The sequence below is a fragment of the Bradyrhizobium sp. CFUWI genome, from assembly GCF_056429085.1.
On sequence record NZ_JBWJZE010000009.1, the window covers coordinates 57,672 to 112,025 of the forward strand.

The 54,354-nt window shown below is 65.2% G+C and carries 58 protein-coding genes (2 of these 58 running past the window's edge); 26 read left to right on the forward strand and 32 right to left on the reverse strand.

Features of this window, described 5'->3' with window-relative positions; all coding sequences use genetic code 11:
* Both AC066S_RS20390 and AC066S_RS20395 read left to right on the forward strand, forming a co-directional pair.
* Nucleotides 1-790: the 3' portion of an amidase gene (locus AC066S_RS20390; RefSeq protein ID WP_478270459.1), read on the forward strand. Its footprint begins 632 nt before the window's first position; 790 of the gene's 1,422 nt are visible here — the last part of the coding sequence; its start codon lies off the left edge, out of view; its stop codon occupies nt 788-790.
* Between the two features lie 297 nt (nt 791-1,087).
* The gene (locus tag AC066S_RS20395) at nt 1,088-1,978 is read left to right on the forward strand and encodes a crotonase/enoyl-CoA hydratase family protein (protein ID WP_135169235.1); all 891 of its coding nucleotides are present in this window, start codon (nt 1,088-1,090) and stop codon (nt 1,976-1,978) included.
* A gap of 118 nt (nt 1,979-2,096) precedes the next feature.
* Here AC066S_RS20395 and AC066S_RS20400 read toward each other — a convergent pair whose 3' ends face one another.
* The 3 genes from AC066S_RS20400 to AC066S_RS20410 all read right to left on the reverse strand — a co-directional run bounded on the left by AC066S_RS20400 (nt 2,097) and on the right by AC066S_RS20410 (nt 4,512).
* The gene (locus AC066S_RS20400; RefSeq protein ID WP_478270460.1) at nt 2,097-3,074 is read right to left on the reverse strand and encodes an NADPH:quinone oxidoreductase family protein; all 978 of its coding nucleotides are present in this window, start codon (nt 3,072-3,074) and stop codon (nt 2,097-2,099) included.
* A complete protein-coding gene (locus AC066S_RS20405; RefSeq protein ID WP_478270461.1) occupies nt 3,074-3,682 on the reverse strand; it encodes a DsbA family protein in 609 nt (202 codons plus the stop codon). Before AC066S_RS20405 ends, AC066S_RS20400 begins: the two co-directional genes overlap by 1 nt.
* 128 nt (nt 3,683-3,810) lie before the next feature.
* Complete coding sequence (locus AC066S_RS20410) at nt 3,811-4,512, reverse strand: glutathione S-transferase N-terminal domain-containing protein (protein WP_478270462.1); 702 nt, start codon at nt 4,510-4,512, stop codon at nt 3,811-3,813.
* A gap of 133 nt (nt 4,513-4,645) precedes the next feature.
* Here AC066S_RS20410 and AC066S_RS20415 point away from each other — a divergent pair, with 133 nt between their 5' ends.
* The gene (locus AC066S_RS20415; RefSeq protein ID WP_126257835.1) at nt 4,646-5,668 is read left to right on the forward strand and encodes a methionine synthase; all 1,023 of its coding nucleotides are present in this window, start codon (nt 4,646-4,648) and stop codon (nt 5,666-5,668) included.
* Between the two features lie 25 nt (nt 5,669-5,693).
* Here AC066S_RS20415 and AC066S_RS20420 read toward each other — a convergent pair whose 3' ends face one another.
* The 3 genes from AC066S_RS20420 to AC066S_RS20430 form a co-directional block, all read right to left on the reverse strand.
* Nucleotides 5,694-6,311 carry a hypothetical protein gene (locus tag AC066S_RS20420; protein ID WP_478270463.1) on the reverse strand — a complete coding sequence of 206 codons (618 nt, stop codon included), beginning with the start codon at nt 6,309-6,311 and terminating at the stop codon, nt 5,694-5,696.
* A gap of 105 nt (nt 6,312-6,416) precedes the next feature.
* Nucleotides 6,417-6,944: a xanthine phosphoribosyltransferase gene (gpt, locus tag AC066S_RS20425; RefSeq protein WP_063195254.1), complete on the reverse strand. Its 528-nt coding sequence runs from the start codon at nt 6,942-6,944 to the stop codon at nt 6,417-6,419.
* Between the two features lie 42 nt (nt 6,945-6,986).
* Nucleotides 6,987-7,724, reverse strand: a complete 738-nt coding sequence (locus AC066S_RS20430; protein WP_135169230.1) for a competence/damage-inducible protein A — start codon at nt 7,722-7,724, stop codon at nt 6,987-6,989.
* Nucleotides 7,725-8,003: 279 nt separating this feature from the next.
* Between AC066S_RS20430 and AC066S_RS20435 the strand changes: the two genes are divergently transcribed.
* The 7 genes from AC066S_RS20435 (at nt 8,004) to AC066S_RS20465 (ending at nt 15,170) form a co-directional block, all read left to right on the forward strand.
* Entirely contained in the window at nt 8,004-9,422 is a 1,419-nt protein-coding gene (locus AC066S_RS20435) for a circularly permuted type 2 ATP-grasp protein (protein ID WP_126257832.1), read from the forward strand.
* A gap of 4 nt (nt 9,423-9,426) precedes the next feature.
* Nucleotides 9,427-10,371, forward strand: coding sequence for an alpha-E domain-containing protein (locus tag AC066S_RS20440; RefSeq protein ID WP_126257831.1), 945 nt, complete (start codon nt 9,427-9,429; stop codon nt 10,369-10,371).
* 168 nt (nt 10,372-10,539) lie between these two features.
* On the forward strand, nt 10,540-11,388 hold the full coding sequence (locus tag AC066S_RS20445) for a transglutaminase family protein (protein ID WP_135169228.1): 849 nt from the start codon (nt 10,540-10,542) through the stop codon (nt 11,386-11,388).
* Nucleotides 11,389-11,458: 70 nt separating this feature from the next.
* Nucleotides 11,459-11,866, forward strand: coding sequence for a carboxymuconolactone decarboxylase family protein (locus tag AC066S_RS20450; protein ID WP_028141193.1), 408 nt, complete (start codon nt 11,459-11,461; stop codon nt 11,864-11,866).
* 191 nt (nt 11,867-12,057) lie between these two features.
* The gene (locus tag AC066S_RS20455) at nt 12,058-12,816 is read left to right on the forward strand and encodes a proteasome-type protease (RefSeq protein WP_126257829.1); all 759 of its coding nucleotides are present in this window, start codon (nt 12,058-12,060) and stop codon (nt 12,814-12,816) included.
* Nucleotides 12,817-12,840: 24 nt separating this feature from the next.
* On the forward strand, nt 12,841-13,599 hold the full coding sequence (locus AC066S_RS20460; RefSeq protein ID WP_100231326.1) for an SDR family oxidoreductase: 759 nt from the start codon (nt 12,841-12,843) through the stop codon (nt 13,597-13,599).
* A gap of 320 nt (nt 13,600-13,919) precedes the next feature.
* On the forward strand, nt 13,920-15,170 hold the full coding sequence (locus AC066S_RS20465; RefSeq protein ID WP_135163153.1) for a NupC/NupG family nucleoside CNT transporter: 1,251 nt from the start codon (nt 13,920-13,922) through the stop codon (nt 15,168-15,170).
* A gap of 134 nt (nt 15,171-15,304) precedes the next feature.
* On the opposite strand, the gene AC066S_RS20470 is transcribed toward AC066S_RS20465, so the two are convergent.
* Nucleotides 15,305-15,832, reverse strand: a complete 528-nt coding sequence (locus AC066S_RS20470) for a cupin domain-containing protein (protein ID WP_126257827.1) — start codon at nt 15,830-15,832, stop codon at nt 15,305-15,307.
* 221 nt (nt 15,833-16,053) lie between these two features.
* Here AC066S_RS20470 and AC066S_RS20475 point away from each other — a divergent pair, with 221 nt between their 5' ends.
* Nucleotides 16,054-18,183 (forward strand): O-linked N-acetylglucosamine transferase, SPINDLY family protein, encoded by a 2,130-nt coding sequence (locus AC066S_RS20475; RefSeq protein WP_126257826.1) that lies wholly within the window; start codon nt 16,054-16,056, stop codon nt 18,181-18,183.
* Nucleotides 18,184-18,508: 325 nt separating this feature from the next.
* On the opposite strand, the gene AC066S_RS20480 is transcribed toward AC066S_RS20475, so the two are convergent.
* Nucleotides 18,509-18,796, reverse strand: coding sequence for an usg protein (locus AC066S_RS20480; RefSeq protein WP_049820194.1), 288 nt, complete (start codon nt 18,794-18,796; stop codon nt 18,509-18,511).
* A gap of 379 nt (nt 18,797-19,175) precedes the next feature.
* Between AC066S_RS20480 and groES the strand changes: the two genes are divergently transcribed.
* The 3 genes from groES to AC066S_RS20495 all read left to right on the forward strand — a co-directional run bounded on the left by groES (nt 19,176) and on the right by AC066S_RS20495 (nt 21,612).
* Complete coding sequence (gene groES, locus AC066S_RS20485; protein WP_024340799.1) at nt 19,176-19,490, forward strand: co-chaperone GroES; 315 nt, start codon at nt 19,176-19,178, stop codon at nt 19,488-19,490.
* Between the two features lie 45 nt (nt 19,491-19,535).
* A complete protein-coding gene (groL, locus tag AC066S_RS20490) occupies nt 19,536-21,176 on the forward strand; it encodes a chaperonin GroEL (RefSeq protein ID WP_035696468.1) in 1,641 nt (546 codons plus the stop codon).
* Between the two features lie 148 nt (nt 21,177-21,324).
* Nucleotides 21,325-21,612 (forward strand): GIY-YIG nuclease family protein, encoded by a 288-nt coding sequence (locus AC066S_RS20495; protein WP_478270464.1) that lies wholly within the window; start codon nt 21,325-21,327, stop codon nt 21,610-21,612.
* A gap of 62 nt (nt 21,613-21,674) precedes the next feature.
* On the opposite strand, the gene lepB is transcribed toward AC066S_RS20495, so the two are convergent.
* Nucleotides 21,675-22,421, reverse strand: coding sequence for a signal peptidase I (lepB, locus tag AC066S_RS20500; RefSeq protein WP_478270465.1), 747 nt, complete (start codon nt 22,419-22,421; stop codon nt 21,675-21,677).
* 126 nt (nt 22,422-22,547) lie between these two features.
* Nucleotides 22,548-23,387 (reverse strand): LysR family transcriptional regulator, encoded by an 840-nt coding sequence (locus tag AC066S_RS20505; RefSeq protein WP_478270466.1) that lies wholly within the window; start codon nt 23,385-23,387, stop codon nt 22,548-22,550.
* A gap of 129 nt (nt 23,388-23,516) precedes the next feature.
* Here AC066S_RS20505 and AC066S_RS20510 point away from each other — a divergent pair, with 129 nt between their 5' ends.
* From AC066S_RS20510 to AC066S_RS20520, 3 genes are all read left to right on the forward strand, one after another.
* Nucleotides 23,517-24,110, forward strand: a complete 594-nt coding sequence (locus tag AC066S_RS20510; protein WP_135169222.1) for a cysteine hydrolase family protein — start codon at nt 23,517-23,519, stop codon at nt 24,108-24,110.
* 11 nt (nt 24,111-24,121) lie between these two features.
* Complete coding sequence (locus tag AC066S_RS20515) at nt 24,122-24,760, forward strand: glutathione binding-like protein (RefSeq protein ID WP_135169221.1); 639 nt, start codon at nt 24,122-24,124, stop codon at nt 24,758-24,760.
* 108 nt (nt 24,761-24,868) lie between these two features.
* Complete coding sequence (locus tag AC066S_RS20520; RefSeq protein WP_135169220.1) at nt 24,869-26,221, forward strand: caspase family protein; 1,353 nt, start codon at nt 24,869-24,871, stop codon at nt 26,219-26,221.
* 31 nt (nt 26,222-26,252) lie between these two features.
* Here the strand turns inward: AC066S_RS20520 and AC066S_RS20525 are convergent, their stop codons facing one another.
* Nucleotides 26,253-27,344, reverse strand: a complete 1,092-nt coding sequence (locus AC066S_RS20525) for a DUF2778 domain-containing protein (protein ID WP_164718996.1) — start codon at nt 27,342-27,344, stop codon at nt 26,253-26,255.
* A 691-nt stretch (nt 27,345-28,035) separates the two neighbouring features.
* Here AC066S_RS20525 and AC066S_RS20530 point away from each other — a divergent pair.
* Nucleotides 28,036-28,560, forward strand: coding sequence for a FecR domain-containing protein (locus AC066S_RS20530; RefSeq protein WP_478270467.1), 525 nt, complete (start codon nt 28,036-28,038; stop codon nt 28,558-28,560).
* Between the two features lie 76 nt (nt 28,561-28,636).
* The gene (locus AC066S_RS20535; RefSeq protein ID WP_126260933.1) at nt 28,637-30,523 is read left to right on the forward strand and encodes a CHASE2 domain-containing protein; all 1,887 of its coding nucleotides are present in this window, start codon (nt 28,637-28,639) and stop codon (nt 30,521-30,523) included.
* Between the two features lie 5 nt (nt 30,524-30,528).
* Here AC066S_RS20535 and AC066S_RS20540 read toward each other — a convergent pair whose 3' ends face one another.
* The 4 genes from AC066S_RS20540 to AC066S_RS20555 form a co-directional block, all read right to left on the reverse strand.
* On the reverse strand, nt 30,529-32,031 hold the full coding sequence (locus AC066S_RS20540; RefSeq protein WP_478270468.1) for a glycosyltransferase family 39 protein: 1,503 nt from the start codon (nt 32,029-32,031) through the stop codon (nt 30,529-30,531).
* A gap of 4 nt (nt 32,032-32,035) precedes the next feature.
* Nucleotides 32,036-33,169, reverse strand: coding sequence for a glycosyltransferase family 2 protein (locus AC066S_RS20545; protein WP_126260931.1), 1,134 nt, complete (start codon nt 33,167-33,169; stop codon nt 32,036-32,038).
* A 240-nt stretch (nt 33,170-33,409) separates the two neighbouring features.
* Nucleotides 33,410-33,613: a hypothetical protein gene (locus AC066S_RS20550; RefSeq protein WP_126260930.1), complete on the reverse strand. Its 204-nt coding sequence runs from the start codon at nt 33,611-33,613 to the stop codon at nt 33,410-33,412.
* A 71-nt stretch (nt 33,614-33,684) separates the two neighbouring features.
* The gene (locus tag AC066S_RS20555; protein ID WP_126260929.1) at nt 33,685-34,065 is read right to left on the reverse strand and encodes a hypothetical protein; all 381 of its coding nucleotides are present in this window, start codon (nt 34,063-34,065) and stop codon (nt 33,685-33,687) included.
* Nucleotides 34,066-34,182: 117 nt separating this feature from the next.
* Between AC066S_RS20555 and AC066S_RS20560 the strand changes: the two genes are divergently transcribed.
* Nucleotides 34,183-35,004 (forward strand): DUF72 domain-containing protein, encoded by an 822-nt coding sequence (locus tag AC066S_RS20560; protein WP_164718994.1) that lies wholly within the window; start codon nt 34,183-34,185, stop codon nt 35,002-35,004.
* 139 nt (nt 35,005-35,143) lie between these two features.
* Entirely contained in the window at nt 35,144-35,605 is a 462-nt protein-coding gene (locus AC066S_RS20565; protein ID WP_126260927.1) for a DUF488 domain-containing protein, read from the forward strand.
* Between the two features lie 119 nt (nt 35,606-35,724).
* Here AC066S_RS20565 and AC066S_RS20570 read toward each other — a convergent pair whose 3' ends face one another.
* The 6 genes from AC066S_RS20570 to AC066S_RS20595 form a co-directional block, all read right to left on the reverse strand.
* Entirely contained in the window at nt 35,725-36,639 is a 915-nt protein-coding gene (locus tag AC066S_RS20570; protein WP_126260926.1) for a PhzF family phenazine biosynthesis protein, read from the reverse strand.
* A gap of 157 nt (nt 36,640-36,796) precedes the next feature.
* A complete protein-coding gene (locus tag AC066S_RS20575) occupies nt 36,797-38,104 on the reverse strand; it encodes an adenylate/guanylate cyclase domain-containing protein (protein ID WP_126260925.1) in 1,308 nt (435 codons plus the stop codon).
* A 110-nt stretch (nt 38,105-38,214) separates the two neighbouring features.
* Nucleotides 38,215-39,378, reverse strand: coding sequence for an ABC transporter permease (locus AC066S_RS20580; RefSeq protein ID WP_126260924.1), 1,164 nt, complete (start codon nt 39,376-39,378; stop codon nt 38,215-38,217).
* Nucleotides 39,375-40,307, reverse strand: a complete 933-nt coding sequence (locus tag AC066S_RS20585; RefSeq protein ID WP_126260923.1) for an ABC transporter ATP-binding protein — start codon at nt 40,305-40,307, stop codon at nt 39,375-39,377. The genes AC066S_RS20580 and AC066S_RS20585 overlap by 4 nt, the downstream gene beginning before the upstream one ends.
* Nucleotides 40,304-41,221 carry an HlyD family secretion protein gene (locus AC066S_RS20590; RefSeq protein WP_245481503.1) on the reverse strand — a complete coding sequence of 306 codons (918 nt, stop codon included), beginning with the start codon at nt 41,219-41,221 and terminating at the stop codon, nt 40,304-40,306. Before AC066S_RS20590 ends, AC066S_RS20585 begins: the two co-directional genes overlap by 4 nt.
* The gene (locus tag AC066S_RS20595; RefSeq protein ID WP_478270469.1) at nt 41,218-41,904 is read right to left on the reverse strand and encodes a TetR/AcrR family transcriptional regulator; all 687 of its coding nucleotides are present in this window, start codon (nt 41,902-41,904) and stop codon (nt 41,218-41,220) included. Before AC066S_RS20595 ends, AC066S_RS20590 begins: the two co-directional genes overlap by 4 nt.
* 108 nt (nt 41,905-42,012) lie before the next feature.
* Here AC066S_RS20595 and AC066S_RS20600 point away from each other — a divergent pair, with 108 nt between their 5' ends.
* The 3 genes from AC066S_RS20600 to AC066S_RS20610 are packed head-to-tail and all read left to right on the forward strand — an operon-like array spanning nt 42,013 to nt 43,235.
* Nucleotides 42,013-42,348 carry an ArsR/SmtB family transcription factor gene (locus tag AC066S_RS20600; RefSeq protein WP_126260921.1) on the forward strand — a complete coding sequence of 112 codons (336 nt, stop codon included), beginning with the start codon at nt 42,013-42,015 and terminating at the stop codon, nt 42,346-42,348.
* The gene (locus tag AC066S_RS20605; RefSeq protein WP_126260920.1) at nt 42,345-42,809 is read left to right on the forward strand and encodes an SRPBCC family protein; all 465 of its coding nucleotides are present in this window, start codon (nt 42,345-42,347) and stop codon (nt 42,807-42,809) included. The genes AC066S_RS20600 and AC066S_RS20605 overlap by 4 nt, the downstream gene beginning before the upstream one ends.
* A 12-nt stretch (nt 42,810-42,821) precedes the next feature.
* Nucleotides 42,822-43,235 carry a GFA family protein gene (locus AC066S_RS20610; protein WP_126260919.1) on the forward strand — a complete coding sequence of 138 codons (414 nt, stop codon included), beginning with the start codon at nt 42,822-42,824 and terminating at the stop codon, nt 43,233-43,235.
* A gap of 4 nt (nt 43,236-43,239) precedes the next feature.
* On the opposite strand, the gene adhP is transcribed toward AC066S_RS20610, so the two are convergent.
* The 11 genes from adhP to AC066S_RS20665 form a co-directional block, all read right to left on the reverse strand.
* Nucleotides 43,240-44,265, reverse strand: a complete 1,026-nt coding sequence (adhP, locus tag AC066S_RS20615) for an alcohol dehydrogenase AdhP (RefSeq protein WP_135169205.1) — start codon at nt 44,263-44,265, stop codon at nt 43,240-43,242.
* A gap of 138 nt (nt 44,266-44,403) precedes the next feature.
* Nucleotides 44,404-44,814 carry a DUF2000 family protein gene (locus tag AC066S_RS20620; protein ID WP_126260917.1) on the reverse strand — a complete coding sequence of 137 codons (411 nt, stop codon included), beginning with the start codon at nt 44,812-44,814 and terminating at the stop codon, nt 44,404-44,406.
* 161 nt (nt 44,815-44,975) lie between these two features.
* Entirely contained in the window at nt 44,976-45,365 is a 390-nt protein-coding gene (locus AC066S_RS20625) for a DUF4189 domain-containing protein (protein ID WP_126260916.1), read from the reverse strand.
* 231 nt (nt 45,366-45,596) lie between these two features.
* Nucleotides 45,597-47,201: an NTP transferase domain-containing protein gene (locus AC066S_RS20630; protein ID WP_478270470.1), complete on the reverse strand. Its 1,605-nt coding sequence runs from the start codon at nt 47,199-47,201 to the stop codon at nt 45,597-45,599.
* The gene (locus AC066S_RS20635; RefSeq protein ID WP_135169203.1) at nt 47,198-47,899 is read right to left on the reverse strand and encodes an XdhC family protein; all 702 of its coding nucleotides are present in this window, start codon (nt 47,897-47,899) and stop codon (nt 47,198-47,200) included. Before AC066S_RS20635 ends, AC066S_RS20630 begins: the two co-directional genes overlap by 4 nt.
* Before the next feature lie 2 nt (nt 47,900-47,901).
* Nucleotides 47,902-48,225, reverse strand: coding sequence for an XdhC family protein (locus AC066S_RS20640; protein WP_007602422.1), 324 nt, complete (start codon nt 48,223-48,225; stop codon nt 47,902-47,904).
* Between the two features lie 10 nt (nt 48,226-48,235).
* Complete coding sequence (locus AC066S_RS20645; RefSeq protein ID WP_478270471.1) at nt 48,236-49,438, reverse strand: vWA domain-containing protein; 1,203 nt, start codon at nt 49,436-49,438, stop codon at nt 48,236-48,238.
* 146 nt (nt 49,439-49,584) lie between these two features.
* Nucleotides 49,585-50,508: an AAA family ATPase gene (locus AC066S_RS20650; RefSeq protein WP_126260912.1), complete on the reverse strand. Its 924-nt coding sequence runs from the start codon at nt 50,506-50,508 to the stop codon at nt 49,585-49,587.
* Between the two features lie 59 nt (nt 50,509-50,567).
* Nucleotides 50,568-51,374, reverse strand: a complete 807-nt coding sequence (locus tag AC066S_RS20655) for an FAD binding domain-containing protein (RefSeq protein ID WP_126260911.1) — start codon at nt 51,372-51,374, stop codon at nt 50,568-50,570.
* A 27-nt stretch (nt 51,375-51,401) separates the two neighbouring features.
* A complete protein-coding gene (locus AC066S_RS20660) occupies nt 51,402-51,887 on the reverse strand; it encodes a (2Fe-2S)-binding protein (RefSeq protein ID WP_014494194.1) in 486 nt (161 codons plus the stop codon).
* A 134-nt stretch (nt 51,888-52,021) separates the two neighbouring features.
* On the reverse strand, nt 52,022-52,468 hold the full coding sequence (locus tag AC066S_RS20665; protein ID WP_126260910.1) for an SRPBCC family protein: 447 nt from the start codon (nt 52,466-52,468) through the stop codon (nt 52,022-52,024).
* Nucleotides 52,469-52,640: 172 nt separating this feature from the next.
* Here AC066S_RS20665 and AC066S_RS20670 point away from each other — a divergent pair, with 172 nt between their 5' ends.
* Both AC066S_RS20670 and pcaD read left to right on the forward strand, forming a co-directional pair.
* Nucleotides 52,641-53,996 carry a 3-carboxy-cis,cis-muconate cycloisomerase gene (locus AC066S_RS20670; protein ID WP_478270472.1) on the forward strand — a complete coding sequence of 452 codons (1,356 nt, stop codon included), beginning with the start codon at nt 52,641-52,643 and terminating at the stop codon, nt 53,994-53,996.
* Between the two features lie 27 nt (nt 53,997-54,023).
* Nucleotides 54,024-54,354, forward strand: partial view of a 3-oxoadipate enol-lactonase gene (pcaD, locus tag AC066S_RS20675; RefSeq protein WP_135163120.1) — the 5' end (the start) only. Its footprint extends 452 nt past the window's final position; 331 of the gene's 783 nt are visible here — the first part of the coding sequence; its start codon is at nt 54,024-54,026; its stop codon lies beyond the right edge, outside the window.

A 54,354-nucleotide genomic window follows, 5' to 3' on the forward strand; every position in this document is an offset into this window, starting at 1 on the left:
TCCCACCTATGTCGGCCGCGTCGCCGGGCCCATGACCCGCACGGTCGACGATTGCGCGCTGATGATGAGCGTGATCGCAAAGCCCGACCGACGCGACGGCATGAGCCTGCCGGCCGAGCCGCTCAACTGGAAGGGCCTGGAGAAATCTCCGCGAAAGCTGCGGATCGGCCTGATGCTCGATCCCGGCTGCGGCCTGGCGCTGGAGAAGCCGGTGCGCGAGGTCGCGGTGAAGGCGGCGAAAGCGTTCGAATCCGCAGGCAGTGTCGTCACCGAGGTCGGCGGCATCCTCACGCGCGAGATGCTCGACGGCCTCGACAATTTCTGGCGCGCAAGGATGTGGGACGATCTGTCGAAGCTGACGCCGGCCGACCAGGCCAAGGTGCTGCCCTATATCTTCAAGTGGGGCGAGTCCGGCGCCAAGCTCTCGGGCGTCGACGTGATCCGCGGCTTCAACCAGACCATGGCGATCCGGGCCGCCGCAGCAAAACTGTTCTGCGAGCTCGACTATGTGATCTCGCCGACCGCACCGAACGTGAACTATCCGGCGGAATGGGCCTCGCCGACCAACGATCCCATGAAGCCGTTCGAGCACATCGCCTATACCGTGCCGTGGAATATGTCGGAGAACCCCGCGATCTCCCTCAACGGCGGCTTCGACGCCAAGGGTTTTCCCATCGGCGTGCAGATCGTCGGCCGCCGCTTCGACGACCTCGGCGTACTCGGCGTGGCCAAGGTGTTCGAGGGCCTGCGCGGCGCGCAGCGGCCCTGGCCGAAGCCGCCGGCGCATTAGCTGCCGTCGTCATTCCAGGTTGCGCCCTCTTGGCGCAAGCCGGGAATGAGCCAGGACAGGCATCATGCGGAGCCTCTTTCTTACCCTCCCCTGGAGGGGGAGGGTCGGCTCGCATTGAGCGGAGCGAAATGTGAGACGGGGTGGGGTGGCGGTCTCTCCACGTCCGACAGTTCCCGACAGGAGAGATCACCCCACCCCGCTCGCGCTACGCGCGATCGACCCTCCCCCTCCAGGGGAGGGTGAAGAAAACTCGAGCCCTGCCATCTGCGCAGCGAAGAACAAAGGAAGGAAACCGCCATGGCGTATGAGACGATCAAATACGAGGTCGCCGAGCAGATCCTCACCATCACGCTGAACCGGCCCGACAAGCTCAACGCCTTCAACGCGCAGATGCAGTCCGAGCTGATCGACGCGTTCGATGCCGCCGACAAGGACGACAATGTCCGCGCCATCATCGTCACCGGCGCCGGCCGCGGCTTTTGCGCGGGCGCCGATCTCTCCTCCGGCGCCGACACGTTCGACCGCGACGCGCGGCGCGGTCCGGTGAGGCGCCTCGCCGACGGCAAGGTCGATTACAGCGATCCGCAGGTGCGCGACGGCGGCGGCCAGGTGACCTTGCGCATCTTCAAGTGCCTGAAGCCCGTGATCGCGGCGGTGAACGGTCCTGCGGTCGGCATCGGCGTCACCATGCAGCTCGCGATGGACATCCGCATTGCCTCCGACGCGGCGCGGTTCGGCTTCGTGTTTTCCCAGCGCGGCATCGTGCCGGAGGCGGCCTCGAGCTGGTTCCTGCCGCGCATCGTCGGCATCTCGCAGGCGCTGGAATGGTGCTATTCGGGCCGCGTCTTCCCGGCGCAGGAAGCCCTCGCCGGCCGTCTCGTCAGCAAGGTCGTCGCCCCCGACGATCTCTTGCCGACCGCCCGCGCGCTCGCCAAGGAATTTGCGGCGAAGACCGCGCCGGTCTCGGTGGCGCTGATCCGGCAGATGATGTGGCGCATGATGGGCGCAGACGATCCCATGGAGGCCCACAAGATCGACAGCCGCGGCATCTATGCCCGCGGCCGCTCCGACGACGTGAAGGAAGGGGTGGTGTCGTTCCTGGAAAAGCGTCCCGCACAGTTCAAGAACAAGGTCTCGACCGACATGCCGGACTATTTCCCGTGGTGGACGGAGCGGGAGTACAAGTGACGCTGTCGTAGGGTGGGCAAAGGCGCTCCTGCGCCGTGCCCACCATCTCTTTTCGACCAAACGAGACGGTGGGCACGCTTCGCTTTGCCCACCCTACGACATCGTCATGACGGCACAGTCAGTCCATCATCAGCGCCACACGCCCGATCGCCTTGCGCTCGATCAGAAGCCGCATCGCCTTCGCGTAATCCTCCAGCGGCAGGCGATGCGAGACGTTGGGGCGCAGCCTGCCCTCCTCCGCCCATTGCAGCAGCGCCTTCAGGCGCGCTTCGCCAAGCGCAGGATTTTTCCGCACCGCTTCGCCGGCACGCACGCCAATGACGCTGGCGCCCTTGATCAGCAGGAGATTGGTTCTCGCCGAACCGATGCCGCCGGTGAAGCCGATCACCAGAAGCCGCGCGCCCCAGGCGATGCAGCGCATCGAATCTTCAAAGACCTGGCCGCCGACCGGATCGAACACGACGTCCACGCCGCGACCGTCGGTGATGCGCTTGACGGCATCGCGAAACGGCTCGCGGTCGTAGCGGATGAGATGATCGGCGCCGCGCGATTTCGCGATGGCGAGCTTCTCGTCGCTGGATGCGGTCGCGATCACGATCGCGCCCAGCATCTTGCCGATCTCGACGGCGGCCAATCCCGTGCCGCCGCCGGCGCCGTGCACCAGCAGCACCTCGCCCGGCTCGACCCGGCCGCGGTCGATCAGCGCGTGATAGGCCGTGCCGTGGCCCGCGAGATAAGTCGCGGCCTCGGCGTAGTCGAACGTCGATGGCATCGGCGTGAGTTGGGCTGGCGTCACCGCCACTTCATCAGCGAAGGCCCCATGGCGCATCTTGACGATGACCTTGTCGCCGACCGAAACGCCCCTTGCCTCCGATCCTACCTCGGTGACATCGCCGGCAGCTTCCATCCCGGGCGTGAACGGCAGCTCAGGCTTGAGCTGATAGTCGCCGGCCGCCATCAGCACGTCAGGGAAATTCAGTCCGGCGGCGCGGATCGCGACGCGCACCTCCCCCGGCTTCAGGGCGCGCGACGGAAACTCCTCCAGCCGCAACGTCTCGGGCGCACCGAGCGCGCGGCATACGACAGCGCGCACCATCAGGCCGCGCTCGCCTTGCTGCGCAGAAGCGCCTCGCGGATCAGCGGCAGCCGGTCGTTGCCGAAATACATGTCGGTCTTGTTCACGAAGATCGTCGGCGAGCCGAAGCCGCCGCGGGCGACGACCTCCTCGGTATTGGCCTTGAGCTGATCCTTGATCCCCTGCTCCGAAATGCCGGCAAGGAATTTCTGCTCGTCGATTCCGATTTTCCTGCAGATCTCGGCGAGCACCGCATCCTGCGAAATATCCTTGTCCTCGCCCCAATAGGCCTGGAACACCGCCGTCGCAAACGGCACCATGTCCTTCCCGAGCCAGATGCAGCCGCGCATCGCCTTTACGCTGTTCACGGGAAACACCGTCGGCGGCATCTCGATCGCGAGGCCCGCCGCGCGCGCCCAGTCCTGAAGATCCTTCTTCATGTAACGTGCCTTCAGCGGCACCGGCTTCTCCCGCTGCGCATAGACGCTCGGGTTGACGGTGTTGAAGATGCCGCCGACCAGGATCGGCCGCCAGACGATCTCCGCGCCCATCTCCTTGGCGAGCGGCTGGATGTTGTGGAAGGCGAGATAGGTCCAGGGACTGGAGCAGTCGAAGAAGAATTCGATCATGGGTGTTTCCTTGTTTGTTTGTCATTCCGGGATGCGCCGCAGGCGCAGGCCCGGAATCCATTTCGCCACCGTCGCTGCGGCCCGATGGATTCCGGGCTCGGCGCTACGCGCCGCCCCGGAATGACAGGTCACTTCCTTCCCAACACTTCCTTAGCCCTTTGCCCGAACATGATCTTGCGTGATTCCTCGTCGAACGGCTCTTTGACGAATTTGCCGATCGCAAGCCCCGCCTGCACCTGCGGCCTGGCGCGGATCTCGGCGTACCAGCGTTTGACGTTCGGATAATCGTCCAGCGTAAAGCCCTGCGCCTTGTGGGTCATGGTCCAGGGGAAGCAGGCGATGTCGGCGATGGAATAATCGCCGGCGACATAGGCGCCGGTCTTCTCGAGCTGCCGGTCAAGCACGCCGTAGAGCCGGGCCGCCTCGTCGCGGTAGCGCTCGATCGCGTAAGGAATCTTCTCGGCCGCATAGAGTGCGAAATGGCCATGCTGGCCGAGCATGGGGCCAAGGCCGGCCATCTGCCACATCACCCACTGGATCGTGATCGAGCGGCCGCGCAGATCGGCAGGCAGGAAGCGGCCGGTCTTTTCCGCGAGATAGATCAGGATGGCGCCGGTCTCGAAGGCCGAGAACGGCTCGCCCCCGTCGGCGGGTGCGTGGTCGACGATCGCGGGGATGCGGTTGTTCGGGGATATCGCCAGGAACTCAGGAGCGAACTGCTCGCCGGCGCGAATGTCGACGGGCTTCACCGTGTAGGGAAGCCCGAGCTCCTCTAGCATGATCGAGATCTTCCAGCCGTTCGGTGTCGGCGCGTAATAGAGGTCGATCATGACCTGTCCCTTGGCATTTCCTTCGGGCCTTCCCTGTCGATGCCGCCAGCCAAATGACGACTTTTGTTGTTCTGTACCTCGACGTTAGGACATGGCAGGAAGGGGCGCAACTCAACCTGCCGGGAGGGCCGCCATGCTGTTTCCAACCACGATCGCCGGCTCCTTGCCGAAGCCGGAATGGCTCGCCGAGCCCAACATGCTCTGGGCGCCCTGGAAGTCGCAAGGCGACGAGCTTCTCCGCGCCAAGCGCGACGCGACGCTGATCTGGCTGAAGATCCAGGAGGACGCCGGCATCGACATCGTCACCGAGGGCGAGCAGGCCCGTCAGCATTTCGTCCACGGCTTCCTCGAGAAGATCGAAGGCATCGATTTCGCTCACAAGGTCGAGATGGGCATCCGTAAAGACCGCTACAAGGCGATGGTGCCGCAGGTCATCGCGCCGCTCCGCCTGAAGGATCGCGTCCATGCCTTCGAGGCGCGGGTGGCGCGTATGCACACCGGGAAGAAGCTGAAGTTCACGCTGCCCGGCCCGATGACCATCATCGACACCATCGCCGATCGCTACTACGGCGATCGCGTCAAGATGGCGTTTGCCTTCGCCGAGCTGCTCAACGAGGAAGCCAAGGCCTTGCAGGCCGACGGCGTCGATCTCGTGCAGTTCGACGAGCCCGCCTTCAACGTCTACATGGACGAGGTCAACGATTGGGGCATCAAGGCGCTGGAGCGCGCGGCGCAAGGCCTCACCTGCGCAACCGCCGTTCACATCTGCTACGGCTACGGCATCAAGGCCAACACCGACTGGAAGGAAACACTCGGCAGCCAATGGCGGCAGTACGAGCAGATCTTCCCGGCAATCGACGCGAGCCCGATCCAGCAGGTTGCGATCGAGTGCCGCAATTCGAAGGTGCCGCTCGACCTGCTGGCGCTGCTCAAGACCAAGATCGTGCAGGCCGGCGTGATCGACGTCGCCAGCGACACGGTGGAGACCGCCGAGGACGTCGTGAAGGTGATCGACGCGGTGTCGAAATTCGTGCCCAAGAGCAACATCATCGCCACCACCAATTGCGGCATGGCGCCGATGCGGCGGGAGATCGCCGAGGCCAAGCTGATGGCGCTCGGCGCCGGCGCCGCGCTGGCGCGCGAGAAGCTGGGGTGACGGCGGCGATGCGCAAGTCCCTCTGCTAGTCCAGAGCGGTCGGATGCAGCGCCGGCCGATATCCGGCGCTCAGCGCCCGCAATGTGGACGGAGGCGTCAGCAACATCGGGCTCTCCGGCTCGCGCTCGGTGCGGGCATAGCCGGCGGGCGACCATAGCAACGGCCGGCCTTTCGCTATGAGATAGCTCTGCTCGCCCTGCTGCACCATCGCGCCATCGGGCAAGTCTGCGAGCGGCACCTGCAGCGCGTGCATGCGCTTGCGGCCCTGGTCCAGACGCTCCTGATGCAGCTGGGCGTCCATTGCCTTTGCGCTCACCTTACTTGCGCCATTGCCTCGCTCCCATGCCGCGCGGAAGCGGTTGGCATCGTCGCGGCGGCAGAAGAAGCAGGGGCGGTGCCCTGCGGCAAGGGCGGTGGCTTCGTCGAGAAAGAACAGCTCGGTCCAGCTCCGCCGCGCCATCACCGGCCGCCGCCAGCCGCGAAATTCGCATAGGCAGGTGATCCAGGCCGGCGACGACCAGCGCTTCGTCAGCAGCGTCTTCGTCGCGGGATCGTGGATGATGCCGCGATTGCCGGTGAACATGCCGCGATGCGGAGTGGCGATGATGTCGCCTGTGGGCGTGACGCGGTTTTGCAGGGGCATGGGGCGACTATTCTGCTGTCGTCATTCCGGGATGGTCCGAAGGACCAGACCCGGAATCTCGAGATTCCGGGTTCGATGCTTCGCATCGCCCCGGAATGACTCCCCCTACGCCGCCCCGTCGCGCAGCGGCGGGTGATAGGACAAGGCGGTATCCCAGGGGAAGAAGATCCAGGTGTCCTGCGAGACTTCCGTGATGAAGGTGTCGACCAGCGGGCGGCCCTTCGGCTTGGCGTAGACGGTTGCGAAATGCGCATCGGGCAGCATCTCGCGCACCAGCCGGCCGGTCTTGCCGGTATCGACGAGGTCGTCGACGATCAACAGCCCCTTGCCGGTGCCTCCGCCAAGCTTCATGGCCTGTTCCGAAATGCCCTTGAGGACCTGGAGCTCGCCCTGCTTGTCGTGATCGTAGCTGGCGATACAGACCGTATCGATCACGCGCACGCCGAGCTCGCGCGCCACGATCGCGGCCGGCACGAGGCCGCCGCGCGTGATCGCGATCACCGCGTGGAACGGACCGACCTCGTTGAGCCGCCAGGTCAGCGCCCGGCAATCGCGGTGGAATTGGTCCCACGAGACCGGAAAGGCCCTGCCCGCCCGCTCCTGTGCGCTCAGTTCCGGTGCTTCACCAGCCATTGTCGTCTCCTGCGTCGTAAAACGTCCAGCAAGCCGCCGGCTTTAACGGCTGACGTTCAATCCTGCCAGCATCTCCTTCACTGCAGCCATCGCTGCCGCCAGCTTTTCGGGATCGCGCGAGCGCACCACCAGGTTGGTGTTCGGTTTCGAGTCCTCGTCCATGAAGGGATAGCTGCCGATGATGGTGTCGGGATGGGCGGCGGCGATCGCCCGCAGCGGACCGCCGATGTCGCCCTCGCGCGCATTGGCGCGCACCGTATCGGAGAGCATGCGCATGCCCGACTTCAGCTTGGGCGCAACGATGTCCATCATCGCCTGCATGATCGAGGGCACGCCCGCCATGACGATGACATTGCCGATCTTGAAGCCGGGAGCGAGGATGGTCGCGCTCTGGATCAGCTCGGCACCGTCGGGGATGCGGGCCATGCGCAGGCGGGCCTCGTTGAGATCCTGCTCGCTCCAGCGCTCGCGGAAACGAGCGACGACCTCCGGGTGGTGGTCGATGCCGACCCCGAACGCCTTGGCGACGCTGTCGGCGGTGATGTCGTCATGGGTCGGCCCGATGCCGCCAGTGGTGAAGACGTAGGCGTAGCGATGCCGCAGTGCATTCAAGGCCGCGATAATGTCGGCCTCGTCGTCGGAGACGACCCGGACTTCCTTCAGGTCGATGCCGATATTGGTCAGGTATTCGGCGATGAAACCGATATTCTTGTCCTTGGTTCGGCCGGACAGGATCTCGTCGCCAATGACCAGAATGCCCGCCGTGACGATCTCGCTCATAACTTAAGTCCCTCACCTGTAGCGTCGACTTTGCCGGGGTAACGCGTTGAAGTCACGCGGTTTTGCTGCCGAAATAAGCAGTCCTCCGCCATTTTTTCGGGCAAGCCGCCGGCCACCCCAGGCAAATGCTGCCAGTCCATGCTTATCGCGCTGGCCCGGCCCTTGCTACCACATGAAAGTCATGCACTCTTGCCGCATGGCCACAGGACGTTGCGGTCTTCAACAAGGCCTTGCGGCCTGTGCAATGGCGCAACGCCTTGCGGAGACAAGTCGGGATCTATGGCAGTCGCGTTTGATGAAATGAACATTCCCGGCGGGGACCTTCGCCCCGCCTATCAGGAGCTGGCGCGCTGGCTCAAGGAGACGCCTCCCGAGGCGCTGGAATATCGCCGCCAGGAGGCCGAGCTCCTGTTCCGCCGGATCGGCATCACCTTCGCGGTCTACGGCGAGGCCGAGTCCACCGAGCGCCTGATCCCGTTCGACGTGATCCCGCGGATCATGTCCGGCAGGGAATGGACGTTGCTGGAGAAGGGCCTGAAGCAGCGCGTGCGCGCACTCAACATGTTCCTGCGCGACATCTATCACGGCCGCGACATCCTCCGCGCCGAAATCGTGCCTGACGACTTGATCTTCCAGAATCCGGTGTTCCGGCCCGAGATGAACGGCCAGCAAGTGCCGCACGACGTCTATGTGCACATCGCCGGCATCGATATCGTCCGCGTCGATGCCGAGGACTTCATCGTGCTGGAGGACAATGCCCGCACGCCCTCGGGCGTGTCCTACATGCTGGAAAACCGCGAGATCATGATGCGGCTGTTTCCGGACCTGTTCGCCCGCCACAGGGTGGCGCCGGTCGAGCGCTATCCGGATGAGCTGCTCGCCGCGCTCCGCTCGGTCGCGCCGCAAAGCGCGTCCAGCGAGCCGACGGTGGCCTTGCTCACGCCCGGCGTCTACAACTCGGCCTATTACGAGCACTCCTTCCTGGCCGACAAGCTCGGCATCGAGCTGGTCGAGGGCCGCGATCTCATCGTCAAGAACAACGAAGTGTTCATGCGGACGACGGAAGGGCTGAAGCGGGTCGACGTGATCTATCGCCGCGTCGACGACGACTTCCTCGATCCCCTCACCTTCCGTCCCGATTCCGTGCTCGGCGTGCCCGGGCTGATGTCGGCCTATGCGGCCGGCAACATCACGCTCGCCAACGCCGTCGGCACCGGCATTGCCGACGACAAGGCGATCTACTCCTACATGCCGGACATCGTGAAATTCTATCTCGGCGAGGAGCCGATCCTGAAGAACGTGCCGACCTGGCGCTGCCGCGAGCCGAAGGATCTAGCCTACGTGCTGGACAATCTAAGCGAGCTCGTCGTCAAGGAAGTGCACGGCTCCGGCGGCTACGGCATGCTGATCGGCCCCGCTGCGACGAAAGCCACGATCGAAGCATTCCGCGAGAAGCTCAAGCGCGAGCCGGAGGGTTTCATCGCGCAGCCGACCCTGGCGCTCTCGACCTGCCCGACCTGCACGGCATCGGGCCTTGCGCCACGCCATGTCGACCTGCGGCCCTTCGTGCTCACCGGCAGCAAGAGCACCACGATCGTGCCGGGCGGCCTGACACGTGTCGCGCTGAAGGAAGGCTCCCTGGTGGTGAATTCGAGCCAGGGCGGCGGCACCAAAGACACCTGGATCCTGGACGAGTAGTCAGATGCTGTCGCGTACCGCCGAAAACCTCTACTGGCTCGCCCGCTACGTCGAACGGGCCGAATATCTCGCGCGCACCATCGACGCGACGCTGCGCGTCACCGCGCTTCCCGCCGCCTATATCGGCAAGACCAATGAATGGGACTCGGCGCTGCTCACCGCCGGCGTCGCCGCCAGCTTCTATCAGACCTACGAGGAAGCCAACGAGCACAACGTCGTCGAATACCTCTCGTTCTCCGCGGACAACCCGTCCTCGATCAGGAACTGCATCGAGTCGGCGCGGCTGAATTCGCGTTCGGTGCGCACCGCGCTGACCAGCGAGATGTGGGACACCATCAACTCGGCCTGGATCGAGCTTCAGGCGGTGTGGAGCAAGGGCGCCTCGACGCGAGAGGAGCTCGCCAAATTCCTCCGCTTCGTGCAGGAGACCTCGCTGCGCTTCGACGGCTCGGCCTACCGGACCATGCTGCGCAACGACGCCTATTGGTTCTCTCGGATGGGCGTGCACCTCGAGCGCGCCGACAACACCGCGCGCATTCTCGACGTGAAGTATCACGTGCTGCTGCCCGAGGAGGAGCATGTCGGCGGCCCGCTCGACTTCTATCAGTGGAGCTCGATCCTGCGCTCGGTCTCGGCGCTGACGGCTTATCACTGGGTCTATCGCGAGACGCTGAAGCCCTGGCTGATCGCGGACCTGCTCATCCTCAACGACACGCTGCCCCGTTCGCTGGCCAGCTGCTACGGCAATCTCGTGCGCAACCTCGACCAGATCGGCGTCGCCTATGGCCGCCAGGGCGCGGCCCAGCGCCACGCCCGCGGCATCCGCAACCGGCTGGAACACAGCAACATGAACGACATTTTCCAGCACGGCGTGCATGAATTCATTCAGGAATTCATCACGGACAATTCCAGGCTGGGCGAAATCATCACGAAGCAGTATTTGATTTGATGTCCATCGACTGACAAAATGGGATGCCGTCATGGCCGGGCTTGTCCCGGCCATCCACGTTCTTGCTTTCACGCGGCGAGGAAGAGCGTGGATGCCCGGGACAAGCCCGGGCATGACGAGTTTCTTTGCGGCAACAGTCGGGCCTCACAACCAACGACACGGTCCACCATGCGCCTGCGAATCCTGCACACCACGACCTATCGCTACGAGCCGCCGGCCACGAGCGTGATCCAGATCCTGCGCATGACTCCCGGCAGCCATGACGGGCAATATGTGGCGGAATGGCAGATCGACGTCTCCACCGACACCAAGCTCGACACGCATGAGGATGCGTTCGGCAACGTCACCCACGTGCTGTCCTGCGGGCCCGTCGGCGACATCCAGATCACGGCCGAAGGGCTGATCGAGACCCACGATACCGGCGGCGTGCTGCGAGGCGCCGACGAACGCTTTCCGGCGGGCATGTTCCTGCGCTCGACCGACCTCACCTCCGTCAATCCGGCGATGACGGCGGTCGCGCGTCAGTTGCGCGGCGAGGCCGAGAGCGACACGCTCGGCTTCCTGCATACGCTGATGACTGAGATTGCCGACCACATGACGTTCGACGAGGACCCGACCCATAGCGGCACCTCGGCGGCGGAGGCGTTCACGCTCAAGCGCGGGGTGTGCCAGGACTACGCGCACATCTTCATTGCCTGCGCCCGCGCCGGCGGCGTGCCGGCGCGCTTCGTCTCCGGCCACTTCCTGCGCGCGGACGGTCTGTTGCATCAGGACGCCGGGCACGCCTGGGCGGAGGCCTTTGTGCCCGATCTCGGCTGGGTCGGCTTCGATCCCGCCAACAGCATCTGCGCCACCGACGCCCATGTCCGCGTCGCGATCGGGCTCGACTATCTCGGCGCGGCCCCGGTACGCGGCACCCGCTATGGCGGCGGCACGGAGACGCTGACGGTGGCCGTGAAGGTCGAGCAGGCCGGCCGTGGCGGGCCGTCGCAATCGCAATCCCAGCGGCAGGGCTAGGCGCCGCCGTCCGAACACATGGGTCGTGCTACACTCGCGGGGATCAGACCTGCCCCCCGCGAGGTACCACATGGCCACCGTCAAGCTGCTTTCGGACGATGAACTCTCCACCGAAGCGCGCGCCGTCTTCGACGATATCCGCAAGGTGCGGAAGTCGGACTTCGTCAACAATTTCTGGCGCGCGCTGGCGCATGATCCGAAGACGCTGCGGCGGACCTGGGAGAGCATCAAGGAGGTGATGGCGCCCGGCGCGCTCGATCCCAAGGTCAAGGAAATGCTTTACGTGGCGGTCTCGATCGCGCATGGCTGCAGCTACTGCATTCATTCGCACACCGCCGCCGCACGAGCCAAGGGCATGACCGAGGCCGAATATGCCGAGATGCTCGCCATTGTCGGCATGGCCGCGGAGACCAACCGGCTGGTCACGGCGCTCGGCGTGCCCGTCGACGAGGCGTTTCTGGTCGATGCAGCGGATTGAACGACAAGGATGACTGTCATTCCGGGGCGCGCACAGCGCGAACCCGGAATCCATCGGGCCACAGAGTTCGTGGATGAATGGATTCCGGGCTCGCGACTTCGTCGCGCCCCGGAATGACGGCCGGAATCGGGGGTTGGAGCGGCCCTTGAAATTGGCTAGTAATTCCGCGCAAACGCGTTCGAGGAATGGAAATGACCTATTGCTGCGGAATTCTGGTTCGGGACGGTCTGGTGATGATCGCCGACACCCGCACCAATGCCGGCCTCGACAACGTCTCGACCTTCCGCAAGCTCCACATCTTCTCCAAGCCCGGCGAGCGCATCATGGCGATCGCCAGCGCCGGCAACCTCGCCATCAGCCAGTCGGTGCTCTCCACGCTGACCGAAGGCCTGGAGGACCCCAATACGGGCGAGCTCGAGACGCTGATGAACGCGCCGACCATGTTCCAGGCCGCCCAGCGCATCGGCCGGGCGATCCGGGCGGTGCACGCCACCGAAGGCCCTGCCTTGAAGTCCGAGGACGTGTCCTTCGACGTCTCCTTCCTGTTCGGCGGCCAGATCAAGGGCTCCCGGATGCGCCTGTTCATGGTCTACACCGCCGGCAATTTCATCGAGTGCACCACCGACACGCCCTACCTGCAGATCGGCGAGCACAAATACGGCAAGCCGGTGCTCGATCGTGCCATGCATTACGACGTCGAGCTCTACGAGGCGCTGAAGACCGGCCTGATCTCGATGGACTCGACGATGCGCTCCAATCTCGGCGTCGGCCTGCCGATCGACGTGCTGGTGGTGCGCTCGGATGCCTGCGAGGCCGATCTCAACCACCGCATCGAGGCGGGCGAGCCCTATTTCCACGACCTGCGCTCGCGCTGGTCGGCGGCGCTGCGCGCAGCGCATCAGAACATTCCGCGGCCGCCCTACAAGAACGAAAAAGAACCGAAAACCTGACAACATGAGAAAAGGCAGGAAACGATGAGTGAAGCAAAAAAGATCGCCGTGGTGACGGGCGCCGGCACCGGCGTCGGACGCGCGGCCTCGCTGGCGCTGATGAATACCGGCTTCACCGTGGTGCTCACCGGGCGCCGGCTCGACATGCTCGAGGAGACCGCAAAGCTCGGCCCGGCGGGAAAAAGCCTGTGCGTCACCGCCGACATGACCAAGCCGGATTCCATCGCCGCGCTGTTCGACAAGGTGAAGGCGACCTATGGCCGCCTCGACGTGCTGTTCAACAATGCCGGCATGGGCGCGCCAGCCGTGAACTTCGAGGATCTCAGCCTCGAGCAGTGGCAGGCGGTGGTGAACACCAACCTCACCGGGCCGTTCCTGTGCACCCAGCACGCCTTCCGCATCATGAAGGACCAGACCCCGCGCGGCGGCCGCATCATCAACAACGGCTCGATCTCGGCGCATGCGCCGCGGCCGTTCTCGGCGGCCTACACCTCGACCAAGCACGCCATCACCGGCCTGACCAAGGCCAGCAACCTCGACGGCCGCATGTACGACATCGCGGTCGGCCAGGTCGATATCGGCAATGCCGCGACGCCGATGACCGACCGCATGGTCAACGGTCCCGGCGTGCTGCAGCCGGACGGCACCACCAAGCACGAGCCGCGCATGGACGCCAAGGCTGTCGGCGATGCCGTGGCCTATATGGCCAGCCTGCCGCTCGATGCCAACGTGCTGACCATGACGGTGATGGCCACCAAGATGCCGTTCGTCGGACGGGGCTGATCTCAAAAACTGAAAAACAACCCCATGCACAGTAGGGATCTCATTGATTCCGCTGTGCTCTGTCCGTGCCCTCCTTGCGGGCAGCAATCCGGGGCATCGGTCTCGTGCCCCGGACGCAGCGCGGCATACGATCACGCTGCCGAGCCGGGGGCCATGCCTCCGCGATCTCGTTCCTGGTCTCCTGGGTCCCGGCTCTGCGCTGCAACGCTGACGCGTTGCAGCGCAGAGCCGGGACACGAGACCTCGGCCGCGTCCCGGACCGCCCGGCATTGCCTTTGCAGCGCAGCCGCGGCCATAATCATTGGGGGTTTGGGGACATCATGCTGCGCTTGCAATCGGCACTCGGCATTTTCGTATTGCTGTTGATCGCCTTCGCATTGGCGGAGAACCGGCGCGCCGTGTCGCTGCGACAGGCGGCGGTCGGGCTCGTCGTCACCTTCGCCACTGCGATCGTGCTGCTGAAGCTGCCGGTCGTCGCGCATGCCTTTGGCGCCATCAATGACGCGGTCGGTGCGATCTCCGCGGCCTCGCGCGCCGGGTCCGCCTTCGTGTTCGGCTATATCGGCGGCGGCCCCCTGCCCTTCGATGTCAAGGTGCCGGGCGCCGATTTCATCCTGGCGTTCCAGGCGCTGCCGATCGTGCTGGTCATGAGCGTGCTGACGACGCTGCTGTTCCACTGGCGCGTGCTGCCGCCAATCGTGCGCGGCATGGCCTGGCTGCTGGAGCGAACGCTCGGCGTCGGCGGCGCGGTGGGCCTGTCGACGGCCGCCAACATCTTTCTCGGCATGGTCGAGGCCCCGCTGTTCGTGCGGCCCTACCTCAAGCAGATGACGCGCAGCGAATTGTTCCTGGTGATGACCGGCGGCATGGCCGGCATCGCCGGCACGGTACTGGTGCTCTATGCGACGCTGCTTGCTCCCCTCATCCCCGACGCCGCCGCGCATTTCGTGATCGCCTCCGTGCTGGGCGCGCCGGCCGCGATCCTCGTCAGCCTGATCATGGTGCCTGAAATCTCGGACAAGCGCACCGGCGGCGTGCTTGAAGATCCCGAGATGGACGTGTCCGGCACGATGGACGCGATCGTGAAGGGCACCACCGCCGGCCTCGAGCTGCTGCTCAACATCGTCGCCATGCTGCTGGTGCTGGTGGCGCTGGTCTATCTCGTCAATGCCATGCTCGGCCTGCTGCCTGAGATCGGCGGCGCCGCGATCTCCTTGCAACGGCTGCTGGGCCTGGTGATGGCGCCGGTGTGCTGGCTGATGGGATTGCCGTGGGATCAGGCCGTCACCGCCGGCAGCCTGATGGGCACCAAGACCGTGCTCAACGAGTTGATTGCCTATGTCGACTTCTCGAAGCTGCCGCCCGGCGCGCTCGATCCGCGCTCGCGCCTGATCATGCTCTACGCGATGTGCGGCTTCGCCAATTTCGCCAGCCTCGGCATCATGATCGGCGGCCTAGGGGTGATGGCGCCGGAGCGGCGCGAGGAGATCAACGCGCTCGGGCTGAAGTCGATCGTGTCGGGAACGCTGACCACGTGCGTGATGGGCGCGGTGGTGGGGGTGGTGGCGTAGGTCTCTCCGCCGTCATTGCGAGGAGCCCTTGCGACGAAGCAATCCAGACCGTTCCCGCAGATGAATTTCTGGATTGCTTCGCTTCGCTCGCAATGACGAGTGGACAGAGATAGGTGCGCGTTTCGGACAGCTCCCTACGCCTTCAACTCCACCGTTCTGAACTCCGCCGGCAAGATCACCTCCAGCAGCTCGACGTCATCGGAGTAATCCAGGATCATGTGCTTGATCTTCGGCGGCTGGGTCCAGGCGCTGCCTTCCTTCATCAGCGTCTCGCCCTGCCCGTCCATGTAGGTCTTCACCCAGCCCTTGAGCACGTAGACCATCTGGAATTCGACGTCGTGGAAGTGCAGCTTCGAGACCTCGGCCGGATTGCAGGGGCCCTGCAGGCGGATCACATGCGCCTGCGCGAGACCGTGGGTGGCCTCGGCAATGCCGAGGTCGCGGTATTTCGCGTAGGCGCGCAGGCCGTCGGCCTTGAAGTCTTCCTCGCGGTGATGGCTGATGGCGATGCGTTGCCGCGGGCGCGCGGGCTTTTTCGGCGCCACAATGCGTGCCTTCGCCTTGACCGCCTTGCGCGCCGAGGATCGCGCCGCGGCCTTTGCGCCGCTGCGCTTCTTCACCGCGGCCTTCGTTGCGGGTCTTGATGCCTTTTGCTTGGCCATTGTCTGCCTCCCTGATCTGAGCCGCGCCCGCCGAACGGGGGACAACCCGAAGGCAGATTATCCAGTCTTGGACGAGGCAGCAATTGCGGGCGCAAGGGCCCGTCACTCCATGTCCAATCAAGTCGTAGCTTGCCCCAAGCTGTCGTGGCGGACGGCCGGCGTCTCGTATTGGTTCTCACGCTGAATTAGTCTCGCCCCTGAGATTCTGGGGGAATTGATTCATGGGCGGCAGCGTAGGCCAGCGTGCATTTCAAAATGCCCGGCTTCAGAAACGACAAAAGGCCGAAGTGCTGCCATTGCTCGGGCACGCACTCCAGCTGCACAAGATGGGACTCCTGCCGGAGGCCCAGGCCGCCTATCGCCAGCTCCTGCAGCTCGCACCCAAGCAATTCATCGCGCTGCACATGCTCGGCATTTTGGAATCCGATGCCAAAAACTATCAGCAAGCCGAAATCCTGCTGAGCCGGGCGGTCGCCGTCGATCCGCGGTCGGCCGACGCTCATATGAGCCTGGGCGTCGCCCTCAACGGACTACGGCGTCACGAGGAGGCCTGCGCGAGCTATCGAAAAGCCCTCGCCTTGCGACGCAACCACGCGCTAACCCTGTCCAATCTCGGCAATGCGAGCGTCGCCCTCGACCGTCACGACGAGGCGCTGCACAGCTACGACAAGGCGCTCGTGCTCAACCCAGGGCTTGCCGAAGCCCATAATGGCCGGGGCTGGGCGCTCTGCCGTCAGCGCAACTATGACGAGGCCGTCGCGAGCCTGAACCGCGCGCTCTCGATCAAGCCCGACTATGCGGCGGCGCTCGCGAACCGCGCCATCGCTTTGCGGGAACTCCAGCGATTTGACGAAGCCCTGGCAGACGGCGATCGGGCCATCGCGCTGGCCCCCGACGACGCGAATGGATGGATCGCGCGGGCCGGTGTCCTGCTCCAGATCCAGCAAATTGCCAAGGCATCGCACGATTGCGAGAAGGCCCTCGCGATCGCTCCCGATTCCATTCAAGCTCACTTGGTACTGGGCCTTTGTCTCGCCGGACTTGGGCGGGTCGAGGAAGCCCTCGCCAGCTTCGACAGAGCCCTCGACATCCAGCCTGACCTTCAGAGCGCGATCTCCAACAAGATATTCACGCTGGATTTCATGGCGGATGCCGGCGTCGAGCAGCATCAACAGGCGCGGCAATTATGGTGGGAGCGGATCGGCGCGAAGATCGCCTCGGAAGCGGCGGGACCGCATGACAACAGCCGCGAGGCGGATCGCCGTCTGGTGCTCGGCTATGTCTCGTCGGACTTCAACGCGCATTCGGCCGCGTTCATTTTCAAGCCGGTGCTGCAGCACCATGACCGGGCCCAGTTCGAGATCGTGTGCTATTCCTGTTCGTCCAAACTTGACGCGACGACCCGGGAATTTCAGGGGATCGCCGACCGCTGGCGCGATGCCTCGCAATGGACCGACGATCGCCTCGCCGCGGAGATCCGCGCCGATGGCGTCGATATCTTGATCGATCTGTCCGGCCACACCAGGGGAAACCGCCTCAGCGTGTTTGCGCGCAAGCCGGCCCCGATCCAGGTGCACGGCTGGGGCCACGGCACGGGGACCGGGCTGCCGACCATCGATTATTTGTTCTCGGACCCCGTCGCGATTCCTTCGACGGTCCGGCATTTGTTTGCGGAGACTGTTGTCGACCTGCCCTGCTTCGTGACACTGACGCCACTGCCGGCCGGGATCGACCGCGCGCCGACCCCGGCGATCGCGAACGGATTCGTCACATTCGGTGTCTTCAACCGCATCAGCAAGATCTCGGACGAGGCAGCAAAGGTCTGGGCCAGGATTCTCGAACGGGTGCCGGGTTCGCGCCTGCTGATCAAGGACGTTGCGCTGGACGATCAACTGGTCCGCGACAATCTGCTGGCGCGGTTTGCGGCTTGCGGATTGCCGGTCGAGCGCGTCGATCTGCTCGGAGCCACCTTGCGCGACGAACATCTGGCGTCGTTCAATCGCGTCGATATCGCCCTCGACCCGTTCCCGCAGAATGGCGGCGTCAGCACGTGGGAAGCCTTGCAGATGGGCGTGCCGGTGGTGGCGAAGCTCGGCAGCAGCCTGCCCAGCCGTGCGGCCGGGTCCATCCTCACCGCACTTGGCCTGCCGGACTGGGTCGCGGACAGCGATGCGGCCTATATCGAGATCGCCACCAGCCATGCGGCCGAGATCGGCACGCTCGATCAGTTGCGCCGCGAGCTGCCCGGACGGATCAATGCTGCGGCCGCCGGCAACCCGGTCTCATACGCACGGGCGGTGGACGAGGCCTATCGCGCGATGTGGCAGCGCTATTGCAGCAGCGCCGCCTGATTTCCCCTCAAGCAATGACGGGATAGCGCGCTCGCCCGGCGCGGCTCCAACGGAGATATCGAGGAGATATCGTAGGGCAAAGCGAAGCGTGCCCACGCGTCCGTGGCCGCATTGGAAAGATCGTGGGCACGGCGCAAGGGCGCCTTTGCCCACCCTACGAGACCTATGTTCGTCTCAATGCAGCCCGGCGCAGCTCCAACGGAGTATCGAAGAGATAACGTAGGGTGGGCAAAGCGAAGCGTGCCCACGCGTCTGTGGCCGGGTTGGAAAGATCGTGGGCACGGCGCAGGGGCGCCTTTGCCCACTCTTCGAGACCTGTGTTCTCTCAATGCAGCCGGAACACGCCGTCCACGGCGCGCAGCTCGGCCGGCTTGATCAGCTTGGAATGCGCCACGGTGACCGAATGCAGGGGGCCGTCGAGCTTCTCCTGCCAGAACGCCAGGAAATCCTTCAGCGCCGGAAATTTCGGAAACATGTCGTAGTTCTGCCAGACGTAGGTCTGAAGCAGCGAGGGATGATCCGGCATCCGATAGAGGATCTGCGCCGTCGTCAGCCCGTAACCCAACATCTGTTTCCGGAAATCCTCGGAAACGGCCCCATTCCGCAGTCCCATGCCAGACCTCCTTTGCAGGAGCGCATTCAAGGGGCGGCTTGGTCGGTGTGCGCCTTACGAGCCACCCGGTACTGATGCGCTCACATGAGAGAAATGTGACGCAAACTGACAATTCATCTCAAGCCCAAAAGTTTAACAAGCTGTTGAAATTCAACGCGTTAGCAGCAGAGGACGCTCCGTGCTAATACGGGGGCGAGGCTCGGTTAACGATGGCGAGAGAAGCTGGCAATCCTCGCTTCCGAGTGCTGATTTTTTTGCTACAAACCCTTGCTCCCGCAAAATTCCTGTCCTATTTCAGCTCCGCGTGTGCTAGCACTCGCGGGCACCGATTGCTAACAATCTCAAAATCTCAACCCGAGCAAATGCTTAGGAGGACTGCATGAAATTCCGTCCGCTTCACGACCGCGTCGTGGTCAAGCGCATCGACGCAGAAGAGAAGACCGCTGGCGGCATCATCATTCCCGACACTGCCAAGGAAAAGCCCTCCCAGGGCGAAGTCGTCGCCGTTGGTCCCGGTGGCCGCGACGAATCCGGCAAGCTGATCCCGATCGACCTGAAGGTCGGCGACCGCGTGCTGTTCGGCAAGTGGTCCGGCACCGAGGTCAAGATCGACGGCCAGGACCTGCTGATCATGAAGGAGAGCGACGTGATGGGCGTTCTCGAAGTCAGCGAGTCCAAGAAGAAGGCGGCTTAAGAGCCCCTCTCCTCCCTCCAGTCAAACATCCAAGGAAAAATCCACATGGCAGCCAAAGAAGTCAAATTCTCGGTTGATGCGCGCGACAAGATGCTGCGCGGCGTCGACATTCTCGCCAACGCGGTGAAGGTCACGCTCGGCCCGAAGGGCCGCAACGTCGTGCTCGACAAGTCGTTCGGCGCTCCCCGCATCACCAAGGACGGCGTCACCGTCGCCAAGGAGATCGAGCTCGAGGACAAGTTCGAGAACATGGGCGCCCAGATGGTGCGCGAAGTCGCCTCCAAGTCCGCTGACGCGGCCGGCGATGGCACCACCACCGCCACCGTGCTGGCCCAGGCGATCGTGCGTGAAGGCGCCAAGTCGGTCGCCGCCGGCATGAACCCGATGGACCTGAAGCGCGGTATCGACCTCGCGGTCGAAGCCGTCGTTGCGGACCTGCAGAAGAACTCCAAGAAGGTCACCTCGAACGACGAGATCGCCCAGGTCGGCACCATCTCGGCCAACGGCGACCAGGAGATCGGCAAGTTCCTGTCCGACGCCATGAAGAAGGTCGGCAACGAGGGTGTCATCACCGTCGAGGAAGCCAAGTCGCTCGAGACCGAGCTCGACGTCGTCGAGGGCATGCAGTTCGACCGCGGCTACATCTCGCCCTACTTCGTCACCAACGCCGACAAGATGCGCGTTGAGATGGACGACGCCTACATCCTCATCAACGAGAAGAAGCTCTCCTCGCTGAACGAGCTGCTGCCGCTGCTCGAGGCCGTGGTGCAGACCGGCAAGCCGCTGGTCATCGTCGCCGAGGACGTCGAAGGCGAGGCGCTCGCGACCCTGGTCGTGAACCGCCTGCGCGGCGGCCTCAAGGTCGCGGCCGTCAAGGCGCCGGGCTTCGGCGATCGCCGCAAGGCCATGCTGCAGGACATCGCGATCCTGACCGGCGGCCAGGCGATCTCGGAAGATCTCGGCATCAAGCTCGAGAACGTCACGCTCAACATGCTCGGTCGCGCCAAGAAGGTGATGATCGACAAGGAGAACACCACGATCGTCAACGGCGCCGGCAAGAAGGCCGACATCGAGGCGCGCGTGGCCCAGATCAAGGCGCAGATCGAGGAAACCACCTCGGACTACGACCGTGAGAAGCTCCAGGAGCGTCTGGCCAAGCTCGCCGGCGGCGTCGCGGTGATCCGCGTCGGCGGCGCGACCGAGGTCGAGGTCAAGGAGCGCAAGGATCGCGTTGATGACGCGATGCATGCGACCCGCGCGGCTGTCGAGGAAGGCATCGTCCCGGGCGGCGGCGTCGCCCTGCTCCGTGCCTCCGAGCAGCTCAAGGGCCTGCGCACCAAGAACGACGACCAGAAGACCGGCGTCGAGATCGTGCGCAAGGCGCTGTCGGCTCCCGCTCGCCAGATTGCGATCAACGCCGGTGAAGACGGCTCGGTGATCGTCGGCAAGATCCTGGAGAACAAGGCCTACAATTACGGCTTCGACTCCCAGACCGGCGAATATGCCGACCTCGTCAAGAAGGGCATCATCGACCCGACCAAGGTGGTCCGCACCGCGATCCAGAACGCTGCCTCGGTTGCAGCCCTGCTGATCACCACGGAAGCCATGGTCGCCGAGCTGCCCAAGAAGGGCGGCGCCGGCCCGGCGATGCCCCCGGGCGGCGGCATGGGCGGCATGGACTTCTGATCCAGCCTTTCAGACACAGTCAAGAAATGCGAAACCCCGGCAGCGATGCCGGGGTTTTTGTTTTGCGTGTCACACGCAAAAGTAGCAAGATCGGTCATTCCGGGGCGCGACGAAGTCGCGAGCCCGGAATCCATTTCACCGCTTGCTCATGGCCTATTACGTTTACCTCCTCGCCAGCAAGAAATACGGCACGCTTTACATCGGCGTGACGAATGACATCATCCGCCGCATCCACGAACACAAGAGCAAAGTCGCCGCTGGATTCAGCAAGCGGTACTGCGTCGACAGGCTGGTTTGGTTCGAGATCTACGACGATCCCGTCACTGCCATTACGCGCGAGAAGGAATTGAAGAAGTGGCGGCGGGAATGGAAGGTGCGGTTCATTGAGGAGAAGAATCCTCAGTGGATCGACCTGTATCCACAGATTGCGGTCTGAACTTGCGGATCAATGGATTCCGGGCTCGGCGCTGCGCGCCGCCCCGGAATGACGGGCAAGCCTCACTCCACCTTTCCCAGCCGCTCGAAGTGCGGCTCGCCGTCTTCGTCGAGCGACCAGATGATCCGCGTCACCTTGCCGATCAGGTTGTCCATCGGCACGAAGCCGAACGTCGACATGCGGCTATCGGTGGAATTGTCGCGGTTGTCGCCGAGCACGAAGAAGTGGCCGGGCGGCACCGTGAAGACGGCGGTATTGTCGAGGAAACCGTCGTCGGCGCAGTCGTGGGTGACATAGGACGCGCCGTTCGGCAGCGTCTCGCGCCAGCGCTTGACGGTGGCGCCCTCGTCGACGCCGCAGGTGGTGCCGGCGAGCTTCCTCTCCAGGGCGACGCGCGTCACCGGACGGTCGTTGAGGACGAGCCGGCCCTGCCGCATCTGGATGCGGTCGCCGGGCAGCCCGACCACGCGTTTGACGTAGTCGACCGAATTGTCCTTCGCCGTCCGGAACACGACGATGTCGCCGTATTCCGGATCGGCGGCAAGGACGCGGCCCGAGATCCAGGACGGCGCGAACGGGAAGGAATAGCGGCCGTAGCCGTAGGCGTATTTGGCGGCGAAGACGTTGTCGCCGACCATAAGCGCCGGCGTCATCGAACCCGAAGGGATGCTGAACGGCTGGTACAGGACGAAGCGAAACAGGATCAGCGGCGACCACAGCACCGGGACCATGAGGATCAGGATGAGAATCGCCTTCCATTCCCGCGACTGGGCTGTCGAGGGCCGGATCGTTTGCGAAAGAGTGGTCATGCGCTTGCCCCGGTCAAGTCTCCTCACGAGATTACGCAACCTTGGCGCGCGCAATCCCTGCTCCGTGAACTTGGTCGCACATCGCGCGGCCCGCGTTCAATGCGAGATCATGAACGTCGCCAGCGATCAGCCGTGTGACAAATCCTTGAAGCAGTGACGTACCCACTCGATCGTCACGCGCGTCGCCGGATCGCGCTTCAGATGGTTCTGCACCAGGAGCCAGACGTCGCGGCGCCTCGGCAGCAGCGTGGCGCGCAGGCTGCGGTCGGCGAGCAGCGGCCCGCAGCTGTGTTCGGGCAGCACGCCGATGGCCTGATGCGACTGGATCATGGTGCGGATGATGCGGACATTGTCGGTGACGCAGCGCGCGTTCGTCAGACGCTTGGCACGGAGGAATTGCTGCTCGGGGATCGCGTCGAGCTCGTCCGGATAGACGCAGGCGATGGGCTCGCCGCCCGAGCGGTCGGCGGGCTCGAAGAAATACAGCCTGACGTCGCCGAGCTTGGAGATGGTGAAGTCGCCCTTCTCGGGCTTGCGCAGGCGGATGGCGAGATCGGCCTGCCAGCGCGAGAACTTGACGTTGCCGCTGGAGGTGAGGAATTGCAGGGTCAGGCCGGGATGATCGCGCAGGAAGCTGCTTGCCCGCGGCGCCAGCAGCTCTTCGGCGACCGCGTTGGTCGAGGCGATGCGCAGGCGGCCGACCGGGCCCGGCTGGCTCTCCTTGATGCGGTCGATCGCCGCGACGTGGGCGGCCATCGCCCCGACATGCTCGAGCACCGCCTCGCAATGGCGCGTCGGCCGGCGCTGGCCGTCCACCGCATCGAACAGCGGCACGCCGAGATCGCGCTGGATGCGCGCGAGCCGGCGGCCGACGGTGGTCTCGTCGATGCGCAGCCGCGCGCTGGCGCCGGCATAGGTGCCCTCGTCCCTCACCGCGGCAATGATGCGCAGATCGTCCCAGTTCATTCCGGCGAGCCTAGCAGGCGATGCCGCGCCCTGCAAATCTGCAGCCATAAGCTGCAATAGTCCTGCACAATGGCAGGCCGTCGCCGCGCTAGTGTCGCGCATCCGATATCCCTGGAAGGCCCGCCCCGCATGACCGCTCCGAAGACCCTGCTCGAACTCGCCGGCGCCGATCTCGATCCGCCGAAGCTCAAAGAGGCCTGCCTCGTGCTGATCGACCTCCAGAACGAATATTGTGCCGGTCCGCTAGCCCTGCCCGATGCGCAACCCGCGATCGCCGCGGCGGCGCGCCTGCTCGCGCGCGCACGGGAGAGCGGAGCCGCGATCTTCCATGTCGCGCACAAGGGCCGCGCCGGCGGCCTGTTCGACCGCGAGGCCGCGCGCGGCGCGATCGTCGAGCGCCTGACACCGCTCGCGAGCGAGCCCGTGATCGAGAAAGCGCTGCCGAACTCGTTCGCCGGCACCGATCTGCAAGCGCGCCTTGCCGCAACCGGACGCAAGAACATCGTGCTGGCCGGCTTCATGACTCACATGTGCGTCTCCTCGACCGCCCGCGCCGCGCTCGACCTTGGCCTGCGCACGACGATCGCGGCCGACGCCTGCGCCACCCGCGACCTGCCCGACGGCCGCGGCGGCACGCTGGACGCCCGGACGATTCATCAGGTCGCGCTGGCCGAACTCTCGGATCGCTTCGCGATCATCGCGCAAGTCGAAGCACTGACTTGATGGAGCGTGCGATGCTGCAGCTTTATTTCTTCCCGATGGCCTGCTCGCTCTCGAGCCGCATCGCGCTGATGGAGGCCGGTATCGAGGCGCGGTATCACCTCGCCCATATCTGGACCAAGCAGGTCGTGGACGACGGCAGCGATTTCCGCGACCTGTCGCCGAAAGGCGCGGTGCCGGTCCTGGTGCTGGAGAACGGCGAGCGGCTGACCGAGAGCGCGGCCGTGCTGCAATACATCGCCGATGCGAAGCCGGAGGCGCGTCTTGCGCCGCCGCCCGGCGATCCCGATCGCTATCGCCTCCAGGAATGGCTGAGCTTCGTCGGCGCCGAGATTCACAAGGCGTTCCTGTTTCCAGCCTTCTGGTACAAGGACGACGGCTCGCTCGCCAAGCCGCGCGCAAGGATCATGCAGACCTTGTCGGTGCCATCTGCGCATCTGGCGCAGCGCGAATTCCTCGTCGGCAACAGCTTCACGGTGGCGGATGCGCACCTCACCTGGGCCTTGCTGCTGCTGCGTCCCGCGGGAGTCGACATCGCGCAATGGCCGTCCTTGTCGGACTATCTCGCGCGCATGCAGGCGCGCCCCGCCGTGCGGGAGGCGATCGCGACCGAGATGGCGCTGCGCAAGACCGTGGCGGCCAGCGCTGCGTGACAGGATGTCACGGCCGGCGGATCCGGTCGCCCCGTCGCGAGGGCATTGATGCCGGCGCGGCATGCGCTAATCTGGGAGATATTTTTCAATATTTCCCGGACGGTTTTCATGCGCGCTGTTTCAGGTCTTCACCTGCCCGGATTCTCTCTGGCTCTCCTCGCCTGCTGGCTCGGCCTTGGTCCCGCATCAGCCGAGACGCGGGTCGCGCTCGTCATCGGCAACGGCGCCTATGCCTCGACGGCGCGGCTCCCCAATCCGTCGCACGATGCCGAGGACGTGGCGGCTTCGCTGAGGCGCAGCGGCTTCGAGGTGATTCAAGGCATCGATTTGCGCCAGGCCGACATGCAGGACCTGACCATCCGCTTCGCGCGCGCGGCGAGCAGAGCCGACGTCGCCCTGTTCTATTACAGCGGCCATGCGATGCAGTACAACGGCGTGAACTATCTGATGCCCGTCGACGCCTCGCTGACCGATGAAGCGGACCTCAAGCGTTTCGTCCGGGTCGACGACATCGTGAACGACCTGCAGCAGGCCAAGAACCTGCGCATCCTGGTGCTCGATTCCTGCCGCGACAATCCGCTGGCAGAAACGCTCAAACGCTCCGCCGGCACGACGCGGGCCGCCTCGATCGGGCGCGGCCTGTCGAAGGTCGAGGCGCCGCGCGGCACCATCGTGTCGTTCTCGACGCAATCAGGCCAGGTCGCCGCCGACGGCGTCGGCCGCAACAGCCCCTACACGACGGCGTTCCTGAAGCACATCGAGGAGCCGCAGGAGATCGGCGACGTCTTTCGCGACATCAGCAGCGACGTCTATGACGCCAGCGGCAAGACCCAGCTGCCGGAGCTGTCACTGTCGATCATCGGCAAGTTCTATCTGAACGGCCCGGTATCTGTCACAGTCGCCCCCGCGGCGCCGCAAGCCGCGCCGCGGCCCGACCCTTGCGCGGCCGCGGAGGCCCATTGGAAGGCAGCGGACGGCATCGGCACCGTCGGCGTCTTCGAGGATCATCTGGCGCGATTTTCGAGTTGCAGCTTCGCCGGCCTCGCCAAGGCGCGGATCGACAGCCTGAAGCAGAAGGTGGCAGTAGTACCGAGCGGCAATGCCAGAGCCACCGGCAGCAATGATTTCGACGGCCACTGGGACGTGACCCTGAACTGCCCGCCCGCCGGCAAAGCGCAGGGTTTCACCAGGCCCCTGGTCGCCACCGTCACCAACGGCGTGTTTCACGCCGAGGCTCAAGGCAAGGACGTCAACCGCCTGGAGATCGACGGCCAGATCCCGGCCGACGGCAGGACGACGTTGAGCGCGCGCGGAACGACCGGAGCAAGCGCGTACACGCTCAACAACCTCGCGCCGGGCTCGCCTTACGCCTTCACGGTCGATGCGCAGTTCGATCGCAGCCGCGGCACCGGCAAGCGCAACGAGGCGCGCGCCTGCAATCTTGTTTTCGTCAAGCGTTGATCGTGCAGAAAGCGGTGAGGCGCGCTTCGCCTCACTCCACCCGCGCCAGCACCGCGAGCTTGCGGATGCCCTTGTTGCGGTAGGCGTCGAGGAACGCGTAATAGTCCTTGAACGACACGCAGCCGTTGGAATCGCCGTTCGGCCCGAGCATGAAGGTGTGCGCGAGCAGGCCGTCGCGGCCGTAGATCGCGCTCTCGCCGCCGATCGGGGTCAGGCGCAGCGCGGGCACGCCGTGGAACAGCGCCTCGCGCGGCTTCAGCGTGTAGATGTGCGGCGGCGTCACGCCGCGCATGCGCTGGCGCTGGGAGCGCGGGTCGTCGAGGTTGGAGCCGAGGCCGGAATGCGCCTCGAGCTTGGTGCCGTCGGGCAGATACACCGTCTTGGCGGTGATGTCGTAGACCGCGGTGTCGCGCTCATAGGGCGGCGCGCCGCCGAACATCGGGTTCTGCTCCTTCGGCGCGATGGACGCGGTGATGCTGGCATCGGCCGAGGCATAAGCAAGCAGCCCGCCGGACGGATCACGCTTGCCCCAGAGCTTTTCCACCATCGACTGACGCGGCGAGGTGATCGACATCACCGCGGCCTTGGCGCGATCGGCGAACGATTTCTTGCCTTCGGGTGCCGGCACGATCTGGGCCGGATCGGCCGAGGCGAGCTGGATCTGGGCATCCGGAGCGCGCTTGGTCTTGTCTGCGGCCTTGTCGGTGGTCTTGTCGGCGACTTTGGCCGGGGCCGACGGCTTCAGCGCTTCCGCGACCTTGGCGATCACGCTCTGCTTCGGCGGGTCGTTAGCCACCGCAACCTGGGTCGCGGATGCGGCGCTCGAAGCATTCGAGGGCACGCCCTGCGTCGCAGCTGCGGCAAAGCGCTCGTTGAACATCTCGCGCGAGATCGGGGCTGCCACCTGCAACCGGTCAGGCAGGAGGGCAAAAGCGTCCTTGATGGCCTCGCCAGCCTCGCGCAGCGCGACCTTGGGCGCCCGCTTGATCACCGGCTCGTCGTAGCCGATGCTGCCGACGGTCGGATAGACGCTCGCGCCGAAGACGTTGCTGTAGATGGTCCAGCCGGCGCCCATCACGGCGCAGCCGATCGCCGCGGCGCCAAGCCAATTGGTCGTGGTCATTTGCCGGGAAGATTTCCGCGAATGGCTTTTCGAGAAATTTTTCGATTTCCGTGCCGCGTTACTCGGCGCAGCGATACTCGTACTCATTCGCCTTGCGTCCAGGACGGTGTCACTCAGTCCCCCTTCAAAGTGCCGCTGGTCACGATCCGGGAACAGCATCTCGCAGAGGGTCGGAGCGTCATTAAGGCGACTTTTAGTTAAATGCGGATTAAGTTCGGGCGGATGTAGGGCGGCTCGTCAACGCTGTCCCATTTTGAGAAAAAAGCCCGCAGAAGTACGGACTTAGGCGCGTCTGTTAACCATGATTCTCGGCCAGATCGGTGTAGTCAGCGGACCTCTCCGGCCGCGCCTTTAAGCGCATCCAACCAAGTCCTTTTCGTGATCCTCAATGCCCGGATGATAACGGGGAAGCATTGCGCGAGGCTGGCGTGCGATGTGTCCCTCCACCTCTCTCTTGGCTCTCTTGGCGCTCCCTTGGCGCCCGCGTTGGGCCGCTCACGCCATCACGCGTCGGACAGCGCAACTCACGTGGCACCGGCCTTCCCTGACCGAAAGTTGATCGGACCGGACTGGAAAATGCCGCAGCGGGGAAATAGCTGACAGGGCGGCACTTTTCAGCAGCCTCTGCGGATGATACGGTACCGTATCAACATCGCCTTGAACTGTGCCGAGCACGCAAACGGAGGCTGGCATGAGTGGGTTCGCGCGCGCCGGGTTTTTCGCCCTGGCGTCGTTGTTTCTGTTGATTGGTTCTGCAATTGCACAGCCTGCGGCCAATGCGGGCTGCACGGCAGCGCCATCCACCGCGGGCACACAAATTTTGCGCTGCGACAACGGCATCACCATCGTCGCAGAAAACGGCGCCAGATTTGAACTAAAGGACGCCAACCGCGACGGACATATAGACTCCGTCGAGTTGAGCAGCAAAGCGCTGCTGGTCGAGGTGCCCAGGAAGCCCCGGGGCAATGCCTTCAAGGTGCTGACGCCGCAGGCGATCGCCGCGGTGCGCGGCACCAGATGGGCCGTCGATGCCGCCGAGGCCAAGACCTCCGTCTTCGTCGCTGACGGCCGGGTCGGCGTCAACCGCAGGACACCCGGGCGCGGCGTCGTTCTCGGTCCCGGCGAAGGCGTCGACGTGGAAGCGACCGGCCCGTTGACGATCAAGACATGGGGCCAGCCGCGCGTCGACGCGCTGATGGCAAGGCTCGGCCAGTAAGACTTGGCCAGTAAGAGACTTGGCCAGTAAGAGACTTGGCCAACAGGACTTAGAACAAAGAAGATTGCAGCACGTAGTGACTAGACGCGTTCAGATCCTGGTGGCACTCATCCTCACCGCGCTGTGGGGCGCGGGCATCTATGCCGCGCACGGCTACGGGCATCTGCGCTTTCTCGACCGCCTCGAAGCAACGCTGACCGATTGGCGGACCCAAATCCGCGGCGTGCAGCGTCCGCCAGATCTCGTCACCATCGTTGCGATCGACGATACCGTGGTGAAGCGCGGCGGAAGCTATCCGCTGCCGCGCGCCGACCTCGCCCGCGTCGTCGACACCATCGTGCAGTTCAAGCCGAAGGTGGTCGCGATCGATCTCCTGCTCGTCGATCGCAGCGCTGCGATCGGCGACGCCACGCTGGCCAACACGCTGGCGACCGGTCCCATGGTGCTCGCCGCCGCGGCGATCTTCCCCAGCGCCAGCGAAACCGTGGAGCCGAGCAGCCAGGGTCCCCTCGCCGTGCTGCCGCAAGCCGAACGCTTCCTGCTGCCGTTGCCGGCGTTCGCCGACCACGCCGAGGTCGGCGTCGTCAATGTCGCGACAGGACAGTCTGGCTCTCCACTCTCGGTGCCGATGCTGTTCCGGACCCACGACAAGGTCGAGCTGTCGTTCCCCCTGCGGGTCGCCAGCCGCGCGCTCGACAAGCCGCTGACGATCGCGCCGGATCGTCTCATGCTCGGCGACCGCGCGGTGCCGACCGACACCGATTTCGCGCTGCCGATCACCTATTACGGTCCGCGACGCACCATCCGCACCGTCAGCGCGCAGAGCATCTTCGACGGCACGCTCGATCGCGCGGCGATCGAAAACCGGATCGTCGTGATCGGCGCTTCGGTCGCCGGCGGCGGCGACTTCTATCCCACACCGTTCGATTCGTTGATGCCCGGCGTCGAGGTGGTCTCGACAGCGATCACCCATCTTGTGGCCGGCGACGGCATCGTGCGCGACCACAGGGTTCGTATCGCCGACGCGCTGGCTGCGATCCTGCTGCCGATGCTGCTGGTCGGCTTGCTCGCCTGGCGCCGCAGCGCGCTCGGCATTATGGCGGCGGCCGCTGTGATGATCGCCTGGGCTGCGCTCAATACGCTCGCGTTCACGCATGGCGTCTGGCTGAATGCGGCAACCACGCTGGCCGCCGCGGTGCCTCCGGTTGCGATCTTTGCCGGTGTACAGCTGTGGGCCGGAGGCCGCCGCACGCAATATCTCGCCGCCAAGAGCAAGTCGCTTGCCCGGTTCCAGTCACCTGCAGTGCAAGGATGGCTGGCGCGCGATCCGAATTTCCTGTCAAAACCCGTCCGGCAGAACGCAGCGGTAGTCTTCATCGATCTCTCCGGCTTCACCGCCCTGAGCGAACGGACCGATCCGGATGCGATCCAGGAGGTCCTGAAGGCATTCCACGCGCTGATCGACAAGGTTGCAGTTGATTGCGGCGGCACGATCACCGGCTTTCTCGGCGACGGCGCCATGATCCTGTTCGGACTTCCGGGTGCGATGCCCGATGATCCGGCGCGCGCGCTGAAATGTGCGATCGACCTGCATCGCAGCGTCGAACGCTGGATCGCCTCGCTGCCGCCGGCCATCGGCGATCGACTCGGCTTCAAGATCGGCGCGCATTTCGGCGAGATCGTCGCCTCGCGGCTCGGCGAAAGTCACCAGCACATCACGGCGACGGGCGACACCGTCAACGTCGCGAGCCGGCTGATGGAGGTGGCCGCCCAGAACGGCGCCCGGCTCGCGCTCAGCGATACGCTGCTGGATGCAGCCGACTTCCACGGGGATCCCGACGGCATCCTGTCGGGACCCCTGCTCGCCCGCATCCGCGGCCGCTCAGGGGTCGTGACGGTGTGGTTCTGGCGCGATCAACGCGGCCCGGGCCAGGCTGCGGTCAAGGCCGAAGTGATCGGCTGAGGTAGCTATCTTGCTTCCGGCGGCGGCGAGCGGTCGAGCACGTCGCCCTTGGCGCCTTCGAGCAGATCGATGCTGTAGGTCTCGACGACAAGCGGGCCGCGCTTGCGCTGCAATTGCGCGACCTGCGTGACCTTCGCAAAGAGATCGTTGAGGACGGGGTGACCGCCGGAACGCAGCTCGTCGACATAGAGCAGCTTGCCTGCAAGCAGCTTGGGATCGGGCTCGTCCATGTTGACCCAGCGGATACGCTGGTTCTGCTGCAGCACGCAGGTGCCGCGCGGCAAATAGAAAGCGAGCCATCCCGTGGTGCCGTAGTCCTGCGCGAGCACACAGCTCGCGCCATGGCGCGCGCGCACCTCTTCGATTCCCGCGGCGAGCTCGCGCCAGCCGACACCGACGCTGCGCACGGTGGCATCGCGGCGATAGCCGGACAACCAGCCGGTGTTGGCCTGCACGATCAGCGCGGCAAACATCACGATGCCGGTGGGCGCCGCCCAGCGCAGGCAGACATCCGCCAGGCGCCGCGCACGCGGCTTCCACTGCACGAGGTTGGCGGCGGCCGCGGCAGCAATGACGAAGGGCGGATAGACCGGCGCGAACCAGTTGGCTTCGACGCGGGCATGCAGCGAATGCCAGACGAAATAGGCGACGATGGTCCAGAACATCGCCTCGATCAGCACGCGCGAGGCCAGCGCGCCCGCGCGCTGCCAGGTCAGCGCGTGCAGACCCATCGCGCCGAGGATGAAGACCAAGGGGGTCGCGAACGCGATCTGGGTCGGGATCAGTTCGGCGATAAAGACCGGACGGAAGTCCTCGATCCTGGCGCGGCCGAGCTGCTTTGCGAACGAGACCCATTGATGGTCCGCGTTCCAGAGAATCACCGGCGCGAACAGCGCGAGCGCAACGAGGCCGCCGAGATAGGGCCAGGGCGAGAGAAACCAGCGCCGCAGCTTCGGCACGAAAGCGAGCCAGATCAGGATCGCAGCGCCAAAGAACATCGCGGTGTATTTCGACAGCAGCGCCGCGCCGACCGCCGCGCCGACCGCGAGCCACCAGACGCCGCGGCCGGTCTCCAGCACCTTGGCGAGGAAGAACAGCACGAAGCTGGATGCGACCAGCAGCGGCGCATCCGGCGTCACGATCAGCGTGCCGACGGAGGCCAGCAGCGTCACGTTGAGCAGGATGGCACTGGTCGCCGCGACGCGCGCCCCGCCGAACAGGATCGCCGCGGAGCGGTAGACCGCATAGCTCATCGGTAGCGCCAGCAGGATCGAGACCAGGCGGACGCCGAGCTCGGTATCGCCGGCGATCATGGTGCCGGCGCGGATCACGTAAGCGACCATCGGCGGGTGGTCGTAATAGCCCCCGGCCAGGTTCTTCGACCACATCCAGTAATAGGCTTCGTCGAAGGTGATCGGCGTGAACGCGGCCGCGATGAGCCGCAGGGCCACCAGCGCGAGAATCAGCAGCGCGGTGTTGCGGACGATCCGCGCGTCAGCCCCGCCCATCGCGCTATTTCTTGCGCCAGACAAACAGTCCGGACATCGCGTAGTTCCACACCACGCCCATCAGCGCGCCGGCCATGCCGGCCAGCCACCAGATCGGCTCCTGGTCGTAGACCGAGAAGGCGACGCCGACATTGGCGAGCAGGCCGACGCTGCACACGATGTAGAAGGCGATCAGGCCGCGCAGCAGCGCAAACCCCTTCAGCCGCTGATCGCGATAGGTGAGGAAGTTGTTGAGGACGAAATTGCTGGTCATGGCGACGATGGCGCCGGCGGCCTGCGCCTCCGCGAACGGCGCGTTGAACAGCTGAAGCGCGATGAACAGCGTGGCCAGATGCACCACGAGGCCGATGCCGCCGACCATCGCGAACAGGATGAAGCGCAGCGAGACGATGTCGTTGCTCAGCTTGGCGAGCACGAGGCCGAGGAAGTCGAGCGCGACCATGGAATCGAGCTTGCTCTCGCCGTGCTGACGGGCGCCGAAGGTGTAGGGAATCTCGACCGCCCGCAAGTTGCCGTGCGCGGTCGCGACGACGTCGAGCAGGATCTTGAAACCGTGCACGGACAGCTTCGGCGCGAGCTGCTCGAACCGGTCGCGGCGGATCATGAAGAATCCGCTCATCGGATCGGCGATCTCGACCCGGAGCATCTTCCTTGCGACCTCGGTCGCCAGCGCGCTGGCGCCGGCGCGCTGCTTGTTGAAGCCTTCGCTCTTGTAGCCCTCGATGTAGCGGCTGCCGACCACGAGATCGGCCTGGTCGCTGGCGAGCAGCAACAGCATCTTCGGAAGTTGCGTCTCGTCGTGCTGGAGGTCGGCATCGATCACGGCGACAAAGGGCGCGCTGGAGGCCAGGATGCCCTCGATGCAGGCGCCTGACAGACCCCGGCGGCCAATGCGGCGGATGCAGCGCACGCGGCTGTCCTCCTGCGCCAGCGCGCGCACCACGTCCCAGGTGCCGTCGGGCGAATTGTCGTCGACGAACACGACCTCCCACGCGACATTGGTGAGCGTCGCCTCCAGGCGCCGGTACAGCACCGTGACGTTGTCGCGCTCGTTGAAGGTCGGGACGATGACCGACAGTTCCGGGCCCTCTTGAGCCTGTCGCGGGTTGTCGGAGCCCGGTCTGATCGCTTCATTCATGACGGCAGCGTATATCTGCCGCATCCTGCGCTGCCAAGCCGGGAGGTCTGTGGGAAAAGCCCCAAAAGGGGGCCTAAAATGCCAACGACCCCGGAACGGCGGGCTGCGCGTACATCCGGCGCAAGCCTAAGCTATTCCAAGGTCGTCCCAGCGCCGGAGTTTTCGCTCAACGTCGCCGTTAGAACCTAGATAGGAACGACAAGACAGCTTCGCAAGGGGCCGGAAACCGGAATTTAAGCCTTATTGGTTCGGCACTTCCCGGATGATCGGGCCGCGCGGAGCGGGCGCGGCGGGGGCTGCGGGTGCCGCAGTCGGGGCCTGCTCGGCTTTCGCCGGTTTGGGCGGCTTGCCGTACTGGCCGATCGGCCCGAAGACGACGGCGACCGCAAGCACGATCGCGGCAACGATCGCGCCCAAAATGCCCCCCACCGACTCAGACGCCATGGAAACCCATCCCTGTTCCAGATGCGCGCTGTGATACCACGGATGCGCGCGGAGCCGGAAGGGCCACGGCCCTACTTCGCCGGTGGCCTGTGCTTGACGAAGGCCGTCACGATGTCCTTCTGCGCGGATTCCACCGCCCTGTTCGCGGTCGCGAGATGGGCGCCGGCATCGATCTCAGGATATTGCGTGGTGAGATAGTCGAGCAGCGCCACCCGGTAATATTGCCGCTCCGACCGACAGGCGCCCGCGACCGAGCGGCTAAAATCCTGTTCCGTCATTCCCTGATTGCTGTCGCGCGAATATTCCCGCGCCAGGCAATGCCAGTAATCGTCACGGCCCTGCTGGGCGAGCTTCTGCGCGCCCTTGGCGCCGTCGTCATCCGCCATGACCGAGGACATCATGGCGGCAGATGTCATCATGCCGAGCGCCGCTCCCAGCATCAGCATCCGCATCTTGTTCTCCTTTTTCGCAGATCGCACTGCCGAGCTTAGACCGGAGGCGAGAACTGGCCAATCACATCTCGTTTGACTAGGATGCAGTCTTCCCTCCCCGTCGATGCGAGATCTTCCGTGGCCAAAGCAAAAACCGCGTCCAAAAAATCCGGCAACATCTTCATCGGAATCGGCGGCTGGACCTTCGAGCCCTGGCGCGGCGTGTTCTATCCGGAGAAGCTGGCGCAGGCGAAGGAGCTGTCTTATGCGGCCTCGAAGCTGACCTCGATCGAGATCAACGGCACCTATTATGGCTCGCAGAAGCCGGAGAGCTTTCGCAAATGGGCGAGCGAGGTGCCCGAGGGTTTCGTGTTCTCGGTGAAGGGACCGCGCTTTGCCACCAATCGCCGCGTGCTGGCGGAAGCAGGCGATTCCATCAAGCGCTTCTATGATTCCGGCGTGCTGGAACTCGGCAACCATCTTGGGCCGGTGCTGTGGCAGTTCGCGCCGACCAAGAAATTCGACGGCGCCGATTTCGGCAAGTTCCTGGAACTGCTGCCGCGCAAGCTCGAGGGGCGCGCACTGCGCCACGTCGTCGAGGTTCGCCACGACAGTTTCTGCACGCCGGATTTCGTGGCGCTGATCCGCGAATTCGAGACGCCCGTGGTGTTCGCCGAGCACGGCAAATATCCCGCCATCGCCGATGTTGCCGGCGATTTCGTCTATGCCCGGCTTCAGAAGGGCAATGACGAGATCAAGACCTGCTATCCGCCAAAGCAGCTCGATGCCTGGGCCGAGCGCTTTCAAGCCTGGGCTTCCGGCGGTGAACCGGACGACCTGCCCAAAGTGGACGAAGCCAGGCCGAAGAAGGCGCCGCGCGACGTGTTCGCCTATGTCATTCACGAGGGCAAGGTGCGCGCACCGGCCGGCGCCATGGAACTGATCGCGCGGGTGAGCTGAGCGAGCTATGGCCTTTGTCGCTTGTAGTTGAGAGCACCGAAGCCTCCACACGTCATGGCTGCTGCGCGGCACGAAGAACGTGGATGCCCGGGACAAACCCGGGCATGACGGCCTCCCCTGTCATAACTTGAGGTGATCCATGGCAAAGGCGAAAGAGCTGTTCACCATCGGTTATGAACAGACGCCGCCCAAGGCGGTGCTGGACGAGCTGGAAGAGGCCGGCGTCAAGCTCGTGGTCGACGTGCGCGCGGTGACGTCGTCGCGCCGGCCGGGCTTTTCCAAGAAGCAGCTTGCGGCGGGGCTCGACGAACGCGGCATCGCCTATGTCCACCTCGCCGCGCTCGGTACGCCCAGGGAAGGCCGCCTCGCCGCACGCAGCGGACAGTACGACGTGCTGGAGAAGATTTTTTCAAAGCACCTGAAGGCGCCCGAGGCCAGGGAAGCGATGGACGAGCTCTCGGCGCTGATGAAGAAGGCAGGCCCGGTGTGCCTGCTCTGCTATGAGCGCGACCATACCCATTGCCACCGCCAGATGATCGCGGAGATCATCGAGGAACGCGATGGGGTCGCGGTGACGAACTTGGTGGGACGGCAGGTGTAGTGACCTGTCATTCCGGGGCAGCGCGAAGCGCTGAGCCCGGAATCCATGCATCTACCAACCCTGCCGCTCGATGGATTCCGGGCTCGCGCTACGCGCCCCGGAATGACGGATTGATAGATCTAGCCCTCCCCCGCGAGCCTGAACGTTCCTTCCATCATCTGCACGCATTGTCCGCCGACATGGGCGGAGACGATCTTGCCGCCCTGCTTGCTCACGCGCGTCAGCAAGATGCTCGGCCGGCCCATGTCAAAACCCTGGCCGATGGTGAGCTTGAGCTCGCCGTCGCGCACGGGATCGAGATCGGCGAACAGCGCGGCGGCGGCGACCGTCGCGCTGCCGGTGGCGGGATCCTCGACGAGACCGCTGGCGCCGCGCATGAACATCCGCGCCTGGCGTTCGCAAGGCACCTCCGCCGCGGGCACGTCGCGCGTATAGAACCACACCGAGCGGGCCCCGTCGCGCGGCAAGACCTTGCCGTAGGCTGCCGCATCCGGCCGCGCGCGTTTCAGCGCCTCGCGCGAATGCAGCTCCATCACCAGAAACGCGTTCCCGACGGTGACGATCTCAGGCTCGTGAATGTCTGTCTTGATGTCGTCCGCGACGAGCGAGATGCAGCTCGCGGCTTCGGCAGCCGACAGTCGTGAGAGCCGCTCCAGCGGCTGCGGCGCGGTCAGCTCGGTCCTGGTCACCCGGCCCTGCTCTCTCACGATGTCGACGGGCACGAGCCCGGCCTTCTCCTCGAACAGCAGGCGCGGCTTCGGCTCCTTCGCCATCGAGGCGAGCACGAAGGCGGTGCCGACGTTGGGATGGCCCGCAAAGGCAATCTCCTGCACCGGCGTGAAGATGCGGACCTGCGCATCATTGGCCTTGTCGTGCGGCGGCAGCACGAAGGTGGTCTCGGAATAGTTGAATTCGGTGGCGATCGCCTGCATCTGCGCCGTCGTGAGCCCGCCGGCGTCGAGCACCACGGCGAGCTGGTTGCCGCCGAAGGCGCGATCGGTGAACACGTCAACGGTGATGTAGCGGCGCTGCATCGTCACTTCCCCATGCAAGTCGCGGCCGCAACCGGCCGCATCGCCGGCAGTCTACAAGCCCGCGATATCGCTCGTCATGCCCTAAAATTCGGAGCAATCGGAGCATTCGCAAGCGCGATCCCGCTTCGATCGAGCGGGAGTGACCTGTGAAGGCGCGCTACCCCAGCTGAAACACCGGCACCTTCTGCTCGTAGCCGCGCACCTCGACTTCGCCGAGCGCGACGGCATCGCTGCCGTCGGCTCCCAGCGCGTCGCGCACGGATGCGGAGATCAGGAGCTGCGAGCCGAAATCCTTGTTCAGAGCCTCAAGCCGCGAGGCGAAGTTCACGGTGTCGCCGATGACGGTGTATTCCTTCCGCCGGGGCGAGCCGATATTGCCGGCGACGACCTCGCCGAAATGGATGCCGATGCCGATCCGCAGCGGCCAGCTCGTCTCTGCGTTGATGCGGTCCATTGCCCGGAGCATCTCGCGACCGGCGGCGACCGCGCGGTGCGCGGCGTCGGATGCTTCCAGCGGCGCGCCGAACAGGGCGAGAAAGCCATCGCCCAGGAACTTGTTCACGATGCCGCCGTGGCGATCGAGGATATCCACCAGCACGGCGAAGGCGCCGTCGAGCCGGTCGACCACCTCCTGCGGCGTGCGCGACTGCGCGCCGGCCGTGAAGCCGCGGAAATCGACGAACATCACCGCGACGCGGCGGACGTCGCCGCTTGCGCGCGTTCCCGCCGTCATCAGCCGCTCCACCACCTGCGGCGAGACGTGCTGGCCGAACAGATTGGTGACCCGGTCGCGCGCGGTGGCGGCCGCGATGCTCGCGGCGAACTGCCGCCGCAGTTGCGCGCCGACGGCGCCAGCGAGCACGCCGCAGATCAGGATGATGGTGCTGCGGACCGCGTGAAAATAGAGCTGGGGTGCGCCGATGCTGCTCGAGGCGTCGTAGACCAGTGCGACCGCGAACAGCTCGGCAGCAGCGACGAAGCCGGTAAAGGTCGAGAGCCAGAAGTCGAGCCGCAGGGTCGAGAGGATGACGAAGATGAAATAGATCAGCGGCACGACGAAGCCGAGCGCCTGGGTTGCGCCCATGGTCCGGATTTGCAGGATCAGGATCACCGTCGGCACCGATGTCTCGATCAGCGCGCCGATATAGCGCCTGACCACGGGCAGGTCGCGATCGAGGCGGAGGTTCTTCCTGATCTGGGTGTGGACCCAGACCTCGAACAAAATGAACCCGACGAGCAGGCCGTAGACTTCGGCGAGCCCTTCGGTGCCGCGCCAGACCCGGTTCACCACGGCGGGGGCGATCAAATACATCGCGGTGAGGAACAGCGTCATGACGCAGCCGGTCGCGATCAGCGCCCGCACCCGGAGCAGCTCGGTGCGCAGCACCTCCCGCGTCAGCTCGCGCTCGAAGTCCTCCGACAAGACGGCATGCTGCCGCGCTTTCCTGCTCGCAAACTTGGCCATCATCCCCCCAAGGTCATTCCGGGGCGATGCGTCAGCATCGAACCCGGAATCTCGAGATTCCGGGCTCACGCTACGCGTGCCGCGGAATGACTCTCAATCGACACTTTGCCTCAATCCAGCGTACGGCGGAAGCGCGTCACGGCGATGGTCATGGCGAACAGCATCAAAGCCGCCAGCGCCAGCGTGTCGAAGTGCAAATTCTGCATGGTCGCCCCCTTCAGCATGATGGCGCGGACGATGCGCAGATAATGGGTCAGCGGCAGGCATTCGCCGACATATTGCGCCCAGGCCGGCATGCCAGCGAACGGAAACATGAAGCCGGACAGCAAGATGCTTGGCAGGAAGAACATCATGGACATCTGCATCGCCTGAAGCTGGTTCTGCACCAGTGTCGATATGGTGTAGCCGATCGACAGATTGGTGGTGATGAACAGGGTCGAGAGCAGCGCCAGCAGGACGAGGTTGCCGAGCACGGGCACGCCGAACAGGCCGACGCCGATGCTGATGATGAGGAAGGCCTGGACGAAGCCGACCAGCACGTAAGGGATGATCTTGCCGAGCATCACCTCGACCGGCTTGATCGGCATCGACAGCAGGCTCTCCATGGTGCCGCGCTCGACTTCGCGCGTGACCGACAGCGCGGTGAAGATCAGCATGGTCATAGTGAGGATGGTGCCGACGAGGCCTGGCACGATGTTGAGGCTGGAGGCCGCTGCCGGATTGTAACGCGCATGCGCGCGGATCTCGAACGGCATCTCCGGGGGATCGCCGATATAGAGATCGTGCTTGAGCGCGGTCTGCACGACCATGCCGAGCGAACCGATCGCCGCGCTCGCCGCGACCGGGTCCGTGGCGTCGGCGGCGACCAGCAGCGCCGGCTTGTCGCCGCGCCGCACCGCGCGCTCGAAGCCGCGCGGGATCTCGACACCGAACAGCACCTTGCCGGATTTCAGGAGATTGTCGAATTCTTCGACGTCGTGGACTTCGTAGAGGAAGCGGAAATAGGCGGTGTTCTCCAGAGCCTTCAGGATCGAGCGGGCAAGGTCGGAATCCTCCTGGAGCAGCACCGCGCTCGGGAGATGATGCGGCGTGGTATTGATGGCGTAACCGAACAGCATGAGCTGCATCACCGGCAGCATCACGATCATCGCGAACGAGACGCGGTCGCGCCCCAGCTGGATGAACTCCTTGATCAGCATTGCATAGGAGCGCCGCAGGAAACCGAAGCGCTCCCGGATGTCGTGCCGTGGCGCGGGATGTTCGACGGCGCTCATTGGAAATTGTCCTTGGAGCGCCCCATCAGCTCGATGAACACGTCTTCCAGCGAGGGCGACGATTTGTGCCAGTGCAGGCCGCTTCTTTCGCGCCACGGCCCGATGCTGGCTTCGAGCGCGGCGACGTCGCGCCCCGAAACGTGCAGCGAGGTGCCGAACGGTGCCACCATGTCGACCCCCGCCTTGCCGATGAGCTCGGCCGCAAGCGCGTTGAGGTCCTCGCCCGTCACGGTGTAGGTCGTCAGCGCGGATTTCGCGATCACCTCCTCCACCGTGCCGTGGGCCAGCAGATGGCCATAGGCGATGTAGGCGATCTCGTGGCAGCGCTCGGCCTCGTCCATGTAATGGGTCGAGACCAGCACGGTGAGGCCCTCGGCGGCGAGTGCATGGATCTCGTTCCAGAAATCGCGCCGCGCCTTGGGGTCTACGCCGGCGGTAGGCTCGTCGAGCAGCAACAATTGTGGATTGGGCAGCGTGCAGGCTCCGAGAGCCAACCGCTGTTTCCAGCCGCCGGAGAGCTCGCCCGCAAGCTGCCCCTCGCGCCCTGAGAGCCCGAGCCGCTTGACCATGTCGCGTGCGGCGCCGCGCGCGTCAGCCAGGCCGTAGAGCCGCGCGACGAATTCGAGGTTCTCGCGCACGGAGAGATCCTGGTACAGGCTGAAGCGCTGGGTCATGTAGCCGACCTGGCGCTTGATCTTCTCGGCATCGCGGCGGATATCGTAGCCGAGGCAGGTGCCCTCGCCGCTGTCGGGCGTGAGCAGCCCGCAGAGGATGCGGATGGTGGTGGTCTTGCCGGAGCCGTTCGGCCCGAGAAATCCGTAGATCGAGCCGCGCCTCACCTGCATCGACAGATCGTGCACGACCTCGCGGCCGCCGAACGATTTGCTCAGGCCCTTGACGTCGATCGCGATGCCGTTGCCGCCGTTCATCGCTTGTCCGCCACCGGAGTCTTGGGGTTGAGATAGACGTCGATCGGCTGGCCGACCCGTAGCGCGTCGGGGCGCGAGGGCCGCGCCTGGACCAGATAGACCAGCTTGCTGCGCTCATCGAGGCTGTAGATGACCGGCGGGGTGTATTCGGCCGAGGTCGCGATGAAATAGATCTTTGCGGTCAGATCGGCCGCGCAATTGTCGCAGGAGACGCGCACCGTATCGCCGATCGCAAGCTTCGGCAGCGCCGTCTCCGGCACGAAGAAGCGCAGCTTCATGTTGCCGGGCGGCATGATCGACAGGACCGGCCGCTGCGCCGCCACCATCTCCCCCTCGCGGAAATAAATCTGCTGGATGGTGCCGGCAACGGGCGCAAAGCCCTTGCGCCGCGCCATCCGCGTTTCCGACGTCGCCACCCGCGCTTCCGCGACACGCAACGCGGACACGGCGGAGTCGAGATTGGCCTGCGTGCCCGAGCCGGTCTTGCTCAGCGAGGCCGCGCGATCATAGGTCTGCTGCGCATTCGCCAGCGTCGCCTTGTTCTGGTTGAGATCGGCGCGCTGGAGATCGTCATCGACGGAATAGAGAGCATCGCCGACCTTGACCTCGTCGCCCTCGCGGACATTGAGCTTCGTCACCCGCCCCGCTTCGTCCGGACTGACGAAGATCATGTCGGCCTCGACCCAGCCCTGGAAGCCGGGATCGCGCTTCTCGTTGCAGCCGGCAAGCGAGGTCGCGAACACCAGAACCACGATCGAGCAAAGGCGCGGCAGATATTGCTGTCGATCCCTCACCCTGAGCAGCCGCGAAGCGGCGTCTCGAAGGGCGAGGAGCCGCAACCGGGCCTGCATCCTTCGAGACGCGCGTTCCGCGCTCCTCAGGATGTGGTGAGAAATGGTTCGCGACGACCTCATGTCGTCCTCCGTTCGCCAAAAATCAGATCGAGATGGACGCGCAGCATGTCCTGCGCGTCGAGCGGCGCATGCCGCGCAAACAGGCTCTGCCAGATCACCGCGATCATCGCCGGCGCGACCAGGATCTGCGGATAGTGTGCGAGGTCCTTCTGGCGAATCTCGCCGCGGGCGATGCCGAGCTCGATCAGACCGCGCATGGCGGCGATGCCGCGCGAGACGACCTCACGGTAGTAGAAGTCGGCGACGGCCGGAAAGCGCGGCCCCTCCGCCACAATCAGCCGCACCAGATCGCCGCGCTTGGTGCCGATGACCTCTTTGAGGAAGTTGCCGGCAAAGGCCTCGATGAGGTCGCGCACCGAGCCCGTCGGCGGCGGCAGCGCAGTCAGCCGCGCCACGACCGGCACGATCACGATGCGCACCAGCTCCTCGAACATCGATTCCTTGTCCTTGAAGTGCAGATAGATCGTGCCCTTGGCGACACCGGCACGCTTGGCGATGTCGTCGAGCCGCGTCGCGGCAAAGCCGCGGGCGATGAATTCCTCCATCGCCGCCTCGACGATGGCCGCGCGCCGCTCCAGCGCGCGCGCCGCGCGGTTCGACGCGGGCATCTCTCCGCGGGTCGCGGACGGATGGTCTCCACCCTCTGCAGACGGTTTGGCGAGCCTGGTCGATTTCTTTGGCATGGGTAATTTATGACTGACTAGTCAGTCATAGTCAAGTCCTACGATGCATTAGGACGGGACTGACGAATTAGTGTTGACTAATGAATTAGTGTATACTAATTTAACGTCATGACCGAAGCTGCCCCAAACCCCGTCACCGCCGTGATGCGCGCCCTCGCCGACCCGACGCGGCGGGCCGTGTTCGAGCGCGTGTTCGAGAGCAAGGAGATCAGCGTCGCCGAGCTGACGCGCGGCAGCGGCGTGACCCAGGGCGCGGTCTCGCAGCACCTGAAGTCGCTGAAGCAGGCGGGCCTCGTCGCCGAGCGCGCCGAGGGCCGCAACGTCTATTACCGCGCCGCGCCGGAGGGGCTCGAGCCCCTGGTCACCTGGATGGACCATTACGGTGTGTTCTGGCGCGAGCGCTTCCAGAACCTGCGTGACCTGTTGAAGGAGATCGATCCGTGAGTGCAGTTGCTTCCAAAGTCCAAACCCAAGACATCGTCCTCGACGAGGTCTTCCCTCACGCCGTCGCGACGATCTGGAAGGCGCTGACCAGCGCTCAGTTGATTGCGCGCTGGCTGATGCCGCCGACCGGTTTCGAGGCTGTCGAGGGCAACACCTTCACCTTCAAGACCAATCCGGCCGGCGCCTGGGACGGCACGATCCATTGCCGCGTTCTGGAGGTCGTGCCGAACCAGCGCTTTGCCTATGCCTGGAAGGGCGGCGACGAGAGCAATACCGGTTACGGCTCGGCGCTCGACACGGTCGTCACCTGGTCGCTCACACCGGTCGAAGCAGGCACGCGCGTGCGTGTGGTGCATTCGGGCTTCGTGACGCCGAAGAACGATACCGCTTATCGCAACATGAGCGATGGCTGGGTCAAGGTGCTGCAGCGGCTCGATGCCATCTCCGGCGAAGACAAGTAAGGACGCATCACCATGGACAAGCCCTATACCGGCGGCTGCGCCTGCGGCGCGATCCGCTATTCGATTCTGGGTGAGCCCCTGTTCAGCAATCATTGTCAGTGCCGGGACTGTCAGCGGGAAAGCGGCAGCGGCCATGGCTCGTACGCGACGTTCGCGCGGGCCGGCGTCACGGTCGCTGGCGAGGCCAGGCATTGGGACATGGTCGCCGACAGCGGCAAGGTGAAGACGCGGGGTTTCTGCACGCAATGCGGCGTGGCCGTGTATATGACCTTCGCGGCGCAGCCCGACGTCTTCACGATCCGCGCCGCAAGCCTCGACGAGCCGGCCCGCTACAAGCCGCAAGCAATCACTTTCGCGGCGCGCGCCCATGACTGGGATCAGATCGACCCCAGCCTGCTAAAGTTCGCAGGCATGCCGCCCGGATGAGGCGCTAGCCGAAATCCAGCACCATGCGGCCGTCGATCTTGCCGGCCTTCATCCGCTCGAAGACATCGTTGATTTGCGCAAGCGGCACCTTGGTTACCTCGGCCTTCACCTTGCCTTCCACAGCGAAGGCGACGGCTTCGTCGAGGTCGCGCCGCGTGCCGACGATCGAGCCGCGCACCGTGATGCGCTTGAGCACGACGTCGAAGATCGGCGTCGGGAATTCGCCCGGCGGCAGGCCGACGAGACTGACGGTGCCCTTCCGGCGCACCATCTTCAGCGCCTGGCCGAACGCGGCGGTCGAGACCGCCGTAACCAGCACGCCGTGAGCCCCGCCGCCGGTTGCCGTCAGCACCTTGTCCACCGCGCCATCCGCGAGCGCATTGACCGCGAGATCGGCGCCGGTTTCGCGCGCCAACGCGAGCTTGTCCTCGGCGATGTCGACGGCAGCGACCTTGAGCCCCATCGCCTTGGCGTACTGGATCGCGACATGACCAAGCCCGCCGACGCCTGAGATCACCACCCACTCGCCGGGCCTGGCCTCCGTCTCCTTCAAGCCCTTGTAAGTGGTGACGCCGGCGCACAGGATCGGCGCGATGGCAGCGAAATCGACCGTCGCCGGCAGCTTTGCGGCGAAAGCTGCCGAGGCGATGACATATTCGGCGAAGCCGCCGTTGACGCTGTAGCCGGTGTTGTGCTGGTGCTCGCACAGGGTCTCCCAGCCGGTCTCGCAATATTCGCAAGCCATGCAGGCATCATGCAGCCAGGCGACGCCCACGGCATCCCCCACCTTCAGATTCTTTACACCGGGCCCGAGCGCGGCGACGATGCCGGCCGCCTCGTGGCCGGGAATGAAGGGCGGAACCGGTTTCACGGGCCAGTCCCCGGAGGCCGCGTGCAGGTCGGTGTGGCAGACGCCGCAGGCCTTGACCTTGACCAGAACCTCGCCGGGACCGGGCTGCGGCACCGGCACGTCCTCGATCACCAATGGCTTGCCGAATTGCTTGACGATTGCGGCTTTCATGGTCGGCATCTGCTGCTCCTTTGCGCGTTGTGAAGCAGACTAGCGATGCCACACCCGCTCCCTTTGACGGGGGTCAAACAGCACAAAGTTTGCGCAAGGCCAGCCCCATCATGACACAACGATGACGCTGGGCGAAATGTCGACGTGTCAACTATGGAACTTGAGGCCGTCGAGGATCTTGTCGATCACCTTGCGCTCGGCGCGCATGGCGATGCCGACGAGATTGAGATCGTTGCGCGCCACTGCCCTCACCGCCTCGCGGTTGGCGGCATCATGCGTGGTGCTGAACATGTCCTCGGTATAGACCGCCGGCTTGACGTTGCGCGTGAGCGCACGGTCCAGCGCGCGCGACAACGCCGGACCGTCGGCGCCATAGATCAGGATCGGCTGACCGATCAGCGCATGATATTTCGTGCCTGAGGCGTCTTCGTAGGCTTCGCCGATGCATTCGGGAAAAGCGGCGGCGATGCCGCTGGTGAGGAAGGCGGCGACGTTGAGCTTCTGCCAGACCTGAAGATCGGTGCGGATCACGACTGCGATCTTGGTGTCGAACTGCATGCAATTCCTCGACTGTCATTCCGGGGCGCGCCACTTGGCGCGAGCTACGGTGCGCAATTGCGCACCTGAGAATCCATCGCGCTACTGAGCAAGTGGACGAATGGATTCCGGGTTCGATGCTACGCATCGCCCCGGAATGACAGCAAGAGAGGCGGATGGAATCAACCCTTGGCGTCGCAAGCCCAGGCGCGGATCACGCATTCCTTGCCGCCGTATTTGTAGCATTCGCGCGTGGCGGCGTTGAGCGAGGCCGATATCTTCGGCTTGACGGCATAGCCATAGGCGCCGCAGGGGTTGGCGAGATCGACCGACATGGCCGCGCAGGCGTGCTTCATCGTCACGGTGGTGCAATCGCCCTTGCACTGCTTCTGCGCGGCGGCGCGCGCTTCATGCTCGTGACCATAATCGAAGGCCTGGCCATACGCGCCGCATTTGCCGACCGCAAACGCACCGGCGGCACGGGCTTCACTGATATAGCGGGCGCCGGTGACGGCAACTGACAAGACAAAGCAAAACATCGCGCAACGGCGCGCGACGACGTTCGAAGCCATGGAAAATCCCCTCCCCCCAAGGCAGGTAGAGGCAAGTCTAAGCCCGGGTCGTTTCCACTTGGTGAACGGGTGGTTGAAAATGGGCAGCCAGGAGCGATCGCCGGCGCCGTGGGGCGTGCAAAGGTGCCGTAGGGTGGGCAAAGCGAAGCGTGCCCACGAATTGTAGTCGCAATCGAGAGATGGTGGGCACGGCGCAAGCGCCTTTGCCCACCCTACGGCACTACGGCAGCGTCATCCGCCCCTTGCCGCTTCCAGCGCCTGCGGCGTGTCGATGTCGAGGAAGGCGCTCTCGCCGTCAACGGGCACTTCGGCGACGGCCTCGGTATGCTTGGCGATCAGGTGGCGCGCGCCGACGTCGCCGTCGAGCGTCATCAGCTCCTTGAAGAAGCGGCGCGACCACAGCACGGGATTGCCGCGGCGGCCTTCGCTGACGGGCACGACGATGAGATTGCCGCGGTCGGGCGCAAAGCTGTCGATGAGACGGTCGATCAGGCCGGAATCGATCAGCGGCATGTCGCCGAGGCACACCACGGCGCCGCCGCAGGCCTCCGGCACGGCGGCGATGCCGGCCTTGACCGAGCTGGCGATACCGCCGGCGAAATCCGGATTGCGGACGAATTTCACCTTTAGGCCTTGCAGCGCCTGCTCGACCAGCTCGGCCTGATGCCCCGTGACGACGATCACCTCGGATGCTTTCGAGGCCAGCGCCTGCTCGGTCGCAAGGCGCACCAGCTTCTTGCCGTCGAGCTCGGCGAGCAGCTTGTTCGGTCCGCCCATCCGGGTCGAACGGCCCGCCGCGAGCACGATGGCCGCGACCTGGCTGTTGCCCTCGGTCTCGGGTTTTGCGCGCGGCTGCGGGCGCGTGACGATCTCCATCAACAGGCCGCCGACGCCCATGCCCATCAGCTCGGCGCGCGTCACCTCAATGCCGGCGAGGAGCCGCATCAACACCCAGTCGAACCCGTTCTCGACCGGCGAGCGCGCACAGCCCGGCGCGCCCAGCACCGGCACGCCGCCGGCGCGCGCAATCAGCAAGAGATTGCCGGGGTCGACCGGCATGCCGAAATGCTCGATCTCGCCGCCGATCGCGGTGACGGCCGCGGGGATCACGTCGCGGCGATCGGCGATCGCGGACGCCCCGAACACGATGACCAGCTCGGCCCCGAGGCCCAGCAATTCCTTGATCGCGGCCGACAGCTCGCCTTCATCGTGCTGGACACGCCGCTCGGCGATGATGCCGGCACCCGCGGGCGCGAGCCGCTCCGCGGTGACCCGCAGCGTCTTGTCGATCACCTTGGAGGACAGGCCCGGCAGCAGGGTCGAGACCACGCCGACACGCTGGATCACGTAAGGCGCGATCTTCAGCACGTCCTTGCCCGCCGCCTTCACCGCGGCATCGCGCAAGCTTCCCGCGACGCCGAACGGGATGATCTTGACGGTGCCGACCATCTCGCCCTCGACCACCGGCTTGTAGGCGGAGAGCGTCGCAAAGGTGATGGCCTCGTCGACATTGTTGATGCGATCGACCGCGGCGCGGTCGATCACCAGCACGCCCGGACGCGCGGCGAACAGGTTGGCGCGGCCGGTGAAGGCGCGCTCGACATGGATGCCCTCGCCGCCGACGGCGAGCGCGATGCTGGCGGCCGCGACGTCCTCGGAGACGTCGCCCGCCTCCATGCGCACCACGACGATGTCATTGATGCCGGCGCGCTCCAGCGCCTCGACCTCGGCGGGGCCGATCGTCGTGCCCTTCTTCAGCACCAGCGGCCCCTGGCGCAGGGTGTGAACGGTCACTCCGCCGATCGCATCCTGGGGACTGGCCGGGCCGAATTTCATGCCGCTTCTTCTTTTTCCCTGGGCGGCAGGCGGAGCACTGCCGTGATCTCCGCCATGATCGCGACCGCGATCTCCGACGGAGAGACCGCGCCGATTGCGAGCCCGATGGGCGCGTGGATCCGCGCGATGTCGCTTTCCTTCGCGCCCTGCGCCCGCAGCCGGTCGGCACGCTTGGCGTGCGTCTTCCGCGAGCCGAGCGCGCCGATATAGAAGCAGCCGCGCTCGAAGGCATGCAGCAATGCGGGATCGTCGATCTTGGGATCGTGCGTCACCGCGACGAAGGCGGTGTAGGCATCGACATTGAGCGGCGGCAGCGCGGTGTCCGGCCATTCGGCCACCAGCGGAATATCGGGGAAGCGCTCGGGGCTCGCAAAGGCGGTGCGCGGATCGACCACGGTGACGTCGTAACCGAGCGAGCGCGCCAGCGGCGCCAGCGCCTGGCTGATATGCACCGCGCCGACGATGACGAGCTTTGCGGTCGGCGCGTAGACGTTGAGGAACAGTTTCTTGCCGCCGGCCTCAACACTGGCGCTCTTGCCCATGCGAAGCTGCTTCTCCAGCTCGGAGCGCAGCGGATCCTTGGCAAAATCCTTCGCCTTCACCAGGCGCTGCTCGCCGCTCTCGGTGTCCGTCACCAGGATCGCCGGCCGGCGCGCGGCCCGCTCGGCATTGAGTTCGTGCAGGATCTCGAGCTTCACGGCTAGCCGACCTTCTCGACGAAGACGCGGATGGTTCCGCCGCAGGACAGCCCGACATTCCAGGCGGTCTCGTCGGCGACGCCAAACTCCAGCATCCTCGGTTTGCCACTCTGGATCACATCCATGGCCTCGGTGACCACGGCGCCCTCGACGCAGCCGCCGGAGACCGAGCCCAAGAACGTGCCCTCGTCGTTGATGACGAGGCTCGAGCCCGCCGGGCGCGGCGCCGAGCCCCAGGTCTCGACGACCGTCGCCAGGGCGACGCCACGGCCCGCCTTCTGCCAGTCCTCTGCCGCCTTCAGGATATCCTCGTCGCGATCGAGCATGGGTGGCCTCTCAAGCTGCGGAGCGGATCAGGCTGCGGTGTTGCGGCGGCAGCGGCCGGGAGAGCGTCGTGATCAGCTCCTGGATCGAACTCAAATTATGTACCGGGCGGAATTCGTCAACGTGCGGGAGCATCATTTTGATGCCCTGCGCCTTGGCCTCGAAGCCGCCGAACCGCAAGAGCGGGTTGAGCCAGATCAGCCGCCGGCAGGAACGGTGCAGCCGGTCCATCTCGAAGGCAAGCTTGGAATCGGCCTCCCGCTCCAGCCCGTCGGAGATCAACAGCACGATGGCGCCCTGGCTCAGCACGCGGCGCGCCCACAATTTGTTGAAGTTGTGCAGCGAGGCCGAGATCCGGGTGCCGCCGGCCCAGTCTTCGACCGAAGCCGAGCAGCTCGCCAGCGCCTCGTCGGGATCGCGCTGGCGCAGCGCACGGCTGACATTGGTGAGACGGGTGCCGAACAGGAACACCGAGACGCGCTTGCGGGCATCGGTGATGGCGTGGAGGAAATGGAGGAACAGGCGGGTGTACTCGCTCATCGAGCCGGAAATATCGAGCAGCGCCACGATCGGCGCCGGCTTCTCGATCCGTCCGAGGCGACGGATGTCGATGATGTCGCCGCCGGTGCGCAAGGATGCACGCAGCGTGCGGCGGAGGTCGAGGCGAAGCCCGCGCGGATTGGGCAGGTAGCGGCGCGTCAAGAGCTCGGCCTGCGGCAGGTGCATGCGATCGATGGCGCGCAGCGCCTCGGCAATTTCCGCCGCGCTCATTTGCGCAAAATCCTTCTTCTGAAGGATTTCCTTGTCCGAGACCGACAGGCGCAGATCCTGCTCCTGGTGCTGCTGCGTCTCCGTCATGCGCGGCTGCGACATCGCCTCCTGCACGCGGCGCGAGCCGGCCTTCGGCTTCTTCTTGGCCTCGTCCGGCAGCGGCACTGAATCCAGCATGTGCTTCCACTCCTCGGAGGCGCGGAAGAACAGGTTGAAGGCCTGGCTGAAGATCAGCGCGTGCTCATGGCGCTTGACGAAGATCGCCTCCAGCGTGGTGAAGACGTCGGCGCGGTTGCCGATCTCGATCACCTGCAGCGCGTTCATGGCATCGATGACGGCACCCGGCCCCACCGGCATGCCCGCCGCGCGCAGCGCGCGGGCGAAGCCGACGATATTGTCGGCGAATTGCTCGGTTTGCTCCGGGGCAAGGTGGTTGATGGCCATGGGTCCACACTCTCCGCCGTCATTCCGGGGCGCGCCCTCTTGGGCGCGAGCCCGGAATCCATTTACCCGCAATCCCTGCGGCCCGATGGATTCCGGGCTCGCGACTTCGTCGCGCCCCGGAATGACGAGCTCAATTCGACGCGGGGCTAGTTCTCGCTCGTCGCTTCCTTCAGCACCTTCTGCAAGGCGTCGCCCTGCATCCGGGTGATGTCGTCCTGATATTTGAGCAGCGCGCCCAGCGTATCGCCGACCACTTGCGGGGTCAGCGAGCGGGCGTCGAGCTCGGACAAAGCGGTGGCCCAGTCGATGGTCTCGGCAACGCCCGGCGACTTGTAGAAGTCCTGGTTGCGCAGCGCCTGCACGAAGCGCACGACCTGCTGCGACAGCTTTGCGGAGATGCCGGGCACGCGCGACTTGACGATCGCGAGCTCCCGCTCGGCGGCGGGATAATCCACCCAGTGATAGAGGCAGCGCCGCTTCAGCGCGTCGTGAATCTCGCGGGTACGGTTGGAGGTGATGATGACGATCGGCGGGTGTGGCGCCTTCACGGTGCCGAATTCCGGGATCGTCACCTGGAAGTCGCTGAGAATTTCGAGCAGGTAAGCCTCGAATGCCTCGTCGGCCCGGTCGAGCTCGTCGATCAGCAGCACAGGCGGGCCGGCGACGTCCGGCTCCAGCGCCTGGAGCAGCGGCCGCTTGATCATGTAGCGGTCGGCGAAGATGTCGCTCGAGAGCTGGTCGCGATCGGTGTCGCCGGCGGCTTCCGCCATCCGGATCGCGATCATCTGCGCCGCGCTGTTCCACTCGTAGACCGCCGAGGAGACGTCGAGGCCTTCATAGCATTGCAGGCGGATCAGCTTCCGCCCCAGCGCCGCCGCAAGCACCTTGGCTATTTCGGTCTTGCCGACGCCGGCTTCGCCTTCCAGGAACAGCGGCCGGCCCATGCGCAGCGAAAGGTACGTCACCGTCGCCAGCGATCGCTCGGCGAGATAGCCGCGCGAGGTCAGGAGTTCGAGCATCGCATCGACCGATGCCGGCATGGCACTGGAAGTATTGGCCACTGAAGTCATGAAACGCCAGTCTCGGTTGCGCCCTCACAGGGCAGGCATCGGGCCCGTCGGTGACCCGCTCATTCCTTGGCGTTGGCCGCATCGACGGCGCGCCGTGTCAGCACGCCGATGAGATGCGCGCGGTATTCGGCGCTGCCGTGGATGTCGCTGTTGAGGCCTTCCGCCGGCACGTTGATGCCATCGAGCACCTTGGACGAGAAGCGCTTCTTGAGGGCTTCCTCGAACGCCTCGACGCGGAACACGCCCTCGGAGCCGGCGCCGGTCACGGCGACCCGCACGTCCGACGGACGCCGCGCCACGAACACGCCGACCAGCGCATAACGCGAGGCCTGGTTGCGGAACTTGATGTAGGCCGCCTTCTTCGGCAGCGGGAACAGCACCTTGGTGATGATCTCGTCGGCTTCGAGCGCGGTCGTGAACAGGCCCTGGAAATATTCTTCGGCCTTGAGGCGGCGTTTGTTGGTGACGATGGTCGCGCCCAGCGCGAGCACCGCGGCCGGATAGTCCGCGGTCGGATCGTTGTTGGCGAGCGAGCCGCCGATCGTGCCCTTGTGGCGCACCGCCGGATCGCCGATCTGGCTGGCGAGATTGGCCAGCGCCGGGATCGCCTCACCGACGATCGCGGAGGCCGCGACCTCGGCGTGCTTGGCGGTGGCGCCGATCACCAGCGAGCGGCCCTTCATCTCGATCGTGTTGAGCCCCTCGATATGGGAGAGGTCGACCAGATGCGGGGGGCTCGCCAGGCGCTGCTTCATGACGGGAATCAGCGTGTGGCCGCCGGCGATCACCTTGGCGTCCTCGTTCTTCACCAGGAGGTTGGCGGCCTGCCGAACGGTCCCGGGGCGATGATATTTGAATTCGTACATCTGAATGTCCTGATCGCGGGATGCGCGTTACGCGAGGTCGGATTTCGCCATCGCCTTGGCGCCGGCGGAGATCGAGGCGACGATGTTCTGGTAGCCGGTGCAGCGGCAGAGATTGCCTTCCAGTTCTTCCCGGATCGTATGGTCGTCGAGCTCGTGGCCCTTGCGATGCACGATGTCGATCGCGGTCATGATCATGCCCGGCGTGCAGAAGCCGCACTGGAGGCCATGGTGCTCGCGGAAGGCTTCCTGCATCGGATGCAGCGGCGCGCCGTCGGCGGCCAGCCCCTCGATCGTCTTGACCTCGTGGCCGTCGGCCATCACCGCAAGCGTGGTGCAGGACTTCACGGCCTTGCCGTCGAGATGCACGACACAGGCGCCGCACTGCGAGGTGTCGCAGCCGACATGGGTGCCGGTCAGGCGCAGATTCTCGCGCAGGAACTGCACCAGCAGGGTGCGGGGATCGACGTTGGCCGTGACAGGATTGCCGTTCACGATGAGGGAGATTTTTGCCATAAGTACTCTCTATCAGCGCCCCGACGGGTCCCATCGAAGCGGTTCTTATAATTATTCCAACCCATCATATGGGCCATTATGCCCCGGGGCAACATCGCCCCGGACGCAAGGCGCCATGCCGAAGGCGATGACCTTCAGCTCTGTACGGCCTTGGCGAAGTTCGCGAAAAACTCGTCGGCGAGCTTCTTGGCGGCGCCGTTGATGAGGCGCTGGCCGAGCTGCGCCAACTTGCCGCCGATCTGCGCCTCGACGTCGTAGGAAAGCAGCGTGCCGCCGTCCTTCTCCGCCAGCTTGACCGCCGCGCCGCCCTTGGCGAAGCCGGCAACCCCGCCCTCGCCCTCACCGGAGATCTTGTAGCCGTTCGGCGGGTCGAGATCAGACAGCGTGACCTTGCCCTTGAAGCGCGCCGACACCGGCCCGACCTTCATTTTCGCCGTTGCGCGAAAGCCGCCGTCGTCGGTCTTCTCGAGCTCTTCGCAGCCGGGGATGCAGGCCTTCAGCACCTCGGGATCGTTGAGCTTGGCCCACACGGCCTCGCGCGGCGCCGCAAGCTGGACTTCGCCGTTCATCGTCATGGCCATGAGGGTGCCTCCCGGATCGCGCAACTATAGTGCTGATCAAGTAACGCAGGGACGCGACAAAGGAAAGGGCGGCGACCGGTCACGTGCAATGCACATTCGCAACTGCAAAATGGCGTATGCAGGCGGTTGGGGATTGGCATGGCCGGGCCATGATGATTAGGTCGCGCGCAACATGAGTACGTCCCTCTCCCCCCTGCTCGCACCGATGCTGTCGAGCGCCGCCATGCGCGCGGTCTGCGACGACCGGTCGACCTTGCAGAACATGCTTGATTTCGAGGCAGCCCTGGCACGCGCCGAGGCCGCCACGAATGTGATTCCGACATCCGCCGTGGGACCGATCGAGGCCGCCTGCAAGGCCGATTCCTTTGACATGGCCGCGCTGGCAGAGGCCGCCACACGATCGGGCAATCTTGCGATTCCCCTGGTCAAGACCCTGACCGCCAATGTCGGCAAGGCCGACAAAGAGGCCGCGCGCTACGTGCATTGGGGCGCCACCAGCCAGGATGTCATCGACACCGCGACCATGCTCACGCTTCGCGCCGGCATCGATGCGCTGGACGCCGACCTTGGCCGCGCCATCAAGGGCTTTGCCACACTGGCGCGCAGCCATCGCAACACTGCGATGGTGGCACGGACCTGGCTCCAGCACGCGCTGCCGATGCCGTTCGGCCTCAAGGCCGCTGGATATGCCTCAAGCCTCGCCCGCGCCCGTTGCCGGCTGCGGCGGCTCCGCCGCGAGGGCCTCGCGTTGCAATTCGGCGGCGCCGCCGGCACGCTCGCGGCCCTCGGCGACAACGGCCTGGCCGTGGCGGAACGCCTCGCGCGGGAGCTCGACCTGGCGCTGCCGGAAGCGCCCTGGCACACCCATCGCGACCGGATCGCGGAGGCCGCTTCCTGTTTCGCCATTCTGGCTGGAAGTTGCGGCAAGATCGCGCGCGATGTCTCGCTGATGATGCAGACCGACGTCGCCGAAGCGTTCGAACCGGCCGGCGAAGGCCGCGGCGGCTCCTCGACCATGCCGCACAAGCGCAACCCGGTCGCCGCCGCGAGCGCCCTGGGCGCCGCCACGATGGCCCCGCAGCTCGCCGCGACGATCTTCGCGGCGCAAGTGCAGGACCACGAGCGCAGCGCCGGTCCCTGGCATGCGGAATGGCCGACGCTGCCGCAATTGATGCTGGTCACTTCGGGCGCGCTTTCCGCCATCGTCGACATCGCGGAAGGCCTCGACGTCGACGCCGCGCGCATGCGCAGCAATCTCGACGCGACGCATGGGCTGATCATGGCGGAGGCGGTCACGTTCGCGCTGGCGGAGAAGATCGGCAAGAGCGATGCGCACCACCTCGTCGAGACCGCCAGCAAGCGCGCGGTCGCCGAGAAGAAGCATCTGCGCGAGGTGCTGTTGGCCGATTCGCAGGTCAATGCGCAGCTTTCGCCGGAAAAAATTGCGGCATTGTTCGAGCCGATGGCCTATCAAGGGGCTTCCCAGGCCCTGATCGACCGGCTGCTCGACAGCCTCGACCGCGAATAAGAACCGCAGATACGACGGAGACGCCGCATGCCGATGATCGATGCCGACGGATGCCTGCTCAACGTCTCCGTCGAGGGCCGCGACGGCGGGCCGACCTTGATGCTGTCCAACTCGCTCGGCTGCACGCTTCAGATGTGGGAGCCGCAGATGAAGGCGCTCACGCAGTTGTTCCGCGTCATCCGCTACGACCGCCGCGGCCATGGCAAGTCCAGCGTGCCGCCCGGCCCCTATACGATGGAGCGCTTCGGCCGCGACGTGCTGGCGATCCTCGACGACCTCAACATCGAGAAGGTGCATTGGTGCGGCCTGTCGATGGGCGGCATGGTCGGGCAATGGCTCGGCGCCAACGCGCCGGAAC

What these genes read in the sequence shown, in the direction of transcription:
- AC066S_RS20395 (WP_135169235.1), top strand. Translation starts at nt 1,088, where the DNA reads ATGGCGTATGAGACGATCAAATACGAGGTCGCCGAGCAGATCCTCACC.
- AC066S_RS20400 (WP_478270460.1), bottom strand. Translation starts at nt 3,074, where the DNA reads ATGGTGCGCGCTGTCGTATGCCGCGCGCTCGGTGCGCCCGAGACGTTG.
- AC066S_RS20405 (WP_478270461.1), bottom strand. Translation starts at nt 3,682, where the DNA reads ATGATCGAATTCTTCTTCGACTGCTCCAGTCCCTGGACCTATCTCGCC.
- AC066S_RS20410 (WP_478270462.1), bottom strand. Translation starts at nt 4,512, where the DNA reads ATGATCGACCTCTATTACGCGCCGACACCGAACGGCTGGAAGATCTCG.
- AC066S_RS20415 (WP_126257835.1), top strand. Translation starts at nt 4,646, where the DNA reads ATGCTGTTTCCAACCACGATCGCCGGCTCCTTGCCGAAGCCGGAATGG.
- AC066S_RS20420 (WP_478270463.1), bottom strand. Translation starts at nt 6,311, where the DNA reads ATGCCCCTGCAAAACCGCGTCACGCCCACAGGCGACATCATCGCCACT.
- gpt (WP_063195254.1), bottom strand. Translation starts at nt 6,944, where the DNA reads ATGGCTGGTGAAGCACCGGAACTGAGCGCACAGGAGCGGGCGGGCAGG.
- AC066S_RS20430 (WP_135169230.1), bottom strand. Translation starts at nt 7,724, where the DNA reads ATGAGCGAGATCGTCACGGCGGGCATTCTGGTCATTGGCGACGAGATC.
- AC066S_RS20435 (WP_126257832.1), top strand. Translation starts at nt 8,004, where the DNA reads ATGGCAGTCGCGTTTGATGAAATGAACATTCCCGGCGGGGACCTTCGC.
- AC066S_RS20440 (WP_126257831.1), top strand. Translation starts at nt 9,427, where the DNA reads ATGCTGTCGCGTACCGCCGAAAACCTCTACTGGCTCGCCCGCTACGTC.
- AC066S_RS20445 (WP_135169228.1), top strand. Translation starts at nt 10,540, where the DNA reads ATGCGCCTGCGAATCCTGCACACCACGACCTATCGCTACGAGCCGCCG.
- AC066S_RS20450 (WP_028141193.1), top strand. Translation starts at nt 11,459, where the DNA reads ATGGCCACCGTCAAGCTGCTTTCGGACGATGAACTCTCCACCGAAGCG.
- AC066S_RS20455 (WP_126257829.1), top strand. Translation starts at nt 12,058, where the DNA reads ATGACCTATTGCTGCGGAATTCTGGTTCGGGACGGTCTGGTGATGATC.
- AC066S_RS20460 (WP_100231326.1), top strand. Translation starts at nt 12,841, where the DNA reads ATGAGTGAAGCAAAAAAGATCGCCGTGGTGACGGGCGCCGGCACCGGC.
- AC066S_RS20465 (WP_135163153.1), top strand. Translation starts at nt 13,920, where the DNA reads ATGCTGCGCTTGCAATCGGCACTCGGCATTTTCGTATTGCTGTTGATC.
- AC066S_RS20470 (WP_126257827.1), bottom strand. Translation starts at nt 15,832, where the DNA reads ATGGCCAAGCAAAAGGCATCAAGACCCGCAACGAAGGCCGCGGTGAAG.
- AC066S_RS20475 (WP_126257826.1), top strand. Translation starts at nt 16,054, where the DNA reads ATGGGCGGCAGCGTAGGCCAGCGTGCATTTCAAAATGCCCGGCTTCAG.
- AC066S_RS20480 (WP_049820194.1), bottom strand. Translation starts at nt 18,796, where the DNA reads ATGGGACTGCGGAATGGGGCCGTTTCCGAGGATTTCCGGAAACAGATG.
- groES (WP_024340799.1), top strand. Translation starts at nt 19,176, where the DNA reads ATGAAATTCCGTCCGCTTCACGACCGCGTCGTGGTCAAGCGCATCGAC.
- groL (WP_035696468.1), top strand. Translation starts at nt 19,536, where the DNA reads ATGGCAGCCAAAGAAGTCAAATTCTCGGTTGATGCGCGCGACAAGATG.
- AC066S_RS20495 (WP_478270464.1), top strand. Translation starts at nt 21,325, where the DNA reads ATGGCCTATTACGTTTACCTCCTCGCCAGCAAGAAATACGGCACGCTT.
- lepB (WP_478270465.1), bottom strand. Translation starts at nt 22,421, where the DNA reads ATGACCACTCTTTCGCAAACGATCCGGCCCTCGACAGCCCAGTCGCGG.
- AC066S_RS20505 (WP_478270466.1), bottom strand. Translation starts at nt 23,387, where the DNA reads ATGAACTGGGACGATCTGCGCATCATTGCCGCGGTGAGGGACGAGGGC.
- AC066S_RS20510 (WP_135169222.1), top strand. Translation starts at nt 23,517, where the DNA reads ATGACCGCTCCGAAGACCCTGCTCGAACTCGCCGGCGCCGATCTCGAT.
- AC066S_RS20515 (WP_135169221.1), top strand. Translation starts at nt 24,122, where the DNA reads ATGCTGCAGCTTTATTTCTTCCCGATGGCCTGCTCGCTCTCGAGCCGC.
- AC066S_RS20520 (WP_135169220.1), top strand. Translation starts at nt 24,869, where the DNA reads ATGCGCGCTGTTTCAGGTCTTCACCTGCCCGGATTCTCTCTGGCTCTC.
- AC066S_RS20525 (WP_164718996.1), bottom strand. Translation starts at nt 27,344, where the DNA reads ATGACCACGACCAATTGGCTTGGCGCCGCGGCGATCGGCTGCGCCGTG.
- AC066S_RS20530 (WP_478270467.1), top strand. Translation starts at nt 28,036, where the DNA reads ATGAGTGGGTTCGCGCGCGCCGGGTTTTTCGCCCTGGCGTCGTTGTTT.
- AC066S_RS20540 (WP_478270468.1), bottom strand. Translation starts at nt 32,031, where the DNA reads ATGGGCGGGGCTGACGCGCGGATCGTCCGCAACACCGCGCTGCTGATT.
- AC066S_RS20545 (WP_126260931.1), bottom strand. Translation starts at nt 33,169, where the DNA reads ATGAATGAAGCGATCAGACCGGGCTCCGACAACCCGCGACAGGCTCAA.
- AC066S_RS20550 (WP_126260930.1), bottom strand. Translation starts at nt 33,613, where the DNA reads ATGGCGTCTGAGTCGGTGGGGGGCATTTTGGGCGCGATCGTTGCCGCG.
- AC066S_RS20555 (WP_126260929.1), bottom strand. Translation starts at nt 34,065, where the DNA reads ATGCGGATGCTGATGCTGGGAGCGGCGCTCGGCATGATGACATCTGCC.
- AC066S_RS20565 (WP_126260927.1), top strand. Translation starts at nt 35,144, where the DNA reads ATGGCAAAGGCGAAAGAGCTGTTCACCATCGGTTATGAACAGACGCCG.
- AC066S_RS20570 (WP_126260926.1), bottom strand. Translation starts at nt 36,639, where the DNA reads ATGCAGCGCCGCTACATCACCGTTGACGTGTTCACCGATCGCGCCTTC.
- AC066S_RS20575 (WP_126260925.1), bottom strand. Translation starts at nt 38,104, where the DNA reads ATGGCCAAGTTTGCGAGCAGGAAAGCGCGGCAGCATGCCGTCTTGTCG.
- AC066S_RS20580 (WP_126260924.1), bottom strand. Translation starts at nt 39,378, where the DNA reads ATGAGCGCCGTCGAACATCCCGCGCCACGGCACGACATCCGGGAGCGC.
- AC066S_RS20585 (WP_126260923.1), bottom strand. Translation starts at nt 40,307, where the DNA reads ATGAACGGCGGCAACGGCATCGCGATCGACGTCAAGGGCCTGAGCAAA.
- AC066S_RS20590 (WP_245481503.1), bottom strand. Translation starts at nt 41,221, where the DNA reads ATGAGGTCGTCGCGAACCATTTCTCACCACATCCTGAGGAGCGCGGAA.
- AC066S_RS20595 (WP_478270469.1), bottom strand. Translation starts at nt 41,904, where the DNA reads ATGCCAAAGAAATCGACCAGGCTCGCCAAACCGTCTGCAGAGGGTGGA.
- AC066S_RS20600 (WP_126260921.1), top strand. Translation starts at nt 42,013, where the DNA reads ATGACCGAAGCTGCCCCAAACCCCGTCACCGCCGTGATGCGCGCCCTC.
- AC066S_RS20610 (WP_126260919.1), top strand. Translation starts at nt 42,822, where the DNA reads ATGGACAAGCCCTATACCGGCGGCTGCGCCTGCGGCGCGATCCGCTAT.
- adhP (WP_135169205.1), bottom strand. Translation starts at nt 44,265, where the DNA reads ATGCCGACCATGAAAGCCGCAATCGTCAAGCAATTCGGCAAGCCATTG.
- AC066S_RS20620 (WP_126260917.1), bottom strand. Translation starts at nt 44,814, where the DNA reads ATGCAGTTCGACACCAAGATCGCAGTCGTGATCCGCACCGATCTTCAG.
- AC066S_RS20625 (WP_126260916.1), bottom strand. Translation starts at nt 45,365, where the DNA reads ATGGCTTCGAACGTCGTCGCGCGCCGTTGCGCGATGTTTTGCTTTGTC.
- AC066S_RS20630 (WP_478270470.1), bottom strand. Translation starts at nt 47,201, where the DNA reads ATGAAATTCGGCCCGGCCAGTCCCCAGGATGCGATCGGCGGAGTGACC.
- AC066S_RS20640 (WP_007602422.1), bottom strand. Translation starts at nt 48,225, where the DNA reads ATGCTCGATCGCGACGAGGATATCCTGAAGGCGGCAGAGGACTGGCAG.
- AC066S_RS20645 (WP_478270471.1), bottom strand. Translation starts at nt 49,438, where the DNA reads ATGGCCATCAACCACCTTGCCCCGGAGCAAACCGAGCAATTCGCCGAC.
- AC066S_RS20650 (WP_126260912.1), bottom strand. Translation starts at nt 50,508, where the DNA reads ATGACTTCAGTGGCCAATACTTCCAGTGCCATGCCGGCATCGGTCGAT.
- AC066S_RS20655 (WP_126260911.1), bottom strand. Translation starts at nt 51,374, where the DNA reads ATGTACGAATTCAAATATCATCGCCCCGGGACCGTTCGGCAGGCCGCC.
- AC066S_RS20660 (WP_014494194.1), bottom strand. Translation starts at nt 51,887, where the DNA reads ATGGCAAAAATCTCCCTCATCGTGAACGGCAATCCTGTCACGGCCAAC.
- AC066S_RS20665 (WP_126260910.1), bottom strand. Translation starts at nt 52,468, where the DNA reads ATGGCCATGACGATGAACGGCGAAGTCCAGCTTGCGGCGCCGCGCGAG.
- AC066S_RS20670 (WP_478270472.1), top strand. Translation starts at nt 52,641, where the DNA reads ATGAGTACGTCCCTCTCCCCCCTGCTCGCACCGATGCTGTCGAGCGCC.